General features: G+C 66.0%; 53 protein-coding genes and 2 tRNA genes (2 of these 55 running past the window's edge). 42 read left to right on the forward strand and 13 right to left on the reverse strand.

The features are described 5' to 3' along the window. The 5 genes from AC5JBD_RS11230 to AC5JBD_RS11250 all read left to right on the forward strand — a co-directional run. A protein-coding gene (locus AC5JBD_RS11230; RefSeq protein ID WP_495721881.1) for an efflux RND transporter permease subunit crosses the window boundary here: on the forward strand, positions 1-1,150 show its 3' portion. The gene continues 2,030 nt to the left of window position 1, outside the view; only the last 1,150 of its 3,180 coding nucleotides appear in the window; the start codon falls outside the window, past its left edge; the stop codon is at positions 1,148-1,150. An 11-nt stretch (positions 1,151-1,161) separates the two neighbouring features. Then, positions 1,162-2,601 carry an efflux transporter outer membrane subunit gene (locus tag AC5JBD_RS11235; RefSeq protein ID WP_495721882.1) on the forward strand — a complete coding sequence of 480 codons (1,440 nt, stop codon included), beginning with the start codon at positions 1,162-1,164 and terminating at the stop codon, positions 2,599-2,601. Further along, positions 2,561-3,070, forward strand: coding sequence for a DUF2924 domain-containing protein (locus AC5JBD_RS11240; protein ID WP_495721883.1), 510 nt, complete (start codon positions 2,561-2,563; stop codon positions 3,068-3,070). The genes AC5JBD_RS11235 and AC5JBD_RS11240 overlap by 41 nt, the downstream gene beginning before the upstream one ends. Positions 3,071-3,190: 120 nt before the next feature. Next, positions 3,191-3,610, forward strand: a complete 420-nt coding sequence (locus AC5JBD_RS11245; protein ID WP_495721884.1) for a recombinase family protein — start codon at positions 3,191-3,193, stop codon at positions 3,608-3,610. A gap of 26 nt (positions 3,611-3,636) precedes the next feature. After that, positions 3,637-4,203, forward strand: a complete 567-nt coding sequence (locus AC5JBD_RS11250; protein ID WP_495722004.1) for a recombinase family protein — start codon at positions 3,637-3,639, stop codon at positions 4,201-4,203. Between the two features lie 588 nt (positions 4,204-4,791). Here AC5JBD_RS11250 and AC5JBD_RS11255 read toward each other — a convergent pair. Continuing rightward, positions 4,792-5,460 (reverse strand): TetR/AcrR family transcriptional regulator, encoded by a 669-nt coding sequence (locus AC5JBD_RS11255; protein ID WP_495721885.1) that lies wholly within the window; start codon positions 5,458-5,460, stop codon positions 4,792-4,794. A 140-nt stretch (positions 5,461-5,600) separates the two neighbouring features. On the opposite strand from AC5JBD_RS11255, the gene AC5JBD_RS11260 reads away from it, so the two are divergent. Both AC5JBD_RS11260 and AC5JBD_RS11265 read left to right on the forward strand, forming a co-directional pair. Continuing rightward, positions 5,601-6,911, forward strand: coding sequence for a spinster family MFS transporter (locus tag AC5JBD_RS11260; RefSeq protein WP_495721886.1), 1,311 nt, complete (start codon positions 5,601-5,603; stop codon positions 6,909-6,911). Further along, positions 6,911-8,539, forward strand: a complete 1,629-nt coding sequence (locus AC5JBD_RS11265; protein WP_495721887.1) for a carboxylesterase/lipase family protein — start codon at positions 6,911-6,913, stop codon at positions 8,537-8,539. The genes AC5JBD_RS11260 and AC5JBD_RS11265 overlap by 1 nt, the downstream gene beginning before the upstream one ends. An 8-nt stretch (positions 8,540-8,547) precedes the next feature. Here AC5JBD_RS11265 and AC5JBD_RS11270 read toward each other — a convergent pair whose 3' ends face one another. Both AC5JBD_RS11270 and AC5JBD_RS11275 read right to left on the reverse strand, forming a co-directional pair. Continuing rightward, complete coding sequence (locus tag AC5JBD_RS11270; protein ID WP_495721888.1) at positions 8,548-10,140, reverse strand: AMP-binding protein; 1,593 nt, start codon at positions 10,138-10,140, stop codon at positions 8,548-8,550. 69 nt (positions 10,141-10,209) lie between these two features. Beyond that, positions 10,210-12,441, reverse strand: coding sequence for a TonB-dependent receptor (locus tag AC5JBD_RS11275; protein ID WP_495721889.1), 2,232 nt, complete (start codon positions 12,439-12,441; stop codon positions 10,210-10,212). A gap of 438 nt (positions 12,442-12,879) precedes the next feature. On the opposite strand from AC5JBD_RS11275, the gene AC5JBD_RS11280 reads away from it, so the two are divergent. From AC5JBD_RS11280 to AC5JBD_RS11330, 11 genes are all read left to right on the forward strand, one after another. Next, positions 12,880-13,929, forward strand: a complete 1,050-nt coding sequence (locus tag AC5JBD_RS11280; RefSeq protein ID WP_495721890.1) for a hypothetical protein — start codon at positions 12,880-12,882, stop codon at positions 13,927-13,929. Positions 13,930-13,957: 28 nt separating this feature from the next. Beyond that, positions 13,958-15,250 (forward strand): hypothetical protein, encoded by a 1,293-nt coding sequence (locus tag AC5JBD_RS11285; protein ID WP_495721891.1) that lies wholly within the window; start codon positions 13,958-13,960, stop codon positions 15,248-15,250. An 11-nt stretch (positions 15,251-15,261) separates the two neighbouring features. After that, complete coding sequence (locus AC5JBD_RS11290) at positions 15,262-17,019, forward strand: hypothetical protein (RefSeq protein WP_495721892.1); 1,758 nt, start codon at positions 15,262-15,264, stop codon at positions 17,017-17,019. 25 nt (positions 17,020-17,044) lie between these two features. Further along, positions 17,045-17,665: a hypothetical protein gene (locus AC5JBD_RS11295; protein WP_495721893.1), complete on the forward strand. Its 621-nt coding sequence runs from the start codon at positions 17,045-17,047 to the stop codon at positions 17,663-17,665. Between the two features lie 41 nt (positions 17,666-17,706). After that, a complete protein-coding gene (locus AC5JBD_RS11300) occupies positions 17,707-18,810 on the forward strand; it encodes a hypothetical protein (RefSeq protein ID WP_495721894.1) in 1,104 nt (367 codons plus the stop codon). A 27-nt stretch (positions 18,811-18,837) separates the two neighbouring features. Continuing rightward, the gene (locus AC5JBD_RS11305) at positions 18,838-19,674 is read left to right on the forward strand and encodes a hypothetical protein (RefSeq protein WP_495721895.1); all 837 of its coding nucleotides are present in this window, start codon (positions 18,838-18,840) and stop codon (positions 19,672-19,674) included. Then, entirely contained in the window at positions 19,671-20,702 is a 1,032-nt protein-coding gene (locus AC5JBD_RS11310; protein WP_495721896.1) for a DUF4438 domain-containing protein, read from the forward strand. The genes AC5JBD_RS11305 and AC5JBD_RS11310 overlap by 4 nt, the downstream gene beginning before the upstream one ends. 250 nt (positions 20,703-20,952) lie before the next feature. Then, the gene (locus AC5JBD_RS11315) at positions 20,953-21,309 is read left to right on the forward strand and encodes a hypothetical protein (RefSeq protein ID WP_495721897.1); all 357 of its coding nucleotides are present in this window, start codon (positions 20,953-20,955) and stop codon (positions 21,307-21,309) included. A gap of 13 nt (positions 21,310-21,322) precedes the next feature. Continuing rightward, positions 21,323-21,673 (forward strand): hypothetical protein, encoded by a 351-nt coding sequence (locus AC5JBD_RS11320; protein ID WP_495721898.1) that lies wholly within the window; start codon positions 21,323-21,325, stop codon positions 21,671-21,673. Continuing rightward, positions 21,670-22,488 carry a trypsin-like serine peptidase gene (locus AC5JBD_RS11325; RefSeq protein WP_495721899.1) on the forward strand — a complete coding sequence of 273 codons (819 nt, stop codon included), beginning with the start codon at positions 21,670-21,672 and terminating at the stop codon, positions 22,486-22,488. Before AC5JBD_RS11320 ends, AC5JBD_RS11325 begins: the two co-directional genes overlap by 4 nt. 196 nt (positions 22,489-22,684) lie before the next feature. Then, the gene (locus AC5JBD_RS11330) at positions 22,685-23,158 is read left to right on the forward strand and encodes a helix-turn-helix transcriptional regulator (RefSeq protein ID WP_495721900.1); all 474 of its coding nucleotides are present in this window, start codon (positions 22,685-22,687) and stop codon (positions 23,156-23,158) included. A gap of 321 nt (positions 23,159-23,479) precedes the next feature. Here AC5JBD_RS11330 and AC5JBD_RS11335 read toward each other — a convergent pair. After that, positions 23,480-23,553, reverse strand: a tRNA-Cys gene (locus AC5JBD_RS11335). Positions 23,554-23,825: 272 nt separating this feature from the next. On the opposite strand from AC5JBD_RS11335, the gene AC5JBD_RS11340 reads away from it, so the two are divergent. The 4 genes from AC5JBD_RS11340 to AC5JBD_RS11355 are packed head-to-tail and all read left to right on the forward strand — an operon-like array spanning position 23,826 to position 29,184. Continuing rightward, complete coding sequence (locus AC5JBD_RS11340; RefSeq protein WP_495721901.1) at positions 23,826-24,476, forward strand: protein-L-isoaspartate O-methyltransferase family protein; 651 nt, start codon at positions 23,826-23,828, stop codon at positions 24,474-24,476. Continuing rightward, the gene (locus AC5JBD_RS11345) at positions 24,476-25,942 is read left to right on the forward strand and encodes a TolC family outer membrane protein (protein ID WP_495721902.1); all 1,467 of its coding nucleotides are present in this window, start codon (positions 24,476-24,478) and stop codon (positions 25,940-25,942) included. Before AC5JBD_RS11340 ends, AC5JBD_RS11345 begins: the two co-directional genes overlap by 1 nt. Positions 25,943-25,986: 44 nt before the next feature. Beyond that, entirely contained in the window at positions 25,987-26,427 is a 441-nt protein-coding gene (locus AC5JBD_RS11350) for a DUF2497 domain-containing protein (protein WP_495721903.1), read from the forward strand. A 48-nt stretch (positions 26,428-26,475) separates the two neighbouring features. Then, positions 26,476-29,184 carry a valine--tRNA ligase gene (locus tag AC5JBD_RS11355; RefSeq protein ID WP_495721904.1) on the forward strand — a complete coding sequence of 903 codons (2,709 nt, stop codon included), beginning with the start codon at positions 26,476-26,478 and terminating at the stop codon, positions 29,182-29,184. Positions 29,185-29,282: 98 nt separating this feature from the next. On the opposite strand, the gene AC5JBD_RS11360 is transcribed toward AC5JBD_RS11355, so the two are convergent. Next, complete coding sequence (locus AC5JBD_RS11360) at positions 29,283-30,179, reverse strand: diacylglycerol/lipid kinase family protein (RefSeq protein WP_495721905.1); 897 nt, start codon at positions 30,177-30,179, stop codon at positions 29,283-29,285. 87 nt (positions 30,180-30,266) lie between these two features. Here AC5JBD_RS11360 and hemB point away from each other — a divergent pair, with 87 nt between their 5' ends. From hemB to AC5JBD_RS11385, 5 genes are read left to right on the forward strand one after another with little or no spacing between them, the layout of a single operon-like run. Further along, positions 30,267-31,262, forward strand: a complete 996-nt coding sequence (hemB, locus tag AC5JBD_RS11365) for a porphobilinogen synthase (RefSeq protein WP_495721906.1) — start codon at positions 30,267-30,269, stop codon at positions 31,260-31,262. Then, positions 31,262-32,704 carry a pyridoxal phosphate-dependent decarboxylase family protein gene (locus AC5JBD_RS11370; RefSeq protein WP_495721907.1) on the forward strand — a complete coding sequence of 481 codons (1,443 nt, stop codon included), beginning with the start codon at positions 31,262-31,264 and terminating at the stop codon, positions 32,702-32,704. Before hemB ends, AC5JBD_RS11370 begins: the two co-directional genes overlap by 1 nt. Positions 32,705-32,760: 56 nt before the next feature. Next, positions 32,761-34,956 (forward strand): fused MFS/spermidine synthase, encoded by a 2,196-nt coding sequence (locus tag AC5JBD_RS11375; RefSeq protein ID WP_495721908.1) that lies wholly within the window; start codon positions 32,761-32,763, stop codon positions 34,954-34,956. Continuing rightward, the gene (locus AC5JBD_RS11380; RefSeq protein ID WP_495721909.1) at positions 34,956-35,492 is read left to right on the forward strand and encodes a GNAT family N-acetyltransferase; all 537 of its coding nucleotides are present in this window, start codon (positions 34,956-34,958) and stop codon (positions 35,490-35,492) included. The genes AC5JBD_RS11375 and AC5JBD_RS11380 overlap by 1 nt, the downstream gene beginning before the upstream one ends. Then, on the forward strand, positions 35,480-36,025 hold the full coding sequence (locus tag AC5JBD_RS11385) for a gamma carbonic anhydrase family protein (protein ID WP_495721910.1): 546 nt from the start codon (positions 35,480-35,482) through the stop codon (positions 36,023-36,025). The genes AC5JBD_RS11380 and AC5JBD_RS11385 overlap by 13 nt, the downstream gene beginning before the upstream one ends. On the opposite strand, the gene AC5JBD_RS11390 is transcribed toward AC5JBD_RS11385, so the two are convergent. Continuing rightward, on the reverse strand, positions 36,012-36,569 hold the full coding sequence (locus AC5JBD_RS11390) for a hypothetical protein (protein WP_495721911.1): 558 nt from the start codon (positions 36,567-36,569) through the stop codon (positions 36,012-36,014). The genes AC5JBD_RS11385 and AC5JBD_RS11390 overlap by 14 nt on opposite strands. A 116-nt stretch (positions 36,570-36,685) precedes the next feature. Between AC5JBD_RS11390 and AC5JBD_RS11395 the strand changes: the two genes are divergently transcribed. The 4 genes from AC5JBD_RS11395 to pgl all read left to right on the forward strand — a co-directional run bounded on the left by AC5JBD_RS11395 (position 36,686) and on the right by pgl (position 38,488). Next, a tRNA-Arg gene (locus AC5JBD_RS11395) sits at positions 36,686-36,762 on the forward strand. 69 nt (positions 36,763-36,831) lie between these two features. Then, positions 36,832-37,017 (forward strand): hypothetical protein, encoded by a 186-nt coding sequence (locus AC5JBD_RS11400; protein WP_495721912.1) that lies wholly within the window; start codon positions 36,832-36,834, stop codon positions 37,015-37,017. Then, positions 37,017-37,721, forward strand: a complete 705-nt coding sequence (locus AC5JBD_RS11405; RefSeq protein WP_495721913.1) for a dienelactone hydrolase family protein — start codon at positions 37,017-37,019, stop codon at positions 37,719-37,721. The genes AC5JBD_RS11400 and AC5JBD_RS11405 overlap by 1 nt, the downstream gene beginning before the upstream one ends. Before the next feature lie 53 nt (positions 37,722-37,774). Further along, the gene (gene pgl / locus AC5JBD_RS11410) at positions 37,775-38,488 is read left to right on the forward strand and encodes a 6-phosphogluconolactonase (protein WP_495721914.1); all 714 of its coding nucleotides are present in this window, start codon (positions 37,775-37,777) and stop codon (positions 38,486-38,488) included. A 3-nt stretch (positions 38,489-38,491) separates the two neighbouring features. Here pgl and AC5JBD_RS11415 read toward each other — a convergent pair whose 3' ends face one another. From AC5JBD_RS11415 to AC5JBD_RS11425, 3 genes are read right to left on the reverse strand one after another with little or no spacing between them, the layout of a single operon-like run. Further along, the gene (locus tag AC5JBD_RS11415; RefSeq protein ID WP_495721915.1) at positions 38,492-39,745 is read right to left on the reverse strand and encodes an N-succinylarginine dihydrolase; all 1,254 of its coding nucleotides are present in this window, start codon (positions 39,743-39,745) and stop codon (positions 38,492-38,494) included. Continuing rightward, positions 39,745-40,767, reverse strand: a complete 1,023-nt coding sequence (locus AC5JBD_RS11420) for an arginine N-succinyltransferase (RefSeq protein WP_495721916.1) — start codon at positions 40,765-40,767, stop codon at positions 39,745-39,747. Before AC5JBD_RS11420 ends, AC5JBD_RS11415 begins: the two co-directional genes overlap by 1 nt. Then, positions 40,764-41,975, reverse strand: coding sequence for a hydrolase (locus AC5JBD_RS11425; protein WP_495721917.1), 1,212 nt, complete (start codon positions 41,973-41,975; stop codon positions 40,764-40,766). The genes AC5JBD_RS11420 and AC5JBD_RS11425 overlap by 4 nt, the downstream gene beginning before the upstream one ends. Positions 41,976-42,439: 464 nt before the next feature. Between AC5JBD_RS11425 and AC5JBD_RS11430 the strand changes: the two genes are divergently transcribed. Further along, positions 42,440-43,126 carry a metallophosphatase domain-containing protein gene (locus AC5JBD_RS11430; protein ID WP_495721918.1) on the forward strand — a complete coding sequence of 229 codons (687 nt, stop codon included), beginning with the start codon at positions 42,440-42,442 and terminating at the stop codon, positions 43,124-43,126. A 147-nt stretch (positions 43,127-43,273) separates the two neighbouring features. Here the strand turns inward: AC5JBD_RS11430 and AC5JBD_RS11435 are convergent, their stop codons facing one another. Continuing rightward, a complete protein-coding gene (locus AC5JBD_RS11435; protein ID WP_495721919.1) occupies positions 43,274-43,750 on the reverse strand; it encodes an RNA pyrophosphohydrolase in 477 nt (158 codons plus the stop codon). After that, positions 43,747-44,697 carry an alpha/beta hydrolase gene (locus tag AC5JBD_RS11440; RefSeq protein WP_495721920.1) on the reverse strand — a complete coding sequence of 317 codons (951 nt, stop codon included), beginning with the start codon at positions 44,695-44,697 and terminating at the stop codon, positions 43,747-43,749. Before AC5JBD_RS11440 ends, AC5JBD_RS11435 begins: the two co-directional genes overlap by 4 nt. Positions 44,698-44,752: 55 nt before the next feature. On the opposite strand from AC5JBD_RS11440, the gene AC5JBD_RS11445 reads away from it, so the two are divergent. From AC5JBD_RS11445 to AC5JBD_RS11465, 5 genes are all read left to right on the forward strand, one after another. Beyond that, the gene (locus AC5JBD_RS11445) at positions 44,753-45,739 is read left to right on the forward strand and encodes a histone deacetylase family protein (protein WP_495721921.1); all 987 of its coding nucleotides are present in this window, start codon (positions 44,753-44,755) and stop codon (positions 45,737-45,739) included. Then, positions 45,739-47,619: a 2-oxoacid:acceptor oxidoreductase subunit alpha gene (locus AC5JBD_RS11450; RefSeq protein ID WP_495721922.1), complete on the forward strand. Its 1,881-nt coding sequence runs from the start codon at positions 45,739-45,741 to the stop codon at positions 47,617-47,619. Before AC5JBD_RS11445 ends, AC5JBD_RS11450 begins: the two co-directional genes overlap by 1 nt. An 84-nt stretch (positions 47,620-47,703) precedes the next feature. After that, entirely contained in the window at positions 47,704-48,726 is a 1,023-nt protein-coding gene (locus AC5JBD_RS11455; protein WP_495721923.1) for a 2-oxoacid:ferredoxin oxidoreductase subunit beta, read from the forward strand. Then, entirely contained in the window at positions 48,723-49,187 is a 465-nt protein-coding gene (locus tag AC5JBD_RS11460) for a hypothetical protein (protein ID WP_495721924.1), read from the forward strand. The genes AC5JBD_RS11455 and AC5JBD_RS11460 overlap by 4 nt, the downstream gene beginning before the upstream one ends. A gap of 56 nt (positions 49,188-49,243) precedes the next feature. Further along, positions 49,244-50,503 (forward strand): class I SAM-dependent methyltransferase, encoded by a 1,260-nt coding sequence (locus AC5JBD_RS11465; RefSeq protein WP_495721925.1) that lies wholly within the window; start codon positions 49,244-49,246, stop codon positions 50,501-50,503. Here the strand turns inward: AC5JBD_RS11465 and AC5JBD_RS11470 are convergent. Together AC5JBD_RS11470 and purF are read right to left on the reverse strand one after the other, a co-directional pair. Continuing rightward, entirely contained in the window at positions 50,500-51,207 is a 708-nt protein-coding gene (locus tag AC5JBD_RS11470) for an SDR family NAD(P)-dependent oxidoreductase (protein WP_495721926.1), read from the reverse strand. The genes AC5JBD_RS11465 and AC5JBD_RS11470 overlap by 4 nt on opposite strands. Next, positions 51,207-52,664, reverse strand: a complete 1,458-nt coding sequence (gene purF, locus AC5JBD_RS11475) for an amidophosphoribosyltransferase (RefSeq protein WP_495721927.1) — start codon at positions 52,662-52,664, stop codon at positions 51,207-51,209. Before purF ends, AC5JBD_RS11470 begins: the two co-directional genes overlap by 1 nt. Before the next feature lie 152 nt (positions 52,665-52,816). On the opposite strand from purF, the gene AC5JBD_RS11480 reads away from it, so the two are divergent. The 5 genes in view from AC5JBD_RS11480 to AC5JBD_RS11500 are tightly spaced (at most 58 nt apart) and all read left to right on the forward strand, a layout consistent with a single transcriptional unit that may run on beyond the window. Beyond that, positions 52,817-53,317: a hypothetical protein gene (locus AC5JBD_RS11480; RefSeq protein ID WP_495721928.1), complete on the forward strand. Its 501-nt coding sequence runs from the start codon at positions 52,817-52,819 to the stop codon at positions 53,315-53,317. Between the two features lie 58 nt (positions 53,318-53,375). Further along, entirely contained in the window at positions 53,376-54,404 is a 1,029-nt protein-coding gene (locus tag AC5JBD_RS11485) for an aspartate-semialdehyde dehydrogenase (protein WP_495721929.1), read from the forward strand. Positions 54,405-54,415: 11 nt separating this feature from the next. After that, positions 54,416-54,856, forward strand: coding sequence for a GFA family protein (locus AC5JBD_RS11490; protein WP_495721930.1), 441 nt, complete (start codon positions 54,416-54,418; stop codon positions 54,854-54,856). Continuing rightward, a complete protein-coding gene (locus tag AC5JBD_RS11495; RefSeq protein WP_495721931.1) occupies positions 54,837-55,595 on the forward strand; it encodes an alpha/beta fold hydrolase in 759 nt (252 codons plus the stop codon). Before AC5JBD_RS11490 ends, AC5JBD_RS11495 begins: the two co-directional genes overlap by 20 nt. Before the next feature lie 57 nt (positions 55,596-55,652). Further along, a protein-coding gene (locus AC5JBD_RS11500; RefSeq protein WP_495721932.1) for a M2 family metallopeptidase crosses the window boundary here: on the forward strand, positions 55,653-55,981 show its start. The gene runs 1,537 nt beyond the window's last position; 329 of the gene's 1,866 nt are visible here — the first part of the coding sequence; its start codon is at positions 55,653-55,655; its stop codon lies beyond the right edge, outside the window.

Genomic DNA, 55,981 nt, shown 5'->3' on the forward strand with positions numbered 1-55,981 from the left:
CCAGGGCATCGGCTCGGCCGGCGGCTACCGGATGATGGTCCAGGACCGCGGCGGCAACGGCTATCAGGAGCTCGCCGCCAAATCGAACGAGCTGATCGGGAAGGCGAACCAGACGCCGGGCCTCGCGCAGATCTATACCTTCTTCGATACCTCGACGCCGCGCGTCTATGCCGACGTCGACCGGCGCAAGGCGGACATGCTCGGCGTGCCGCCGGAGCGGGTGTTCGAGGCCCTGCAGGTCTATCTCGGCTCGGCCTTCGTCAACGACTTCAACCTGCTCGGCCGCACCTACCGCGTGACGGCGCAGGCCGACGCCCCGTTCCGCGCCACGAAAGCCGACATCGCCAACCTCCGGACCCGCTCCAACTCCGGGGCGATGGTGCCGATCGGTTCCGTGTCGACGTTCGAGGACAAGACGGGGCCCTATCGCGTCGTTCGCTACAACCTCTTCCCCGCGGTCGAGGTCGATGGCGACACCGCGCCCGGCTACTCGTCCGGTGCGTCGCTTCTCACCATGGAGAAGCTCGCCGACGAGACGCTGCCGGACGGCTATGGCCACGAATGGACCGGCATCGCCTATCAGCAGAAGGCGGCGGGCAGCACGGCGGCCATCGTCTTCGGACTGGCGGTGTTGTTCGTCTTCCTGGTGCTCGCGGCGCAATATGAGAGCCTGACGCTCCCGCTCTCGATCATCCTGATCGTGCCGATGTGCCTCCTGGCGGCCATGGCCGGCGTGAACCTGCGCGGCATGGACAACAATGTTCTGACGCAGATTGGGCTCGTCGTGCTGATCGCACTCGCGGCGAAGAACGCGATCCTGGTGGTCGAGTTCGCCAAGCAGGCGGAGGAAGAGGACGGGCTCTCGCCGGTCGAGGCTGCCGTTCGCGCCGCGCAGACGCGCCTGAGGCCGATCCTGATGACGAGCTTCGCCTTCATCCTGGGCGTGGTGCCGCTGCTGATCGCGAGCGGCGCGGGCGCGGAGCTTCGCCAGGCGCTCGGCACGGCCGTCTTCTTTGGGATGATCGGCGTGACCGGCTTCGGCCTGCTCTTCACGCCGACCTTCTACGTCGTCTGCCGTGCTCTCGGGGACCGCTTCCGGCGCGCTAAGCCGGGTCGCTCGCCGGAGCCGGCGCTCGTCCCCGCCGAATAGGAAAGATCGTCATGAACGCCTTCCGCACGTTCCTCGCCACCGCTTCCGCGCTCGCGCTTGCCGCCTGCGCGGCGGGGCCGGACTATGTCGCTCCCTCCTCTCGGGTGGCACAGACCGGCCCCTTCCTCTCGACCAGTCCGGCGGTCAGCGCCACCGAGGCGGCGCACGACCGCTGGTGGCAGCTCTACCAGGATCCGGTGCTGGACAGCCTCGTCCTCGAGGCGCTGAATGCCAATACCGACATACGTGTCGCCGTGGCGCGGCTCGCCCGGGCCCGGGCTGTGCTGCGCGAGGTGCGCTCCGATCGATTGCCGAAGGGCGGCATCGGTGCCGGTGCCAGCTACGCCCGCCTACCGGAGGCCCAGCGTGTTGCCGGTACTGACAGCGAAAGCTGGAATTTGGACGCCGGGCTGGAAGTCTCATACGAGGTCGATCTGTTCGGAAGGGTCGGGCGCGGAGTTGAAGCGGCGCGCGGCGACGTTGCCGCCGCGGCCGCCGACGCGGACGCCGTCCGCGTCGCCGTCGCCGCCGCGACGACCCGTGCCTATGCCGACGCCGCCTCGGCCGCCGAGCGGCTCGACGTGGCCGAGCGGATCGTCGCTTTGCTCGACCGCTCGATACAGCTGACGGAGCGGCGCCGCGAGGTCGGCCTCGCCACGCGCCTCGACGTCGCCCGCATCGCCGCCTTGCGCAACCAGCGCCAGGCGGAAGTGCCGGCGATTGCGGCGGAGCGGCAATCGGCGCTCTTCAGGCTCGCTACCCTCACCGGTCGCGCCCCGGGCGAGTTGGCCAAGATCGCCGGTGCGCGGGAGACTGCGCCGCGTCTCGACCGACCGATTCCGGTCGGCGACGGCGCAGCCCTGCTCGCGCGTCGGCCCGACGTGCGTGCGGCCGAACGCCGACTCGCCGCGGCGACCGCGCGGATCGGTGTCGCGACTGCCGATCTCTACCCGCGCGTCACGCTCGGCGGTTCCCTGGGTTCGACCGCAACCAGCCTCGGCAATCTCTTTACCGGCGGCGCAGTGGGTTTCCTGCTCGGCCCGCTGATCAACTGGTCGTTCGATCGCGAAGGCATACGCGCCCGCATCGCCGGCTCCGAAGCGGACTCACAGGCGGCGCTGGCGGAGTTCGATGGGACGGTGCTCACCGCCCTGGAGGAGACGGAGACGGCGCTCTCGAACTATGCTCGTGAACTGGAGCGGCGCGCTGCTCTTGCCGCCGCACGGGCGGATGCCGACACGGCTGTTCGCATCACGCGCGCACGCCAGCGCGAGGGGGAAATCGCATCGCTCGAGCTGCTCGACACCGAACGGACCTTTGCCGAGGCCGAAGCCGATCTCGCGGCAGCCGATGCCCGCATCGTCCGCGCACAGGTCGATCTGTTCCGCGCGCTAGGGGGCGGATGGCAGGATGCGGCTTCACGACCTGCCGAACTTGCACTGGGCGAATGACCGAAGCCTTGCCCGGGCCGATCGTCGGGTCAGGCAGCGCCGAGCCCGCGGCGTGAAGTATGCGGCTAAAGTGAGGGAGGAGGTTCGAGCGCTTACGGCGCTCGACCTCACCGGTCTGAGGGAGGAATGGCGCCGTCGATACGGCGAGCCGCCGAAGATGCGCTCGACCGAACTGCTCTCGCGCCTCTTGGCATGGCGCATTCAGGCCGACGCCTTCGGCGGTCTCGATGCAGCGACGATCCGCCTTCTGAAGTCGGACCGGGCGACACCGTCATCTCCTGCCTTGATCCCGGAAACACGACGCGTCCGCGAGTGGCAGGGCCTGAGACACGACGTTGAGGTGCTGGAACACGGCTTTCTGCACCAGGGTACGACCTACCGAAGCCTCTCCGAAACGGCTCGCGCCATCACCGGCACGCGCTGGAACGGGCACCGCTTCTTTGGTCTTCGGCCGAAGTCCACGATATGATCGAGGCGGGGCAGAAAAGCATAAAGCGCTGCGCCATCTACACGCGGAAATCGACCGAGGAGGGACTGGATCAGGTCTTCAACACGCTCGATGCTCAGCGCGAGGCGTGCGAAGCCTATCGTGAAGTCGCAGACGGGGGAGGGGTGGCAGGTCCTTGCGCAGCACTATGATGACGGAGGGTTCTCCGGCGGGAACATGAACCGCCCCGCTATCCAGCAGCTTCTGGCGGACGTGGATGCTGGACGGGTCGACGTGATTGTCGTCTACAAGGTCGATCGCCTGACGCGCTCGCTCATGGACTTCTCCCACATCGTGCAGCGGCTGGATGTCCGCGGAGTATCGTTCGTCAGCGTCACCCAAGCCTTCAACACCACCACCAGCATGGGCCGGTTGACCCTCAACGTGCTTCTGTCGTTTGCGCAGTTCGAGCGGGAGGTCACAGGCGAGCGGATCCGCGACAAGGTCGCTGCGTCCAAGGCGAAGGGCATGTGGATGGCGGGAACCTGCCGCTGGGATATGGCCTTGGCGATCGGAGGCTAGTGCTCAATGAGGCTGACGCAGCCCAGGTGCGGCATATCTTCACCCGCTACCTGGAGCTCGGCTCCGGCGTTGAGCTGATGAAGGAGCTCCGTGCCGCCGGAGTTGTGTCGAAGCGATGGGTCGGACGTTCCGGGAGGGAGATTGGCGGTGTCCCGCTAGGCTGCGGAGCCCTCTACTACATACTTCAGAACCGCCTTTATCTGGGGGAGGTCGTGCATCGCGGCGTTCGGCACGAGGGCGAGCATGAGGCGATCATTAGCCGCGAGCTGTTCGAAAAGGTGGGGGAGGCGCTCGCCGCCAATCGGCGAGCGCGGCACAACAAGCCAAGGCGACAAACTCTATGCCCCTTAATCGGCCGTGTGGTCGATGCTGAGGGGGCGCCCATGCCAGCTGCTTCAGCTACGGCCGCGGCGGACGACTCTATCGATACTACGTCTCGGCTAATGCGCTGCCGACTGTTCAAACATCTCGCCGTGACGGCGCGGTCTTGCGTGTGGCAGCCGCCGGGCTTGAGGACCTCGTGCTACGCACTATTGGACGGGTGCTTGGCTCCAGCGAGCCGCTGCCCTGTAACGAGATCCTCTCGTTGGTGAGGGCAGTAGAGGTCCGCGAGAGAAGCCTCCACCAGATCATCGATCCAGCCGGAATTGCAGAACCTCACGAGCCGGCCGACTGGGTTATGCAGCGCCTTCAGGAGCGACTGCCGGGTGGACGAGTCGCAGCAGATCGCGATGGGGCAATCCGGTTCATCGTCGATCGTCCCCGAGGTTCCGCGGCGGCTCGGTAGGCCAGACGAAGCAGCTTGGCGGGCAGGGGGCTCTGCCGACGCTGTGGAGGTCGGCTCGCGATCTCCTTCAGCGCTACTCTACGTCACCGCTAGACAGGCGCATTCATCACAGGGCGGAAGCCCCGCGAGAGCGGCGTCACCGGCGCCTGATGATGCTGGGCCTCCTTGCCCCGTCGATACAGAAGCAGCTGGCAGCGGGCGCCATGCCGGTGGGTCTCGAGACGAAGTGGTTTCTTCAGCAAATGCCGCTGGCGTGGGAGGACCAAGCGACCTTCTTGGGCGCTTAGTGAGCAATCGGTCTAGGACTGCTATGCACCCAGACATTCATTCCCGTTCCAGCGTGCACCGAAAGCAGACGCTCAACGGGTCCACGAGCCTCTGTTGCGCCCATGCTCTACTTGCATATGGCCCGGAATCCGGCGGCCATGAAAGTGGCCATGCGCTGCTTCACCGCTGCGAAATCCTCTGATCGGCACAGACCGTGCGACAGTTTGTCGATGCGACCGGTGCGCGCGAGCGTCAGCATCAAGGCGCCTGTCACGAAGTGATAGCCCCAGAAGATGTCTTGCTCCGCGCAATCCGGGAGCGCTTTCTTGAGGATATCGATCAGCCGCAGGACAACGGGATCAAAATGCTGGTCCATCAGACTCGCGCCCCACTCGGGCGTGTTTGAGACCTGCGCGCCGAGCTTGGCGTAATTCCGCCAGCCCTCGCCACCCTCGATGTAGGTGTCGAGGTCGGTGTCGAGGAAGGCGTGGAGCGCGCCCTCGACGGTTGGCTTTCCTCCAGCCGAAGCTTCATATTCGTCCAGCGCTCGCATCCTGCGTTCGCTGGTGACCACTGCCCGGCGTGCGAAGACGGCGTCGAACAAGGCTTTTTTGTCGCTGAAATAATAATTGAGCAGCGTGTGGTGGACGCCGACGCGAACGGCCACGTCCTTCAGGGTGACGCCGTGCAGGCCGTGCTTGGAGAAAAGCTCCTCCGCCGCGTCGAATATCTGCTCCATCGTCTCGGCACGTTGTTCGGCCTTGCGGGAGCGGCGGATGGGCTTCTCGCTTGTCATCAGGTGATCGTCACTCCCGCCTAACGCGCTCACCGTCAAGCGCCGGCCGCAGTTTATTCACGCACGAGTGAGCGTGCGTTGACAGGAAGGTCGCTGTGCTGTCACTGTCGCAGAAAGAAGCGAGGCCTTGGGAGAGGTTGGTGGCGGTGAACAAAAGCGGGATTGCCGCACCATCTCCGGCCCACCCGGCAGAGGGTCGAGCCCGGCGCAGTCCTGGGGTTGTCCTCGCGATACTCACCTTCGTCTATGTCCTGAATTTCCTGGACCGTCAGCTGCTCGGCATCCTGGCCAAGCCGATCCAGGACACCTTGCATGTGACGGACGGGCAGCTCGGTCTCATCGGCGGTCTGTATTTCGCGATGTTCTACTGCTTCATCGCCATTCCGGTTGGCTGGTTCGCCGACCGGACCAACCGTGTGGCCGTGCTGACCGCCGCCTGCGGGATCTGGAGCGCCGCGACCGTGGCGTGCGGCTTGGCGCGGACCTATCCCGAGCTCGTGGTTGCGCGGATGGCCGTGGGTTTTGGAGAGGCGGGCGGCGTTCCGCCTTCCTACGCGCTCATCACCGACAGCTTTCCGCCCGGTCGGCGCGGCTTGGCATTCGGCATCTATAATCTCGGCCCGCCGATCGGGGCGGCGCTCGGGGTTGCGCTCGGCGCCTCGATTGCGGCCGCTTTCAACTGGCGTGACGCATTCGTCGCGATCGGCATAGTTGGAATCGCGGCGGCGATCGCGCTGCCATTCGTTGTGCCCGAGCCGGCACGGGGCGCCACCGATGCCGGCGCGCCGCGGGGGCCAGCGGCGCAGGCCCCGTTCTTCGGAACCATCCGGGCCTTCTTCGCCAATCCGGTGCTGACGCTCGCCGCCTTCGGCAGCGGCGCCACGCAGTTCGTGACGTACGGCCTCGGCAATTTTGCGGTGCTGTTCCTGATGCGCGAGAAGGGGATGACGCTTTCCGACGTAGCGGTGTGGTATGCGCTGGTGATCGTCATCGGAATGGGCGGCGGCATGGTGGTGTCGGGCAAGGTCATCGATCGCCTGACACGGGGATCGCGCCGCGCCTTTGCCACCGCGCCCGCTGCGTCTCTCGCGATCGCGGCGCCATTCTACTTGGCTTTCGTCTGGGCTCCGTCTTGGCCGCTGGCCTTGCTGCTGCTGACGGTCGTGATGTTCTTCAACTATTTCTACCTGTCCTGCTCGGTGACGCTGGTGCAGGAGGAGGTGCCGCCGAACCAACGCGTGCTCGCAGGCGCCCTGCTGCTGCTGGTCATGAACTTCATCGGACTTGGGCTCGGGCCGACCTGGGTCGGCGCGGCAAGCGACTGGTTCGCCGCAGGCGGCGCCGCCAATTCGCTGCAGCTCGCGCTCTACACGCTCACGCCATTCTATGCCGTCGCGATCGGCCTTTTTCTTTGGCTCGCGCGAACCCTCCGCAAGCAGGAAGCCGTTTGATGAAGATATTTGGGAGCTTGGTTGCGCTGACGCTTGGCAGCGCCGGGGTCGGCGCGGTTCCGGGGCCGGCGGTCAACGCTCCGGCGGGAAAGGTCCGCGGCACCTATGAGCAGGACGTAGGCGTCTATCGCGGCATCCCGTACGCCAAGCCGCCGGTCGGCGCGCTGCGCTGGCGGCCTCCGGCGCCGATGGCGCGATGGGCAGGGGAGCGGCGTGCCACCGATTTCGGGCCTGCTTGCGTGCAGCCGCAGGCCAAAACGGTCTCGATCTATTCAGGCGATCCGCTGCCGGTGAGCGAGGACTGCCTCACGCTCAATGTCTGGTCCCCGCGAGGCGCCAAGGCTGCGCCTGTGCTGGTGTGGATCCATGGCGGCGCTCTCACCACCGGGTCCAGCCGCGAGCCGCTCTATGACGGCCGCCGACTCGCCGAACGGGGTGTCGTGGTGGTGTCGATCAACTACCGGCTCGGCGTGCTTGGCTGGCTCGCTCATCCAGGACTGAGCGCGGAGACCCCGCAGCGCGTCTCAGGCAATTACGGACTGCTCGATCAGATCGCGGCGCTGAAGTGGATCCAGAAGAACATTGGGGCATTCGGCGGAAATCCCGGGAACGTCACGATCGCGGGTGAATCCGCCGGTGGGCTGAGTGTCATGTATCTGATGTCGTCGCCTGCGGCGCGCGGCCTCTTCAGCCGTGCCATCGCGCAGAGCGCCTACATGATCTCGATGCCGGAGCTGCGGAACGGCGTGCATGGCGCTCCGGCCGCGGAAGGCGCAGGGCAGTTCCTGGCGACGGCGCTGCAGGCGCCCGACCCCGCGAAGCTGCGTGCCGTGGATGCTCAGCAGCTGACCGACGCGGCAGCCAAGCTCGGCTTCTTCCCCTTCGGCAACGTCGACGGCCAGGTGCTCCCCAAGCAGATGGTCGAGACGTTCGATGCAGGTGAGCAGGCGCCCGTGCCGGTGCTGGCGGGCTTCAATGAGGGCGAGATCAGGTCACTCACCGTGCTTGCGCCCAAGGCGCCGCCAACGGTGGCCGACTATGAGCGCGAGATCAGGACCCGCTACGCTGATCTGGCGGACGCATTCCTGCGCATCTATCCTGCCGCGGATTACAAGGAGAGCATCCTCGCGACCACGCGCGACGCCCTCTATGGCTGGACGTCGGAACGGCTGGTGCGCAGCCAGACCGCGATCGCTCAGCCCTCCTACCTCTACCTCTTTGATCATGGTTATCCGGCCTCCGAGCAGGCCGGACTGCACGCCTTCCACGCGGCCGAGCTGCCCTACCTCTTCGGCACCTTCAACGGGACGCCGCCCCGCTGGCCCGCAGTTCCGGACACGCCTCGCGAGCGCACTTTGTCGGATGCGATGATCGACTATTGGACCAGCTTCGCGCGGAGCGGCCGTCCGAGCGCTCGGCGTGCTCCTGTCTGGCCGGCCTACGGCAAGACCGCGGCCTACATCCATTTCGGCGACACTCCGCAAGCACGTGAGGATCTAATGCCGGGCATGTTCGAGCTGAACGAGGCGGTGATGTGCCGCCGGCGCGCAGCGGGCGGCATCGGCTGGAACTGGAATGTCGGATTGGCAGCGCCGCCGCTGCCTCCGCCGGCTTCCAACTGCAAATAGGCGGCTGATCAGGCCTGCTGAGCGACAATCGCTCCGGTCTCATAATCTGCACGCAGCCGGTTCTTGTCGATCTTGCCCGTGGCGGCGAGCGGCATTGTCGGCACGTCCGCGATCATGTCCGGTATCCACCAGTCTGCGACCTTGCCGCGCAGGAGATCGAGCAGCGTGCATGGATCGCCGGCATTCTCCCGCTCCACGACCAGCACGGGGCGCTCTCCCCATTTCTCATCGGGCCGGGCGATCACAGCCACGTGGCGGACGCCGGGATGGGCGCCGACGATCGTCTCGATCTCAGCTGGATTGATCCACTCGCCGCCGGACTTGATGAGGTCCTTTGCGCGGCCGCAGATGGTGAGGTTGCCGAAATCGTCGATTGTCGCGAGGTCGCCCGTGTCGAAATAGCCCTCGTCGTCAAGCGCGTCCGCATCGGCCTGAAAATAGCGGTCGACGACACTTGCGCCCCTGACCTTCAAATGCCCCAGCACATTGCGTTGCTCGGGCAGCGTTCGCCCTTCGGCGTCGCTCAGTTTGAGGTCCAGGCCGATCGGCGGCTTGCCTGCCGTTCCGGCGGCGTCCGGCTCGCGGTCGGGAGGAGACATCGTTCCAATGGGCGAGAGCTCTGTCATCCCCCAGCTGGTCTGCACGCGCGCCCCAAGACCCTCCTCGAGGCGCCGAAGAAGCGCTTCCGGACAATTTGAGCCGCCGATCAGCACGCGCTCCAGAGTGGGCAGCCGCTCGCCTGTTCGCTCGAGATGATCGGCCAGCCCTAGCCATACGGTCTGCACGCCGACGGCGACGGTGACGCCTTCGTCGCGGATCAGTCGAGCCAGACATCCGCCATCCAGGGTTCGGCCGGGGAGGACGAGCTTGGCACCGGCGGCGGGCACTGCGAAAGGAAGTCCCCAGCCATTGGCGTGGAACATCGGCACCGCCAGCAGCACCACGTCCCGGGCGGTGACGGCGACGGCATCCGCCTGGAGCGCGCGCAGCGTATGAAGGTAGTTGGAGCGGTGGGTGTAAAGCACGCCCTTTGGACGCCCGGTCGTGCCCGACGTGTAGCAAAGCCCGGCCGGCGATTCCTCGTCGAAGTTCCCCCAGGGATGCCGTTTGCCGTGGCTGGACCTGAGCGTCTCAAGCTGCAGGAGCGGGGGGGATCCCCCGAGCCCCGCCTCGGCGGGATCAGCGTCATCGAGCAGGACGACATGTTCAACTCGCGGGCAGTCGGCGAGCATCTGGCGAAGCAGCGGGATCAGGCTTGCCGACACCGCGAGGATGCGATCGTCGGCCTCGTTGATCATGGCGGCGAGCTGCGCCGGGGTCAGGCGCGGGTTCAGCGTGTGGCAGACGCCGCCCATGCCCATCACGCCATAATAGACCTCGAGATGATGGAGCGTGTTCCAGGCAAGCGTGCCGACGCGGTCGCCGGCGCGGAGTCCCAGCGCGGCAAGGGCTCCCGAGAGGCAACTGGCTCGCTCCCTGAGCTCGGCATAGCCGACTCTCGCTCGTACGGATCCGTCTTCCGCCCACACCACCTGGCTCGCTCCGAACCATTTGGCAGCATGGTCCAGGAACTTGTCTACGGTCAGTCCAAATTTCTGCATCGCGGCTTTCGACAGCGGCAAGGCCTCGACGCCGCTCGCACAGAATCGCGCGAGCGGCGGCTCGATGCCTCAGAACGCCTTCAGGATCTTGAGGCCATATTGGCGCGGCGCCCCGGCGAAATAGAGGCCGCTATTGAGCGCCGCCGGATAATGCTGGTTGGTGAGATTGGTGGCGTAGGCGGTGACCGTCAGGCTCCCCCTGTTGTAGGCGAGCTGAGCGTTCAGGATGTTGCGCTCCTCGATCCGATCGCCGCGGGCGCGGTTCTGGAACAGGGTCGCCCACTGCGCTCCGATATGGCCGTAATTGAGCCGTGGGGTAAGTGTGCTGTCGCCGCCAAGGTCCAATCTATATTCGGCGCCGACGTTGAAGGTGAAATCAGGCGCATAGGTCTGGTCGCGGCCCTTGAGATTGAGGCACGTGGCGCTGGCCGGACCGGTATTGACGTTGCAGGGCGTCAGGGAAATGGCGCGCGGATCGGTGGCGAAGAACTGGCCAAGCTCGCTGCGGAGGACGTTGAAGCCGACATCGAAGCTGAACGCCCCGAAATTTGCTTCCGCCTCGGCCTCAAGACCGTAGATCTTGGTCGTGCCCGGCACGTTCACTTCGAGACCGAAAACCGGAATCGTGGGATTACCGATGATGACCTGGAAGTCCTGATATTCATTGTAGAAGGCGCTCACCGCGGTCCGGATGCGCCGGTCCGCGAAATTGGCTTTCCAGCCTGCTTCATATGAGGTGACGGTTTCCGGGCCGAAGGGCTCGGGCTGACCGAAGCCCACTGGCACGTTGAGGCCTCCTGGCTTGAAGCCGGTGGCGATGAATGCGTACAGATAATGGTCGCGGCTGGCCTCCCAGCCGAGCGAGACCTTGTAGGAGAAATCGTCCGATTGCGTCAGCTGCTCGGCAACGATCGGCACGCCGAATTGCAGCACGTCGACGTCGTTCCGGCTACGGCTGGCCGTGTAGCGCCCACCGAGCTCGAGCTTGAGTTCAGGAGTGATCGCGAAGCCGACCTGACCGAAGGCTGCGAGCGAGCGGTTCGGATTGATGCCTTCGAGGCGATATTCGGTGGCGGCGTTGCCGGCGGGCGTGCCGATCAGAAACTGGAAGGGCTCGCGAAAGGTATATTTGTTCCAGATGCCGAAGAGGCCGGCCAGATAGGTGAAGCGCGCCGTATCGGGCGAGATCAGCGTGAGCTCCTGCGAGAACTGCCGCTCATCGACGCTGTCGAAAAAGGTGGAGTTGATGGTCGCCGTTCCGTCGAGGTCGGCACGGTATTTGGTGTTGCCCTCGGAGAAGCCGCTGACCGAGCGGAGCTGGAGCCCGCTGTCGAACTCATAATTCACCCTGAGGATGGTGCGGTAGAATTTGTCCCGGGCTTCCTGCGGAGAGTTGAGACTGAGATCGAACAGATCGCTGAACGTGGGATTGGGCGTGGTGCTGCCGATCGGGAAAAAGCGATAATAGTCCCGGAACGGCGACGCCGGGTACGCTCCCATGTCGAGATAGACGAGGTCGGTCTTCGACAGGATCGACAGCTGGGGGGTAGGTTTCCAGAGCAGGCTCAGCCGCCCGGCGAGATGACGCTGGTCGCCGTTATTGCCGTTATAGTCGCTCCCGCCCGGGCCGGTGATGTCATAGAAGCCGTCGCGTCGCAGGCCGTAAACCGCGATGCGGGCTGCGAAGGTGTCGCTGACCGGAAGGTTGAGCGCGCCTTGCGTGCCGAACTCGGAGTGCTTGCCGACATTGGCGCTTATGTAGCCGCGCGATCCGCCGCCGATGATCGGGTCGTTGCTGTTGACGAACACTGCGCCGCCCGTCGCGTTCTGCCCCACGATCGTTCCCTGCGGGCCGCGCAGCACCTGGATGTTGGCGATGTCGTAATAGGGTTCCTGCTGGAAATAGCCCGGAAAGGTCGGCGCGCCGTCACGATAGGTAATGACGCCAGTCGCGGTCTGGGTGTTGTGCTCGCCCTTACCGATGCCGCGGACGTTGAAGTCGATGCCCTGGCCGAAATTGTTGACGACGATGCTGGGCGCCGCGAACTGCAGCGCGTCGACGTTGGCGACGCCCTTGTTCGCCAAATCGGTCCCCGTCAGCACCGAGCCCGAGAGTGGCGTCGTCTGCAAATTTTCGCTGCGGCGACGCGCGGTGACGATGATGTCGCCCTGGCGCGGCGTCGGATCTTCGGCCTGTTCCGTGGATGCGCCCGGATCAGCAGGCGGTGTCTGGGTAAAGCCCGTCCCGCTCCAAGCCAGAGCGAAAGCCGATGCACCAATGCAGCAAGCCCGAATCCGCATGTACCCCTCCATCGCAAAGCGCGCTCTGCGGCGCGTCTCAGATGAAGGTGCCGTAATCGGGACCAGGGCGCAATACTAATTATCTCATGAGTGAATATGTGTCGGTGCTCTGCAGCCTTGCAGAGTTGAAAGGCAGGAAAGCGCCCATCCCAGTCATCGAAAGCCGGCAGCGCAACGGCTGAAATTGGCCTGGAGCTGACGTCCTGAATTCAGGCGGCGTAGGGTGAATGCGGACCATGGGCACCCTTAGGTCAGGTAGGCTGCCCACGTGCGCGTCGATTACTGTCGGAGCGATTCATCGGCCCCTGTCAAGTCGTCGGAACCGACTACCAGAACCTGCCGACTTGAGACGGCTTCTCAGCAGGCGGACTATGGGGCGGGCGTTTACCGCTGGCTCCCGCCACTCAAGGGGCCAACCGCTCGCAAGGAGATCTCAACATGGACGGGTATGAGGAATCGATGTTCGACGACCTCGCCTTCGATGAGGCGGAGGGCTCAGCCGACAGTTACGACGAATTCGACGAAACGGACGAGGGCGACGGCTTCGACGAGGCAGACGAGGGCGACGAAGGCGACGAAGGCGACGAGTACGACGAAGGCGACGAATATGACGAGACGACGCCGTTCGACGAGATGAATGCCGGCGACGAGATGGACGAGGGCGACGAGTTCGACGGCTTCGACGAGTCGGACGAGGAGATGGACGAGGATGCCTGGGACGAGGCACTCGCCTTTGCCCTCGCCGCCGAGGACACAGACGAGTTCTTTCGGCGGATTGCCCGTGGTGTCCGCCGCGTCGCCCGCGGTGCGGCACGCGCTGCCCGTGGTGTCGCCGGCGCCGTTCGCAGAGCAGCGCCGGTCGTTGGGCAGATCGCCCGCGTCGTCGGACCCATCGCAAGTGCGATTCCGCTCCCGCAGGCGCAGGCGATCGGTCGGGTCGCAAATGTCGTTGGCCGCCTGATGGCTGACGAGGCCTCGGAGGAAGAGGCTCTCGACGCCTTCGCCGAGCTCGCGGTTAGGCAGCGCTCCGCAATCCCCGTCGCGGCTGCCGTGGCTGCCCGCCGCGTCCTCGGGCCGGCGGCGGCAAGAATGCCGGCCGCTCAGCGTGTCCAGGCGATCCGCACGGTCCGCCGCGCGGCGACGAACTTGGTCAACCGCGGCGGCCCGACCGCCATCCGGGCACTCCCGCGCATCGCGCGAAGCGTGCATCGCACAGGCGTCGCCCGGCGCACGCCGGCTGCAGTTCGGCCTCGCGTTCTGGCCCGCACTGCTCAGCGCGTCGCAAACCGGAATCCTCGGCTGCGCCGCCAGCTGGTGCGACCGTCGCCGCGCGGTCAGCGGATCGTGCGGCGCGCTGCTGCCGGCGTCGGCCGGAGAGCGGGCGGGCTAGGCGGCGGCCTGCGCGGGTATGGCGGCGGGCCAGGCGTCGGCCGGCGCCGGCGGATCGTCACGCGTGGTCCGTCGATCATCACGATCAGGCCCCGGTAAGAAGCGAGCGCGGGAAAGGATCGCAGCCATGCGTGCGGGCTCTTCCACCAGGCGGTTTCTAGACACGAAGCTCAAGGCCTTGAAGGCCCGGGCCCAGCGTCTGAACCGCCTGACGCCTCGCCGAGTAGGTCTGCGGCTCCAGGACCTGCCCTACGCTCCGTCCCGCGCCCACTTCCAGGCAGCCAATCGGCGTCTCGCCAAGATTAGCCGCGTCATCGCCCAGCAATTCGCCCAAGTTGAGCGGCAGTGGAATCCCGCCGATCCCCAAGCGGCGCTCACCCAGATGGCCATGCTCGATCGTCGGATCGACCGCCTTCGCCGCACCTTCGGCATGTTCTTCGAAGTGATGTCGCAGCGCGGCTCCGCCTTCGCGCCAGCTCTCGCAGCTCACGACGCGATCGCGCTGGACTGCTACAATGCAGTGCGCGCCGCCCTCCCCTCAGTGTTCGGCGGCCCGCTGCTCAAGCCCCTGACCTATATGGAACACGGCTATTCGCCGGCGACGCAGCGACGGGGCGTCGCCCTGGCGCGCCTGCTCGGCGACAGCAACCCGTTCCCCGTCATTCGCATTCCGTGGGATCGCGACAATCCCTGGCAACCGGTGTTCCTGCACGAAGTCGCTCACAATCTGCAGGCTGACATGGGCCTGTGGCATGAGAATGCAGGCGCAGTCAGCAATCGCCTGGCGCGGATGCGCTTCGATCCGCTGGTCGTCACCATCTTCCGCCGCTGGCACAAAGAGATTTTCGCGGACCTCGCGGCTTTGCTGCTCGGGGGCACCGCCTCGACTTGGGGAATGATGGAGTTTCTCGCCCATCCCGGGGCAAGAGCGCTCACCTATCGGCCGGGCGGCGCCCATCCGACGGGCTGGATCAGGGTGCTGATCCTGGCGGAGATGCTGCGGCGCATGGGGTTCCCGGAAGAGGCTGCGCGCGTCGAGAAGGTCTGGCGCACTCTTTATGACCCGCGCCGGGGCCACAGATTGCCTCCGGTCCTGCTGTCGGCGGTTCCCCGCATCGCGCCGGCGGTTGTGGACGAGATCGCCTATCAACCGCGCCGCGCTCTGGGCCAACATGCGCTCGCCGATGCGATCCCGTTCACCCGTGGGGACGAAGCGCGGATCCGCCGCGGCGGCGTAGAGCTTGCCGCCGGCCGGCTTCCAGATCTCCCGCCACGCTTTCTCCTCTCCGCAAGCCGCCTTGCACTCGAGGCGGGAGCGAAACCCGAGGCACTTTCCAAGCTGGTCATCGCTCACCTGGCGCGCCGTCAAAGCGAGCGCACCCGAGGCGACCAACCCACTCCACTCGCTCTCGTAGCATGAGGTGAAATGTCATGAACGACGCTTTCACGACCAACGGCACCCGCACTTCGAGCTCGCGGTCGACGCGAACGATCGCCGTCGACAATTTGCTGCGCAAGGCATTGCGGGTGAGCGACCCCAGGGATCCTTCGCAGATCGCGAGTGCGCTGCTGATGCGCTATCCGCAGGAGGCGGACCGGCAACGTCGGGAGCAGGCGGGCCTTCCCTACTCCTCGATACCTGAACAGGCTGTTGGCACCGCTATCAGCGGTGTGGCCTCTTCCGAACTCATTCAGGCGCGCGATGATTTGGAGCGCGATCTTCTGACGCTCACCACATCGTCGGAGCTCAAGGACCTGCGGGTGGAACTGGTGGGATGGGGACGTGCAGTGCGGCAGCTTGCCGCCGACGGTCTCGCCGCCGCCCGCCTCGCGCTCGATGCGAGCAATCATGACCGGGCAATGGCGGCCCGGCGCTCGCTCAGCGAATATGCCCGGCTGGCGCGCTACGTGGGCGCGCTCAGCGATGGCAGCAGCATCCCTTTCCGCCGCTTGGCGCAAAGCTGCGACGTGCTGGCCGGCCTGATCCTGGTCGCGATTGGCGATGGGCTAGCCGCGAACGGAGTGACCCGCAGCACCTCATTGACCCGCGTGGCCGCAGGCGAACTCCAGGCCCGCCGCAACGCGGTCATCACCGCCCTTCGGAGCCTCACCGGATCCGTCGAGGCATCGCTTGATCAGGAAGGGTGGCCTCGGGGGCTGGAAGCCTATCGTAACCTCATCCGCAAACTGGATGAAAGCGGCCAATCCGACCTTCGCGCCCTGCTCGAGGAAAATGCCCTCGGCGCCGCGATGGATGAGTTGGTCGACCTATCCACCGGCGCGAGTATCGAGGGACTGCGTGAACTTTCGACGGCCTCGTCAATGCTGATACACCGTTTCAAGCGGCTGATTCAGTACGGGCAGCCGACCAAGGTGCCGCTGGCGACGCCCATCTCGAACACTTCGCCGGAATCCCCGCCGCTCATTACCTTCATGTCAGCGCTGCAGCTGTTCGTGGACGCCTTCGAGATGTCCGGGAGCACGCGGCTGCTCTACGTCTCCCGCCCCCCGATCCTCGTCTATGGCCTCTATGGCGTCGGCGGACCTGACGAAGGGGCCAAGCGGCTGATCGAACTCACCCTCGTCCGGGGGTTCATGCTCGAGCAGATCGATTGCTTCAGCGGATGTGCGTGCGACGACAGTACGGTCGCGTGCCAGATCCTGCTTGATTTCCTCCTGTTCAAGCTCGACCGTGCGATCGACGCCTATGCGGTGGGCAGCGACCCTGGAGCCACCGGGGAGCCTGAGCGCAGATGCGCTGCCACCGGCAAGTTGATTCTCGATGCCCTCAGCATACCTGGCCCGGGAAGGATTGGTTCCCGACTATGCAATTTCGGCGACGGGCTCAAACAGAGCCTTACGGCCGTGGGCGACGCGCTGTGCGCCGCGACTGACGGCGATGTCCCTGCCGATGCGAGCCACCCCTTACTGATCCGTGAGCTCCAGACTGCCTATCAGGAAGAACTGCAGACGGAGCGCCTGGTGCGGTCCCTGTCCCCATCCTGCCACGTCGCCAACCTGTTTGGCCAAGGCGAAGGCAAATCGTTGATCTGCCGGCGGATCCGCGCGCTGCTGCAACAGCTTGGTGCCGATGTTGCCGCGGCATCGACCATTCCTATCCCCAATCCGATCGCCAGCATCCTGGCGAGCAGGTTCCAGGGTCGCGCCGACTACAGTTCGGACGTGTAGGACCCTTCGAGACAGGAGTAGAACCATGGCCGAGTTCGATATCCCCGTTGAAAGCAAGGCAGCCGCGATGGAGCTGCTGCACCTCAACGCCTCCCTGGCTGCTGCGCAGGCGATCGACAAACTCGCTGAAGCCACCGGCACGCGTGACGTGCAGGGCGCCGTTCGCGAGGTGGCTGAGGCGACGCTGCGAGTGGAGGATGCGATCCGTGAGCTGGGTCAGCGGCAACAGAATGCGTCCGAGCACCTCGAACGGATCGCCAAATCCGCTGACGGCATTGAAGTTGCGGCGCGTTCGGCCGGACGCACCGGCAGGGACAATATCACCGCATTGTTTGCGGCCGCTGTCGACGTCAGCGGCGACATCGTCGATCGAACCCTGCCGGGGATTTGGATCAACAGCGCCCGCTTCGGCTCTCTCGCGGCGATCGTGAAATTTGCCGAAAAGAAGTCGCCCGAAGACCAGCGCAACAAGTTCATAGATCGGATGCTGAAGGCAGCGGAGCAATTTGACCGCGGCCTTCCGACCCAGATGACGGCAGAAGAGATCGGCAGGTTTTACGACCTCGTCCCCTCGACCTGGGCGGCAATCCAGGCCGCAGCGGATCTGACCGCGACGAATACCCAAGGCAATCCCCCACCCGCTTGAGGAACGTGCCTCCCGCCAATCGAGCAGAATGAGGTCCTGAAATGGAAAACGCATCCAACGAGGTCATTCAGCGACTTTTCCAGCGCTTCTTTCGAGACGAGCTTCCGGGATTGTCGGCGGCGGATCGGGCGGCGTTCGAGAGCGAGTTCGAGGATCGTTACGGCGAGTTGCTGCAGCGCTCGTCGAGTGCGGCGCCGCCGAGCTTTTCCGATCTCGTCGGTTTGGGGGAAGGCCCGGTCAAGGCGTTCGACGCACTTCCCGTGCCGATGCTCCGCAACGACTTCGACGAGTCCATCATCCCGCCGCAGCTCCAGGCTTCAGCCGAACTCTACTACATCTACCAGATGGAGCGGATGAAGCTGTTTCAAGTCGTCGCGGTGCTGCGCCGCCTGTTCCAGAACGGCCAGATGAGGATCCAGCGCGGCCCCGGCGCGCGAGGCCTCTATATCCTCGAGAAGTGGCAGCCGCTGCGCTACAAGCGGCGGGACAGGTTGATCGCCTATCGCCGGGTCTTCAATTATGGCCGGGCACCGGTGCCCGGCGGGGCGATCGTCAACCGCAGCTTCCACTTCCAGCTCGTCGCCTTCATGAACGCGCTGTCGCAATACTTCCGGGATCTGACGATCGGCCAGGTCATTCGCGGCAGCAACCAGATCAACGATCGCCCGTTCGCGTCGGTCGCCACGATCCAGCGGGTCGGAACGGACCTGCGCTACCACCTCGATCGGTCGAGCTACGGCAACATCCTCGCGCTGACGCGGGAGGTCGGTCAGTATCTGCAGCAGATCTTCGAGCTGCTCGACGCCCCCGACATCAAGAAGTCGTTCGACGCCAATACAAAGTGGGACGTGATCGAGGCGGTCGCGAACCGCCACCTCGGCGGCGCCTCCGAAATGTCGCAGCGCGCGAAGATGGCAGATTCCGGACGGCGTGTGCTTCGGTACGTGGCCGAGAATGATTTCCGAACCTCGATTGATGCGGTGGCATTCGAATCCGATGCCAGGACCGTCGGGTCGCAGGCCGAGGCCTGGATCGCGGCCTATCGGCTCACCCGCGAGGGCCGCCGCTTTGCCGGAACCGACGCGGACCGGCTGCACTGGTCGGAGGGCCTCAGTGCCCGCACCGCCTCAAGGATCGCCGCCTAGGCGCGTGGGACGAGAAGGGACGCTAAGATGGGATCAGAGCTCCCACTGTCCGTGAGGCTCGGATGGCGCCCGCCCAGCATCGTCGTCGACGCCACCTTCGCGCTGTCCCCAATGGGATTGCTGGTCACGCTGGCCCTGTCGAGAACCGCCGAAGTCTGGCTGCCGCGCGGTTTCTATACGCTGCTGGACAACGACACATTCTACCGGAACCAACCGGAGCGGATGGGTGGCGGGTGGCTGGCCGACGGAGCCCGGGCTGGCCTGCTGAAGGAGATGGCCCAGGAGTTGGAGCCCTGGAGGCGAACCTGGCAAAACGGCCGGCTGTCCTCCCGCGTCCATTGGATAGGAGACGCGCAATATGAGAGCGCGCTTCCCGACCGGCTGGAGACCGGGTTGCTTCCCCGTTTCGAAAGCTGCTGCGCAACCCTGCAGCGGCGCCTTGAGGAAGCGGGCGCCATTGCGTCCGCACCACTCGATGACTGCGCCCGGGACGCGATCGCACTGGCAGCCGCGCTCCAGCCGGAGAGCAGCTTCATCCTCACCATGGCGACGTTCGACAGTAGCCCGCCGCCGCTGTGCGACTACTTGCAACTCCTTGACTTTCCATTCCGCCGATGGGCGCAGGTCCCTGGCGTTTCCGACAGCGCTCTTTCGCCGGCCGTCGTGCCGCTGGCTGCAAGTGGTCGTACGGCGGCGATCGTGCAGGTGGTCGCTCCGGTTATCCTCGCGCTCCCCGACGGTTGGCACGACAGCGACTGGGAAATCGACGAGCAATCTGGGAATGAAGACGAGCCGCCGGAAGACCTTTGGCGAAACGCTTGTGCTTTGTGGCGCCCCCTCGCGCAGGTGGAGGCGGCGGCGTGAAGCACGAGCGGATCGGCCCGGCCTCACTCGGTTTGCGCACGAATGCGAATGAGCTGGTGATGATCAGCGTCGCCGGCGCCGTCGCCGCTCCCACGGAGGGCGCCTCGCCGTATCGCATCGGCTATGACGGGAAGCCGCGCTCGCTGATCGGCACGGGCGGCATCGTCCTCAACCAACGAGTGGGTGATCCATGCGTGGGCATAGCGGGCGACCACGTCGAGCCGGCCGTCTCGATCCGCAGCGACCGACGAGGGAGCGGGACCGGCGCCGACGCGGCAAACCAGGCGCTGCAGAGCTACGCCTGCGTCGGCAACCACGCAGTTGTCACATCGGGGCCCGCCGTGGGTGCCCGCGGCGTCGTCACCGGCAAGCATGGCGGCGTCGACTATGTACTCGTCGACTTTCCCGTGACGACGATGCGCCGGATGCGAATCGGTGATCAGGTGCAGGTTTGGGCCTACGGGCTGGGGCTGCGACTGATCGACTTCCCGGAGGTCGCGCTCTGGAACATCTCGCCTCGCCTGTTGGCTCGCTGGCGACCGCAGGCCCGCAGCGGCAGGATTCATGCGCGCGTGACGCACCGAATTCCGGCCCGCGTGATGGGCTCCGGCCTTGGGCGGAACAACGTCCTTCGCGGCGATTACGACATTCAGCTTTCGGATCCGCAAATGGTGGCGAAATACCGCTTGGGCACGCTCCGTTTCGGCGACATCGTGGCGATCATGGACGCCGACAACCGGTTCGGCCGCTCCCGGCTTGAAGGTCATGTTTCAATCGGTGTCGTGGTGCACGGCGAGAGCACGGTCGCCGGCCACGGCCCGGGCGTCGTCTCGCTGATGTCAGCTCCCGCGGCACTGCTGCAGCCCGAGCTTTGCCCCCACGCCAACATCGCCGGCTATCTGGGAATTCGCACCCCAAGGCCTGCTCGGGCGGCGCTGCCGTTGCCCGCGCGCGAGCAGCGCGAGGCCCGTCAATCTCGGCGGGGAGGGCATTCGAGAAAGGGAGGAGAACATGTCCTACCTAGATGAGCAGCTCGATACTCTTGTCATGGAGGCTGCCGCCCTCACTAGCAGTGCACGCTCCCATTGCGGCTGCGGATGCACTCGCTGCGGGAGCTCGTTCGACGAAGCGGCCCGCAGGCGTCCTTCGCGCGCGGCACGCCGCCAGACCTCCGCGCGTGCAGTTGGTAGCCAGCTTCCGGGCTGGCGTGGATGGTCCCCGCCCGTCTCCCTGCGCGACATTGACGCGGCGCGGGCAGCAGCTCGGCAAGGGCGGCCGGTGCCAGCCCACATCCGCCCTTTCCTCGCCCAAGGGCCGCAGGTCTACCGTATCACCCGGGCCGGCATCGACCGGAACCGGCCACTCAGCATCGGCATGACCAAAGCCAACAAGTCGATCGGTCAACGCGTACGCGAGCATCACCGTCTGGCCGGCGGGGATCCACGCGTGAAGCAGGCGATCCGAAACCTCCCCGCCGGGCAGGTCCTTGTCCAGGCCGCCCGGCTGACGCGGCAGGGGCAGCATCCGCGCCGCGCCCGCAATTACGAGGGCTGGCTCCAGGATCGCGAGCGCCCGCTTCTGTACGACCCCAGCAGCACGACGTTCGAACATGCCGGGGCGATCCGCCGCGACTGAAAGGAGCCAAGACATGCGCGCGCAAACCGCCACCTCGCGCTATTCCGCCTGGGCCGACCTGGACGCCATAGTACTTCAGGAAGTCGACGCCCTGAGCGGCCGCTCGGCCCGCCCACCGATCGCAGACTTCGCATCGAACGACGATTTCGTTGCTCGGGTCAGCACCTACCTGCGCGGCCACGATGAAGCGGAGGCGCTGGTCAAACGGCTCTGCAAGCACCTGGGGCTGTTCCGTCGGCCGGAGGTCGAAGAGACGTCCGACGTCGAGCTCCAGCCTGAATCGACAGGTCAGGATCCAGACGCCGCGCCCGCACCGCCTCCTCCTCCTTCCGCAACCTCAGGAGAAGGGGGCGGAGAGACATGATCAATTTATTGGAAGAACGGGTGCCTTACGCACTCGATCGCCTCACCGACGATGCGGACTATGCGGTAATCGGCCCAACCGATGGCCGCACGCGCATTCTCCACACCAATCGCATTCCGTACAGCGCAGTTTGCCACATCGAGCGCGATTTCGGCGACGGTCGCCTGACTGGCTGCACTGCTTTTCTTATTAGCCCAACTCGCCTGCTCACGGCGGCCCATTGCATCATGAGCCCGATCCGTCGCCGGCTTGGCCTTCCCCACCAGGCGACTCGGATCCGCGTCACGCCGGGACGCTCTTCGGCGGACGCGCGGCCTTTCGGGTGGCAATGGGCGCGGTCTTGGCGCGCCAACCCGGCTTATGCGCGGCGTCCGACATCGGAAAACGATATTGGCATCATCGAACTGGCACGACCTTTCTCGCCCTCGCCTGGCTCCTTCAGCCTCTGGACGCCGTCGCGCCAGGATCTGGAGCGGCTCCGCGCCACCCGGCTGGTCCACATTTCCGGATATCCGGCCGACAAGCCTGTCGGGTCCCAGTGGGAACATGCCGAACGCCTCGACCGCGTGACCGCCCACCAACTCTTCTACAGCGTTGACACGTGCCCGGGGCATAGCGGGGCGCCGGTTTGGATCAACCGAACGCCGGGGCGCCCTGAGGTTGTCGCGGTGCATACCGCCGGTCCCAGGCCTCATTCCGGGGGAGCGTGGGGATGCCGCCCGGGCGTGCCGCTTGCCCCCGCTGGACTGTTCAATCGGGGGGTCCGGATCACGCGGGTGCTGGCCCGCGCCATTGCGGCCGGATTTGCCCCGTGATCGCCGCAAAACCTCCGCTGCCGCCGGCACCTGCGGTTCGTACCGGGGACACGACTTCCAATCTATGTTATCATCCCTCCCTATCGCGTAGCTGGCTACGGCGGAGGGGTGCCACTTCGGGGCGTGGTGCCTCCGCCCGGCTTTCACGGTGGGGGATTCGACCTGATTTCTGGCTTGTTGTGGGGCTTTTGCGTCCATGATGATGCACGTCCAGAATCGGTTTCGCCGAAGCGCCGGCTCCGAGGAGCCTGCCACGCTCGCCAATGGTCGCGCTGATCCAGTAGAGCTCCGGTTCATGGTCGCAGGCCATTCTCTGGTGGCAGTGGCCGGAAGCGGCACGCTGCTGGAGAGCGCCGACCGATCGGCAGCCGTAGGCCGCATCCGCTGCTCGGGGACATCTTACCTCATCTTCGAGATCAACGATTCCGCGTCCGCGGACCAGGTCAGGAGTTCCTCAACTGCTACGGACATTTTGACGAAGCGCGAACTGCAGATCGCTTTGCTGATCGCCGAGGGCAAGTGCGACAAAGAGATCGCCCGGAAGCTCGGCATCAGTTGCTACACGGTGCGCGAGCACGTCCGTCGTACGTTTGCAAAGCTCAATATCTCGCGACGCTCGGCGATCGGCTCGCATGTTTTGGCTGAAGCCAGCAACAGAACGTCTGGGTGACGCAGGAAGCGCAGTATCGCCTTCAATCTCGCGTCATTTTGTCGAATTTGCCGAGGACTGAATGTTTGCACACTCGAATGGCCGGCCGCGTCGGTAACGGGGACATTCGACGCTGAGCGGACGTTCAACCGTCCAGCTTCGAATGGCAGCTAGGGGCGCTTTCCGGACGTCCAACAACGATGCCGGAGACTGAAAGAGGGGGCAGCCGTTTTGGCTGAGCCTAGCACCGGTCTCTGTCTATGGTTCTTGTCGTGGGGAGCCGCACAACTCGGCCGTTTTCTGACCCGCCTCTCACTAGAGACTATGCGGAGAGAATGTGGGTGGAGGCCCGAGCCGGAATCGAACCGGCGTGCAAGGATTTGCAGTCCTCTGCGTAACCACTCCGCCATCGGGCCGAGGGCTGGCGATGTGTGCGGTAACGCCGTCCAAGTCAACCGCCTTGCCGCTGTCCGGAAACGGACGAATCCGTCCGGAAACGGACAGCCGTCGTTCAGCTCCCGGCGCTAATTCAGGCGATTGACGGTGGCATGGCTTTTGCTGCCACGCTGTTGCGCTCGGGCGGGCGTCCGCCGCATCTCCGCTTGGCGAGGTGGAATCCAGCCGATAGGAAGGCGAAGGCAGTTAGTGTATTGCATCAATAATACAGCCGTGCGATGAAGGCGGAGCGATGACCGAGCAGAATTACGAGCATATGCGCCGTGCGATGGTCGCGAGCAGTCTCCGGACGACGGGGGTCAGCGATCCGCGCGTGCTCGCCGCGATCGGCGCCGTGCCGCGCGAGCGCTTCGTGCCGGACGCGTGTCTCGCCATCGCCTATGCCGACACGATGGTGCCGCTGGGCAAGGGGCGCGAACTCAATTCTCCGCTCGCGCTCGGGCGCATGCTCACCGAGGCGCGTCCGCAGCCTTCGGAAAAGGCGCTCGTGATCGGTGCCGCCACCGGCTACGCCGCTGCCGTGGTGGAGCGGCTTGCGGGATCGGTCGTGGCGGTCGAGGAAGATGCCGAGCTTGCCGCCCTCGCACGGACGAATCTTGCCGGCACCTCGGTCGAGCTGGTTGAAGGACCACTGGGCCAAGGACACGCTGACGGCGCGCCCTATGATTTCATCCTGATCGACGGCGCGGTCGAGTTCGTGCCGGACGCCATCGTCTCGCAGCTTGTCGACGGCGGCAGGCTGGCGACCGCGATCCTGGATAATGGCGTCACCCGGATTGCGGTGGGAAGGCGGGCGGGCGAGGGGTTCGGCGTCGCGCCGATCACCGATTCGGCCTCCACCATCCTGCCGGGCTTCAATCGGCCGCGGGCCTTCACATTCTAATGAGCGGAGTAAGCGTGATGCGGGGTGGGTTAATGGCTGCGGCGGCGCTCGGCGCGCTCCTCGTCGCGAGCGGAGCAAGTGCGGATACGCTGCAGGAATCGCTGATCCAAACCTATAACAGCAACCCGACTATCACGGGTCAGCGCGCGCAGCTCCGCACCCTCGACGAGGGCGTCGCGGTCGCTCGGGCGCTGGGACGACCGCAAGTGTCGGGAACGGCGGGCTTCAACCAGGATCTCACTCGCACCGGCGGCGGCAACGGCCGCAACATCAATGCCGGCGTTGACGTCTCCTATCCACTCTTCAACGGCGGCCGCGTTCGCAACTCGATCCGGGCCGCCGACGAGCGGGTGCTGGCCGGCCGCGCCAACCTGCGCGCGACCGAGGGGGACATCTTCACCGAGGCGGTCGGTGCCTACATGGACGTGATCCGCGATAGCTCGATCGTCGCGCTCAACCGGAACCAGGTGCGCGTGCTGGAAACAAATCTCCAGGCGAGCCGGGACCGCTTCGAGGTCGGCGACCTCACCCGCACCGATGTCGCGCAATCGGAGGCGCGGCTCGCATTGGCCCAGAGCAATCTGGAGCTTGCCGAGGGCCGGCTCACCTCAAGCGAGGAGAATTACCGGCGGGTGATCGGCGATCTGCCCGACAACCTCCAGCCGCCGCCGCCGCTGCCCACCCTGCCCGGCACGCCCGAGCAGGCGGTCGAGATCGCGCTTGCGAACAATGCCGATCTGGTCGCGATCGCGGCCCAGATCCGCGCCGCAGGGCTCGACGTCTCGATTGCGCGCGCTGATCGGCTGCCGAGCGTGGACGCGATCGGGTCCGGGCGTGCAACCAACTTCCTCGGCACCGCCGACGAGCAGTTCGCGGAAGGGGCCTCGAACACCCAGACCAATACCGGCATCGGGGTGCAGGCGCGGATTCCGATCTATCAGGGCGGTCTCATCGGCGCTCGGGTTCGCCAGGCGCAGGCGTTCCAAGGCCAGTTGCTGGAGCAGGGCGTGGCGCTGGAGCGCTCGATCGTCGCCCAGACGCGCGCCGCCTTTGCGACCTATCAGGCTGCGGAGGAGGCGATCGAATCGAACCAGACCGCCGTCGCCGCCAATACGCTGGCGCTGGAGGGCGTGCGCGCCGAGCAGACGGTCGGCACCCGTAACGTGCTCGACGTCCTCAATGCCGAGCAGGAGCTGCTGAACAGCCAGGTCCAGCTCGTGACAGCACGGCGCGATGCCTATGTGGCCGGCTTCGCCCTGCTGAACGCCATGGGCATGGCCGAGGTCGAGGATCTGAACCTCGATGGGCCGGTGCTCTACGATCCAGTCGTGAACTACAACCGCGTCTCCAGGCGCGCCTCCGACTGGGCTGATGATCCCGCGCCGCAGCCTGTGGCGACCCGCACGGTGGTGGTCGGGCCGCCCGACGAACCGCAAATCACCCCCGTGACACAGCCGGACCAATAGGCAATAACCATAATCCTATGGGGGACATGAACCAGGATCCGTCGATGGAAGAGATTCTCGCTTCCATCAAGCGCGTCATCTCCGACGACAGCCGCCCGAGCCCCGGCCCGCGCTCGCGCGGCGGTGCGGGCAAGGCACCGGCGGAGCCCGAATCGGCATCGCCCGCCGGGCTGCAGCCGTTGTCGCCTCCACCCGATCCGGAAGAGGATGTGCTGGAGCTCAGCAATCCGCTGCCGGCGGAGGACGGCCTGATTTCGCAGAACGTCACCGCCGCCACTCGCAGCTCGCTGGCGACCCTGGCGGCGATGCGGCAGCAGAACCCGAAGCATTTCGAGCCGCAGATGGTTGGCGACGGCCCCCTCGAAGCAGTGGTGCGCGAGATGCTGCGGCCGATGCTGAAGGACTGGCTCGACACGCGCCTCCCCGAGATGGTCGAGGACATGGTCGCCCGCGAGATCGCACGGATCACTGGCAAGAGCCTCTGATTCGAAACGGCTTGGCCGCTGCGGAGCGCTTCGTCTAAGCGCCCGCTCATGACCGAATTGCCGAAGACGTTCGACCCCGCCGCGATCGAGGCGCGCTGGTACCAGCATTGGGAAGAGAAAGGGCTGTTCCGCCCCGACCGGCCCGACGCCGAGCCCTGGACGATCGTCAACCCGCCGCCCAACGTCACGGGCTCGCTCCATATCGGCCACGCCCTCGACAATACGCTGCAGGACATCCTTACGCGGCACGCGCGGCTGCAGGGCAAGGATGCCTTGTGGGTGGTCGGCATGGACCATGCCGGCATCGCCACCCAGATGGTGGTCGAACGCAACCTCGAGAAGGAGGGAGTGAAGCGCGCCGATCTCGGCCGAGAGGAGTTCGTGCGCCGTGTGTGGCAGTGGAAGGAGGAGAGCGGCGGCCAGATCACCGGCCAGCTCCGCCGCCTCGGCTGCTCGATGGACTGGGCGAACGAGCGCTTCACGATGGACGAGGGCTTCACTCGCGCCGTCCTCAAGGTGTTCGTGCAGCTATATCGCGACGGACTGCTCTATCGCGACAAGCGCTTGGTCAACTGGGACCCGAAATTCGGCACTGCCATCTCCGACCTCGAGGTCGAGACCCGCGAGGTGCAGGGCAAGTTCTGGCACCTGCGCTACCCGCTGGAGGACGGTTCCGGCTTCATCCAGGTGGCGACCACACGGCCCGAGACGATGCTGGCAGACATGGCCGTCGCCGTTCATCCGGAGGATGAGCGCTATCGTGCTTTGGTTGGCAAGAAGTTCCGCCTGCCGATCACCGGGCGGCTGATCCCGATCATCACCGACGAGCATGCCGATCCGGAGCTCGGCTCCGGCGCGGTCAAGATCACGCCGGGTCACGACTTCAATGACTTCGAGGTGGGCCGCCGCGCCGGCATGAAGGCGGGCGAGATGCTCAACATGTTCGATGCACAGGCGCGTGTGATCCAGTGCGGCGGCATTCCGGATGAGCTGATCGGCCTCGACCGCTTCGACGCACGCAAGCATGTGGTCGAGCTGCTGGAGGAGGGGGGCTTCCTCGAACGTGTCGAGGACCGTGTCATCCAGCTCCCTTATGGCGACCGCTCCGGTGTGGTGATCGAGCCGTGGCTCACCGATCAATGGTATGTGGACGCGGCGACGCTGGCGAAGCCTGCGATCGAGGCGGTGCGCTCCGGCAAGATCAAGGTCGTGCCCAAGACCTGGGAGAAGACCTGGTTCAACTGGCTTGAGAACATCCAGCCCTGGTGCGTCTCGCGCCAGCTCTGGTGGGGCCACCAGATCCCGGCCTGGTATGACGAGTCCGGCAATGTCTTCGTCGCCGAGAACGAGGAGCAGGCGCAGCGCGAGGCCGGCAATCGCCCGCTGCGCCGCGATTCCGACGTGCTCGATACCTGGTTCTCCTCAGCTCTCTGGCCATTCGCCACGCTCGGCTGGCCCGAGGAGACGCCGAAGCTCGCGCGCCATTATCCCAACGATGTCCTCATCTCCGGCTTCGACATCATCTTCTTCTGGGATGCGCGCATGGCGATGCAGGGCATCCACTTCATGGGCGAGGTGCCCTGGAAGACGCTCTACCTCCACGGCCTCGTCCGCGACGCCAAGGGGCAGAAGATGTCCAAGTCCAAGGGAAACACGGTCGATCCCCTCGGCCTCGTCGATCGCTACGGCGCCGACGCGCTGCGCTTCACGCTCGCCGCAATGGAGAGCCAGGGCCGCGACATCAAACTGGATGAGAAGCGCGTCGAGGGCTACCGCAACTTTGCGACTAAGCTGTGGAACGCCGCCCGCTTCTGCCAGGCGAACGGCATCGGCGCCTCAGCGGCGATCGAGCCGCCCAGGGCCGAACTCCCCGTCAACCGCTGGATCATCGGCGAGACGGTGAAGACGGTGCAGGCGCTCGATCTCGCCATGGCGGAGCTGCGCTTCGACGAGAGTGCCAACACCATCTACCATTTCGTCTGGGCCACCTTCTGCGACTGGTATCTGGAGCTGATCAAGCCGGTGCTTCAGGCGGAGGAAAGCGCCGTCGAAACGCGGGAGGTCGCCGCCTGGGTGCTCGACCAGATCCTGGTCATGCTCCACCCGTTCATGCCCTTCATCACCGAAGAGCTCTGGAACGCGATGGGCGAGCGGCCCTACGAGCTGATCCTCGCCAAATGGCCGATGCCCGACGCGCGAGCGCTGGACCCTGGGGCAATGGCGGAGATCAATTGGGTAATCGATCTAGTGAGTCAAATAAGGGCGGGCAGGGTGGAATTGTCCATCCCTCCGGGCCGTATTCTCCCAACAGTGATAAACGTGGAGACCATTTCCCATACGGCTAGGGATTACGGCCGCAGAAATCAGAGCGCGATTGAGAGACTGGCTCGAGTGAAATTCACTTCCGCAAAGTCATTCCCGGATCAAGGGCCCGTCAACATCTTCGACTTTCCGCTCGTTGATCATCAGCAGGCCGTAAGTGCGGAAATCCGAGCCGGGTCTATGGCGATATCCGTGACTGGGCTCGAGGCTTACGCACCGCTCGAAGGGGTGATTGACATCGCCGCCGAGAAGGCGCGGCTCGAAAAGGCCATGCAGGCAGCGGAGAAGGAGCGGGGCTCGTTGGCGCAACGCCTCGGCAACCCGAGCTTCGTCGAGCGTGCCAAGCCGGAGGCAGTTGAGAAGGCTCGGTCCGATCACGCGGAAAAGGCGGCGGAGGCTGAGCGGCTGAAAGCGGCGCTGGCGCGGCTCGGCTAAACATTTCGTTCGTCCGAGCGAAGTCGAGGGGGATGGCACGCACTCCTCGCGGAAGCCCCTCGACTACGCTCGGGACGAGCGGCGTGTGAGAGCGACACTCACCACTCAGCATCCTTCGGAACGACCACCTCGATCGCCTTGTGGGCGACCTCGACGATCGCGGGCGTGCTCGCCAGCACTTCGCCGTCGATAGAGATCTTCTGGCGGGGTTTGGTGTCGATGCGCAGGCGCTCGCCGTGAAACTCCTCGACCGCGGCGTCGCGGGCGGGGAGCTTCCAATATTTGGCGAACCAGTCCCACATCAAACGAGCTTTGCTGCGGCCGGTGACCGCCTGGATGATGATCTCGCCGTTGTCGACTTCAGCATGCTCGGCAAGCTCGACGCCGCCATGATAGCGGCCGTTGAAGATGCGCACCTCCGTCGCCCAGATCGTCTTCTTTTCATTGCTGTCGTCCACTGACAGCTTGAACGGGCGGAAGCGGATCAGGCACCAGATCGCCCAGATTAGGTAGCCGAACACGCCCATGTAGCGCTTGAGGTTATGCGGCACCGTCTCGCCGATCATTGGCGACAGCCCCATCGCGGCCGCATTGGCGAAATAGTCGCCGTCGATCATGCCCAGGTCGATCCGCCGCCTCTTGCCGGTTGCGATCGTCCGGATCGCGCCGTCGAGGTCGAGCGGGATGCCGAGCGTCCGCGCGAAGCTGTTGGCGGTGCCGAGCGGGAGTAAGGCGAATACGCAGTCACGGTCCACGACGTCGTCCACGGTGCAGGAGAGCGAGCCGTCGCCGCCGCCGACAATCACCATCGGCGCGCCGCTGGCGACCGCCTTTCGCATCGTGTCGATCAGGTTGCGGGGGTCCTTCACCGGATGCGTCTCGAGCAGCCGCACGCCGGCAGCTTCCAGCTTCTCCTTGGCTTGCTGGAACAGGTCCCGGCCTCTGCGGGAATGCGCGTTGACCACAAGGATGGCTTCGCGCGGAACGGGTCGCATGGCGTGCACGTGGGGGAGAACACGCGCCGCCGCAAGAATGTCCATCCGCCTTGTGCGCCGGCTCCGCGCCCGGCTACAGCCCTTGCGATGACGGACTGTTCCTTTCCCGCCGCGCGGTTGCGCCGCACCCGCGCCGGCAGCTGGTGTCGAGAGCTGGTGGCCGAGACGAGCTTGGCGCCGAGCGACCTCATCTGGCCTTTGTTCATTACCGAGGGGCAGGATGTCGAGGAGCCGATCGCGACGCTCCCGGGCGTCTCGCGCTGGTCGGTCGACCGACTGGTCGATCAGGCGCGGGAGGCGCGCGCACTCGGCATCCCGTGCATCGCCTTGTTCCCGAACACGCCGCCCGAGCTTCGCAGCGAGGATGCCTCGGAGGCGCTCAACCCGGACAATCTCATCTGCCGCGCCATCCGCGCGATCAAGGATGCAGTGCCGGAGGTCGGCATCCTGACCGACGTCGCGCTCGATCCCTACACGGCCGACGGCCATGACGGCATCACCGACGAGGCGGGCTACGTCCTCAACGACGAGACCAGCAAGATCCTGGTCGAGCAGGCGCTCGTCCAGGCGAGCGCCGGTGCTGACATCGTCGCGCCTTCCGACATGATGGACGGCCGCGTCGGCGCGATCCGCGAGGCGCTGGAGGGGGAGGGCCACTGCAACGTGCAGATCATGGCCTATGCCGCCAAATATGCGAGCGCCTTCTACGGGCCCTTCCGCGACGCCGTCGGCTCGCGGGGCCTGCTGAAGGGCGACAAGAAGAGCTACCAGATGGACCCGCGCAACAGCACCGAAGCGCTGCGCGAAGTGGCGCTCGATATCGCCGAGGGCGCCGATCATGTGATGGTGAAGCCGGGCCTACCCTATCTCGACATTGTTCGCCGGGTGAAGGAGCGGTTCGAGGTGCCGGTCTTCGCCTATCAGGTGAGCGGCGAATATGCGATGATAGAGGCTGCGGCCGCGGCGGGGGCAGGGGACCGCGACGCGCTCGTGCTGGAGACCTTGACCGCCTTCAAGCGCGCCGGCTGCTCGGGCGTCCTCACCTATCATGCGCCGCTTGCCGCAAGGCTGCTCGCGCGCTGATGCTCGACACGCTCCGATCGGAGATAAGGGCGCTCGAACAGGCGATGCGGCCGCTGGAGCCCGACGCGGAGGAGCGGGCGCGGCTGGGCACGATGGCGCTGCATCATGCCCTGGCCTATCTAGACGCCGTTCCCGAGGCGCCGGCGAACAATCCCTGGTCGGACGTCTTCGCCCGCCGCCTGGAGCCTGAGTTCGCAGAGGCTGGGCGCGACCCTGCCGACATCCTTAACTATCTTGGCCTCTGCATCGAGCGGCCGGGTTTCGCCACCACCTCCGGGCGCTTCATGGCCTACATACCGGGGGGAGGGCTGTTCCACTCCGCGCTCGGTGATCTGCTCGCGGCGACCTCGAACAAATATGCCGGCTTCGCTTCAGCGAGCCCCGGTGCCGTGCGGCTGGAGAATGCGACCACCGCCTGGCTCGCCCAAGCGATCGGCTATCCGGAGGGCGCCGCCGGCACGCTCACCTCAGGCGGCAGCCTCGCCACCCTCGCCGCAGTCGTGGCCGCCCGCGAGGCTCGCGATGCGGACGGAGGCGGCGCCGTCTATCTGAGCCGCTTCGCACATCATTGCGTCGACAAGGCGCTGCACATCGCCGGCCGCCGCAACGCGCCGCGCAGGCTGATCGGGACCGATGATCGTCATCGTATGCGCATCGACGCACTCGCAGAGGCGCTGGAGCGGGATCTCGCCGCCGGCATAAGGCCGTGGCTGGTCGTCGCCTCGGCAGGAACTGTGGACACGGGTGCGGTCGATCCGCTGGCCGACATCGCCGAACTCTGCGCCCGCCACGGCGTCTGGTTTCATGTCGACGGCGCCTATGGCGGCCTCTTCGCTCTCTGCGACGAGGGATGGGCCATCCTCACCGGCATCGATCGCGCCGACAGCGTCGTCCTCGACCCGCACAAGACCTTGTTCCTGCCCTACGGCACCGGCGCCGTGCTGGTGCGCGAGGGTCGCCACCTGCTCGACGCGTTCAGCGCCAGCGCCGACTATATCCGCCCCCTCGGCGAAGCGGAGGTTGGGCCTTCCCCCGCTGACCTTTCCCCTGAGCTCACGCGCCATTTCCGGGCGCTCCGCCTGTGGCTGCCGCTGCAGATCGCCGGCGTCGCCGCCTTTCGCGCGGCCCAGTCCGAGAAGCTCCGCCTCGCCCGCTATTTTCACGCCCGGCTCGCCGAGCTGCCGGGCTTCGAGGTCGGCCACCCGCCGGACCTGTCGGTGGTCGCCTTCCGCTATCGGCCGGCGGCGGGAGACATTGACGATTATAACGAGCGGCTGATCCGCCACATTCAGCAGGAGGGCCGGGTGATGCTGAGCGGCACCCGGATCGATGGGCGCTTCCATCTGCGCTGCGCGATCCTCTCGTTCCGCACTCACCTCGACGATGTCGACGAATGCGTCGACGCCTTGGCCCGCGCCGTCGCCGCGCTGGAGACGGTATGAGCGAGGAGGCAGGTTCGGCCGGGAGCCCAGCTCTTGCCGCGGCTCCCCCGCGTTACGTGAAGCCGCTCTTTCTCGCGACCATCGTCACGGGATCGTTCTTGCTTTTCCTGACCCAGCCGCTCGTCGCGCGCATGGCGCTGCCCCGCGTCGGCGGCGCGCCTGCGGTCTGGAACAGCGCCATGCTGGTCTACCAGGCGCTGCTCCTTGGCGGCTACGCCTACGCCCATTTTCTCGGCCAGCTGCGGCCGCGGCTGCAGGCGGGGCTCCATCTCGGCCTGTTCGCCCTTGCTGCCCTCTGGCTACCCATCGACCTGATCGACGCGGTTCCGCCCGGCGACCGCAGCACCGCCTTCTGGGTGCCTTGGTTCCTCGTCGCCTCGATCGGCCCACTCTTCTTCATCATCTCAGCCCAGGCGCCCTTGATGCAGCGCTGGTACGCGCTCGAGACCAGCCGCGGCGATCCCTATCCCCTCTATGCGGCGTCCAACCTCGGCAGCTTCGCGGGCCTCATCTCCTACCCGCTGATCGTCGAGCCGCTGCTGACGCTCGACCAGCAGAGCGGGCTCTGGACGGGCGGCTACGCCTTGCTCGTCGCTCTGGTGGTCGCCTGCGCTCTCACCATTCCGGCGCATGTGGTGGAGGAGAAGCCGCAGCGTCTGTCTCCCGCGCCGGGTGCGAAGCGCGTCCTGCACTGGATCGTCCTTGCCGCCGTGCCGTCGGGGCTGATGCTGTCGACGACGACGCATCTCACCACCGATATCGTCGCGATTCCTTTGCTCTGGGTGGTGCCGCTCGGCCTCTATCTGCTGAGCTTCGTCGTCGCCTTCGCCAGCCGCCGCGGCCCGACCGAGTTCATCACCCAATTGTCGCCGCTGATCATCCTGATTGCGGGCGGCCTTGCCTTCGCCGATGGCTCCACGCGCCCGATCTTCTCGGCCACGCTGGGACTCAGCCTGCTGTTCGTGATCGCCGTCACCCTGCACGGCGAGATGTATCGCCTCCGCCCCGAACCCGACCGGCTGACCGGCTTCTATCTCAGCATGTCGCTGGGCGGGGTGATCGGCGGCGCGCTCGTCGCGATTGCCGCGCCGCTCGTCTTCGACTGGGCCTATGAGCATCCGCTGCTGATCGTCGCCGCCGCCTTCCTGCTCCCGCTCGGCAACTATTTCGCCTTCGTCGAACGGATCTGGGAGCAGCGGAAGCTCCGCCATATCCTCACACTCGCCATCCCGACGATCGTCTTCCTCCTCTCTCTGGCCGGCGACCGGAAGTTCTGGCCGGACGTGCCGGGCTGGGCGAACGTCGCCGCGCCCGCTTTGATCGGCCTCATTGCGGTCTTCAGCATCGGCCGCCGAGGCGTCTATGCCGCCTGCCTGATCGCCTTGATGATGAGCTATGGCGGCTGGTCGACGCTGAAGCTCTCGTTGGAGGACGTCCGCACCCGCAGCTATTTCGGCATTTACACTGTCTCCACCCGCCCTGGCGGTTCGGCGCGCGTGCTCACCCACGGCACCACCGTGCACGGCGTCCAGAGCCTCAGGCCCGGCATGGAGACCCAGCCGACCAGCTATTATACGAGCATGTCCGGTGTCGGCTTAGCACTGGCCCACGCCCGGCCGCTCTATGGCCCCGCCGCGCGGATCGGCGTCATCGGCCTCGGCACCGGGACGCTCGCTTGCTATCGGCTGCCGGGCCAGAGCTGGACCTTTTTCGAGATCGATCCGGCGATCGTCCGCATCGCTCGCGATCCGACCCGTTTCACCTTCCTCTCCAAATGCGCCCCCGACGCCCGCATCCTCCTCGGCGACGCGAGGCTCACCATGGCCAAGCAGCCGCCGGCGAGCTTCGACATGGTCGCCGTCGACGCCTTCTCCTCGGACGCGGTGCCGATGCACCTGCTGACCCGGGAGGCGCTGGAGGTCTACGGGCGCGCGCTCCAGCCCAAGGGCGTGCTGCTGATGCACATCTCGAACCGCTATCTCGACCTGGAGCCGGTGCTCGCCGCCGGCGCACGCGCAGGAGGCTGGCATGCGCGTATCCTGCGCTACAGCCCTGAGCTGACCGAGCGCCTGGTCGAGGAATCGCACCCCTCCGTCTGGATCGCGATGTCGCGCGATCCGGCGACCCTCGGCCGCCTCGTCTCGCTTACCCACCCGGAGGGTTGGCAGCCGCTCGAGCATCGGCCCGGCTTCGCCGGGTGGAGCGACGACTATGCGAGTATCCTGCCGCTCCTGAAGAAGCTGACGAATTGATGCAGATCGAAACCGAGCGCCTCGTCCTGCGCGACTGGACCCCGGCCGACGTGGAGCCGTTCCTGCGCCTCAACACACCTGCGGTGATGCGCTGGCTGGGGGGCGTGAAGACCCCGGAGGCGATGGAGAAGGTGGTGACGGACCGCTTCATCGCCTGGCAGGAGAGCCGCGGCTTCACCTTCTGGGGGGTCGAGCGGAAGCAGGATCGCGACTTGCTCGGCTTTTGCGGCATCAAAATCGCCGACGACGCGGGTAGCCCGGTTCAGGGCGAATATGAGATCGGCTGGCGCCTCCGCGAGGACGTTTGGGGGCAGGGCTATGCCAGGGAAGCGGCTGCGGCCTCGCTCGACCATGCGTTCAACCGGCTCGGGGCGGAACGGGTCGTGGCGCTCACCGTCGAGGGCAACAGCCCAAGCTGGGGCCTGATGAAGCGGCTCGGCATGACCCGCCGCTCGGAACTGGATTATGAGGGGCCGGAATGGGCTGAGGGCCGGGTGATCGTCTACACGATCGGGAGAGACGAATGGCGCACCTGATAGAGTTCGGCGGCAGGTCCCCTCGAATCGATCCGGCCGCCTTCGTCGCGCCCGGCGCCCAGCTGATCGGCGACGTCGAGATCGGGCCCGAGGCGAGCATCTGGTACAACTGCGTCCTCCGCGGCGATGTGAACCGCATCCGGATCGGCGCGCGCACCAACATTCAGGACGGCAGCGTTCTACATGTCGATTCGCCGAAGCTCGGCTATCCCGCGGGACACCCGACGATTATCGGTGAGGAGGTGCTGATCGGTCATCTCGCGATGGTCCATGGCTGCATTCTCCACGACCGCGCCTTCGTCGGCTTGGGTTCGATCGTGATGGACGGCTGCGAGATCGAGAGCGATGCGATGCTTGCCGCCGGCGCGATGCTCACTCCGGGTAGGCGGATCCCGTCAGGTCAGCTCTGGGCGGGCCGGCCGGCCAAATATGTGCGGGACCTGAGCGAGAGCGACCTTCAGGGGATGCGCATGGGCGTGGCCAATTATGTCGAGCTTGCCCGGGCCCATGCCGCTGCGCTCAGGGGTTGCTGATCAGCCCCGTAATCCTGTCGAGCTCAGCCTGCTGCGTCTCGGCGAGGGCCCGGGCCTCCTCGACCGCCGCGAGCACTGCCTGATAATCCGCCTCGCTCACCGGCGCATCGCTCCGGCGGATGGCGAGCGCATCCAGTTCGGCGAGCGCATCGACGGTCCGCGCCCGCGCCGCCTCCAGGCGGGAGATTTCCTGCTGGGCGGCGACCCAGCTGTCGGTGCCGGCAGCGCCCGCCCCTTCGGCGGCGGCGCGCGCTGCAGGCAGCGAAGCGGCGAAATCGGCTTGCCCCGCCTGGGCCGCCGCCAGCAGCTCCGCCACGCGGGCGCCGAGCTGGGGATCGGCATTGATCGGTGGCGAGGCGGCAGGAGCGGCTTGCGGAGCGCCTGCATCGACGTCAGGGCAGCCGGCGGCGCCCGATCGGCAGGTCAGATTGCCTTCGACCGCCCGCGGCGCCAGCGAAGGGAATGGGCCCTGCGCCGCACATCCGCCGAGCAGCGGCAGGGCTACGAACGCAGCAGGAAAGGCGCGGAACCGGCGGGTTGGCATGGCCGATCCCTATGACGCCGCAGGAAGGGCGGCAACCGCGGATTTTTCCGGCTTCGGGCGCTGCGCTGCGGGGTTGCGCTCCCCTGACCTTACCCCTATGTGGCGCTCTCTTCCGCGCGCCCGTAGCTCAGCTGGATAGAGCACCAGACTACGAATCTGGGGGCCGGAGGTTCGAATCCTTCCGGGCGCGCCATTCTTCTCAACACTTGGAACACGCCTTCACCTGCGCTCGTTCGCCACGGCGATCGATGGGAGCAGATGCATGGCTGACGATGAAGAGCCGCTGAAGGCGGAAGCGCTTGCGCGCGGCAAATGGCGTTCTGACGGGGCAACGCTGAAGGAAGCCGATGCGCCCGGCCACACCCTGCCGGAAAGCGAAAGCGATGAGGCGGGAGGACAAGAGACAGGCTCCCGCTCCCCGCTCGACACCATCCGCCCGCCCGATTGATGGGTGATTCCCTTTTTTACAGCGATGGTGATCTCAGGCTTCACGGCATTCTTGAGCGGCCGCGGGAGGCGAACGGCCGGGCGATACTGGTCGTCCACGAGGCGCCCGGCCTCGGCGACAATGCGCGGCGCCGGACACGGATGCTGGCCGACGTCGGCTATGTCGCACTGGCGGCTGATCTCTATGGCGGCGGTCATACGTTCGAAGGCGAGGAGGCGGTGCGCCAGATGGATCGGCTGCGCGGTGAGCCCCCGGTCTTCCGAGAACGCGTGGCGGCCGGGGTCGCGGCGCTCGCCGGCATCGAGGGAGTGGATGCCCGAAGCATTGCCGCAATTGGCTACTGCTTCGGCGGCATGGCCGTGCTGGAACTCGCCCGCAGCGGAGCGGATCTGCGGGCGGTCGTGAGTTTTCACGGATTGCTCCGCACCCCTCTTCCCGCCCGAAAGAACGAGGTCAGGGCCAAGGTCCTCGCGTGCACCGGCGCGTTGGATCCGCTCGTGCCGCTGCAGGACGTCGCTGTCTTCCAGGAGGAGATGGATGCAGCCCAGGCGGACTGGCAGTTGATCGTCTATGGCCGGGCACTGCACAGCTTCACCAATCCCAACGTCGCCGGCGGCGCCGATCCGCGAATGGACTATGATCCGTCGGCGGACCGGCAGAGCTGGGCGGCGGCGCTCCGCTTCCTCGACGAGGCCTTCGCCTGACGGTTTGACCAAGCAGTCCGAGCGGCTATGGCGCTGCCGATAGGGAGAGCCTCATGGACGAAGTGGAATGGTGGGAGTTCGATACCCCCGCCGAAATGGCCGAGCAGGTGGCGGGCGATATCGCTTTCGTCATCGAGAGCGCCATCGAGGCCCATGGCTCGGCGCGGGTGGCGCTGCCCGGGGGCAACACGCCTGATCCGATCTACAAGGCTTTGCTGAAGGAGAAGGGGATCGCCTGGCCGAAGGTGACGATTGTCCCGAGCGACGACCGGCTGGTGCCGCCGACCGATCCGCTCAGCAACCAGGGCAAGCTCGCCGGCTTTTTCGCCGCCAAGGGTGCGACGATCGTGCCGCTGGCCGAGAACGGGAGCGCCGGTGATTATCGCGAGGCGGGGCGGGCCGCCGATGCGCGGCTCGCGGAGCTGCAATGGCCGCTGGACCTGATTTGCCTGGGCATGGCCGAGGACGGGCACACTGCCTCGATTTTCCCCGGACCCGATTTCGAAGCGGCCGTGGCTGGGCCCAAGAGCCGCCGCGCGATCGGCGTGCGGCCGGATCCGATGCCGGCCAATGCACCGGTCGAGCGGGTGACGCTGACTGCCGCCGCCATCGCCTCGGCGCGCACGGTGATGATCGTGATCAGCGGCGCGGAGAAACGGCGCGTGCTGGAGCAGGCGCTGAAGGAAGGGCCGCTTTCGAAGCTCCCGATCGGCCGCGTGATCGCCGATCTCGACGCCTCGATCGATATCTTCTGGAGCGCCGAATAGGGCCTAGACCAGCTCGCCGAGGTCGAGCCTGTCGAGCAGCAGCTCGCGCGCTTCCTCGACCTGCTCGCAGAGCTGCGAATCGAGGAGATCCTCCGGCGCGATCCGCTCCGGCCACTGCTCCGCGATAACCTCGGAGATGAGGTCGAGCTTTTCCTCGTCGGCGAGGAAGCGCGGATCGACCGCCGCGGGATCGGCGACGACGCGAAGCCGGAGGCAGGCGGGTCCGCCGCCATTGGCCATGGACTGGCGAACGTCGACCACGAACAGCTCCCGGATCGGGCCGTTGCCGGCGACCAGCGCTTCGAGATAGCGCCAGACGGAGGGCGTCTCGCGCGCCTCCTCGGGCAGGATCAGGCCCATGCCCCCTTCCGGCAGCGTGACGAGCTGCGCGTTGAAGAGGTAGCTCCTGACCGCATCCTCCAGGCTGACCGCGCTCGCCGGCACCTCGACGATCTCGACCTCCGGCACGAGCCGCCGCAGGGCCGTGTAGAGCTCGGCGCGGTCCGCGAACGCCTTCTCATGGGCGAAGAGCACATTCTCGTTAGCGACAGCTACCACGTCGTTGTGGAAGGCGCCGGCGGCGATCGCTTCCTCAGCCTGGGCGGCGAAGAGGATGCGGTCGGGATCGAGCTGATGGAAGCGGGCGACGGCGCGGCTGGCCTCGACATGCTGGCGGGCGGGGAAGGGGCCGCCACTCTTGCCGTAGACGAAGACCTCCACGCCCCGCGCGCCGTGCGAGGGCGCGATGCGCATGTGGTTGGCCGCGCCCTCGTCGCCGAAAGCCGGAGGCACGGGGCGATGGACGCGGAAATGATCGGCATTGCCGAAGGCGAGGCGAAGCTGGGTATGCGTGTCCGGCCATTCATGGCTGCGGTGCGGCATGGTGCGCAGGTTCGCCACAGTCAGGTGACAGCGGCCGTCGGCGCAGTCCGGCGCCGGCGAGACGGTGGCCGCGTTGGCCGCCCACATTGCCGAGGCCGAGAAAGCGGCAGGCCTCAACGTGTCCGGGACGTCGCTGACGGTGGTGCCGAGATCGCCCAGCCATTCGTGGTTCGGACGGGGAAGGGGGAGGAAGAAACCCTGCTGAAGTCCGAGAGCGATGTTGTGCCGCATCTTCTCGATGCCCTGCAGCGCCGCGTCGCGCGGATGCGAGATGTTGAGGGCGTTGGTGGCGGACGCGAGGTTGCCGAGGCTCAGCCCTGCATAATTATGCGTCGGACCAATGATTCCGTCGAAGTTGATTTCCTCGAGCTCCATTATCGGCCCATCGCCAGGAAGCGGTCGCCGGGGTTCAGTGCCATCGCCGCCGCGCTCTGCCGGTCCAGCGAGGCGGTGCCGTCGGGGTCGACCTGCAGATAGCCATAGGTCGCCGCGAAGCTTTTCAGCGTTCCTGCGGCGAGCATCGCATGCTGGCCCGAGTCCGTCTCGTCAGTCACCTCCGCCAGCACATATTCCCGCGCCTCCCTGATAGTCCGGATCTGGTCCGTGGCGGCGATCATGGTCGGCCCGCCGTCGAAGATGTCGACATAGCAATCGTAGTGGAAGCCTTCGCGCTCCAGCATCTTCATCGCGGCGCGGCCGGACGGGTGGGGCGAGCCCATCACATGGCGGGCGCTCTCCGGCAGCATCGCGGTGTAGATCGGGGTCTTGGGCATCAGGTCGGCGATGAACTGGGTGCCGTGCATGGCGTTGAATTCGTCGGCCTTCTGGAAGTCCATGCCGAAGAAGCGCCCGGCGATCGAGTCCCAGAAAGGCGAGCCGCCGGATTCGTCGATGACGCCGCGAAGCTCCGCCAGCACGCGCCGGCCGAAGCGCTGGCGGTGCTGCTTGATGAAGAGATAGCGGCTGCGGGCGAGCAGCAGGCCCAGACCGCCCGCGCGCTCGCCGGGGTGCAGGAACAGACCTCCCACTTCCGACGAACCCTCTAGGTCGGTCGTCAAAGTCAGCATTTCATTGCGGAACGTCTTGCCGAGCGCCTTCGACGTCTGGGTAAGCGTGCTGATCCGGTAGCTGTAGAAGGGGGCGTTGACGCCGACCATCCCGAAGATCTGGCAGGTGCCGCGGATCTGCCCGGTGTCGACATTCTCCAGCACCATCAGGAACAGTTCGTCGCTCGGCTCGCCGGCTTCGGCCTCGAACGCCTTTTCCGAGCGGATCAGCTTTTCGACCAGCGCGCCGCGATCGGGCGGCAGGTTGGTGAAGCCGCCGCCGGTCAGCTTGGCCATCTCGTAGACTGCCTCGAAGTCTTCGTTGCGGGCCGGGCGGACGCGGAAGTTCACAACGAGGTTCCCGAAGCAAGACGGAGGATGGTGAGGGCGGAGAGCTGGGCGCGTTCGGCGAGACTGTCGACGATCAGATATTCGTCGCTCGAATGGATGGCGCCGCCGCGGACGCCCATCGTGTCGACCACGGGCACGCCGCAGGCCGCGATGTTGTTGCCGTCGCAGACGCCGCCGCTTGGGCGCCACTCGATCGACTGTCCGAGGACGGCGCCGCAGCGCCGCACCAGTTCGAACAATTTCTGAGCTTCCGCATCGATCGGCTTGGGCGGGCGGGCGAAGCCGCCATGGACATGGATCCGCACGTCATGCTCCGCCGCGACCATGGCGACGGCGGCGTCGAGCTGTGCCTGGCCGCGCTGCTGGTCTTCCAGCGTCGCCGGCCGCATGTTGACGCGCAGCACGGCGCCGTCGGGCACAACATTGTTGGGGCTGCCGCCTTCGATCCGGGCAGGGTTGACCGAAAGCCGCGGGCCCTTGGCCTTGGCGAGCCTCAGCGTCAGGTCTGCCGCGGCGACGATCGCGTTGCGGCCGTCTTCAGGGTTCCGGCCGGCATGGGCGCTGCGCCCTTCGATGAATATCGAGAAATTACCGCTGCCGGGCCGTCCGCCTGCCAGCGTGCCGTCGGGCAGTGCGGCGGGTTCGTAAGTGAGGGCGGCGCGCTTGCCCCGCGCCGCTTCGGCGATCAGCGCGGCCGAGCCGGGCGAGCCGACCTCCTCGTCGCTGTTGATGACCACTTCGTAGCCGATCCGCGCCGCCGCCGGTGACGTTTCCACCGCCTTCAGCGCGGCGAGCATGACTGCGATGCCGCCCTTCATGTCTGCGACGCCGGGGCCGCCGAGGATGCCATCCTCTCGCCAGGCAAGCGTCTGAAACGGGTGGTCGGCGCCGTAGACCGTGTCCATGTGGCCGGTGAAAAGCATCTGCACCGGCGCTTCTGGACGGGCGCGCAGGTGCAGGTTCTGCCCGTGCCCGAGCGGCGTCAGCGACCCGTTCGCCTCCATCGCCTCGACCCCCGCCGGGTCGAGCAGCCTGAGATCCCCCGGCAGGGCGGCGAACGCGTCCGCATAGATGCGCGCCATCTCGGCAAGGCCGGAAAGGTTGCGCGAGCCGCTGTTGATGGCGGCCCAGGCCTGCACCTGATCCAGCATCGGCTCGTCCGCCGCGCGTTCCAGTACGGCCCGTTCCTCGGCAGTTACCCCCTGCATGAGAGGCGCCTTAGCCGACGATTCGCCCGAGCGCCACACGGGGTTCCGGAGCGTAAGTTGATGGCTAAACCTGACACACCTGACACATGCCAGGGCTTGCTGTCAGGACCTGTCCGGTTGGCACCAACTAGCCTGTGGAGATGCGGCGATCGAGGTTGGGCCGGAGTCATCCGGTGCACAGCAGCACAGGTCGCCTCCTGTAGGAAAGCCGCTCGGGGGTCGATGACCGCAATGGATTGAAGCGGATGTTCACCGTTTGATGAACAGGCTTTCGTGGCTAGGTTTTGCGGTGACCGTTTGCCAACAGTCTGTTCTCGCCCGATCGAGCCGGGTAGCGGACGTTCGGAGGTGGCTCACTACGATGTCCCGCTCGTCGGCGAGGTATCGTTGTCAACAAGGGTTTAGCTGCAGTCGGACGGGCTGGCGCTTACGGGACATACAAGATGCGATTTTTCGGTTGGAGTATGAGGTTCGCAGCAGCCCGACCGGAGCAGCATCTTCCGCATGCAAAAGAAACCCATGTAACGGTGATTAGCGACACTCACCTGATGCATGAAAGCCTCCGCCTTTCAGGAGGAGACCTGCTGATACATTGCGGAGATATGTTCGACCTATCTCGGCGAAAGCCATCCGAGCTCAGGAAGTTGGATAGCTGGTTCGGTAAACAACCCTTCGACAAGATTGTCTGCACAGGCGGAAACCACGATCACATATTGGAGCAGGCAAGAGCCAGAAATTCGCAGCCGTTTCGGAACGCTTGCTACCTCGAAGATGAAGCGCTGCAATATCGAGGGCTGACAATCTATGGAGCTCCCTGGCTGCCCGGCTTGCCCACTCACGCGTTCCACAAGGATCGAGTGGGGTTGGCGAATGCCTGGTCGCGCGTACCGGCGGGCATTGATATTCTGGTCACTCACTCACCGCCGAAGGGCATTCTCGATAAGTCGAGCCGAGGAGTTTCTTTTGGCTGCCCGGATTTGGCCAGGGAGTTGGAACGTATCTCGCCGAGGGTTCACTGCTTCGGCCACGTCCATGCGAGTGCCGGCCAGACCAAGCTTGGCGAGACGCTCTTCATCAATGCTTCGTCGGTCCAGAGCGGGGGCACCAGCATGCAGCGGCCAATCAGCTTTACCCTTTCTCCTCGATCATAGTGGACTAAGCAGTAGCTCGCTGTCGTGATCCCCTTTCGTCGGTGTCGACTTTCGGCCGGGATCCCCATTAGCCTCAACGTCTAGTATTGGCCCTTAGCGGCCCTCAGGCGAATGTCTGCAAGGGTCGAAAGCGGAGGTCCGGGTCAGCTAAAGCCAGTCCGAGAACGCCTCCAGCACGTCCTCGTAGAGCTTCTTCTTGAACGGCACGATCATCGCCGGGAGCTCCCGAGGGTCCGCCCATTTCCAGGCGCGGAACTCGGGATGCTCGGTCTCGATGTCGATGTCGGCGTCGGTGCCGGTGAAGCGGCAGAGGAACCAGCTCTGGCGCTGGCCCCGCCATTTGCCTTTCCAGAGCTTGCCGACGAGATCGTCGGGCAGATCGTAACGGAGCTCGACCGGGCAGCGGGCGATCACCTCGACATGCTGCTCGCGGATGCCGGTCTCCTCTTCCAGCTCGCGAAGGGCGCCCCTCAGGGGCTCTTCGCCTTCATCGAGGCCGCCCTGCGGCATCTGCCAGGCCTCAAGCGTGCTATCCAGGCGCTGGGCGACGAACACCTTGCCCTCGCGGTTGAGGAGCATCACGCCGGCGGCGGGGCGATAGGGGAGGGCGTCCTTTTCCGTCATGACGTCGGCTGATCCTCCAGCAGCAGCTTCAGCGCCTCTACGCAGCGGGCGATGTCCTGGTTGGAGGAGGGGATCGCCTTTCGCAGGTTGATGAAGCCGTGGATGTTGCCGCGCGCCTCGATGAAGATGGTGGGGACGCCGGCCTGGGTCGTGGCGGCGGCATAAGCGCGGCCCTGGTCGCGGATCGGATCGAGGCTGGCGGTGAGGACGAGGGTGGGGGGCAGGCCTTCCTGGCTCTTCAGCAGTGGCGAGTAGCGCCAGTCGTTGCGGTCCGGGCGGTAGCAATCGTCGAACCAGCGCATGCCTTCGTGGGTCAGCAGATAGCCTTCGCCGAAATCCTCGTAGGAGGGATAGCCTTTCGCCGGATCCGCCGCGGGGTAGATCGGCCATTGCGCGAGCACCGGAACAGCCGCCGGCTCGTCCCGCAGCGACAGGGATGCAACGATCGCGAAATTCCCGCCGGCGCTGTCGCCGGCGAGGACGAGCCCCGTCACCTGGCGGCCGAGCGCCTCCGGGCTGGAGGCCACCCAGCGCGCGGCGACGATCGCATCCTCGACGCCGGCGGGCCAGGGATGCTCCGGCGCGAGCCGGTAGTCAACCGCCACCACCGGCATGTCGAGCTGCCTCGCAATCTCGGCGCAGAAGGGCTCGTGGGTCTCGAGGTCACCGAGCACGAACCCGCCGCCGTGGAAAAAGACGAGCGCCGGGCCCGGCTCCCGGCTCGCCCGCGCATCGTAGAGGCGGAGGGGGATCGCGCCCCCCGGCCCATCGCAAACGAGGTCGCGGATCACTGCCAGCTCGCCCACCGGCGCGTCCGCCACGTGGCGCGACTTCTGCATCATGATCCGCGCCTCGGCGGGACCGACTTCATGGCTTTTCGGACCCGGGAGCTTGTTCAGATAATCGAGGAAGATACGGACGTCCGGTCGGACGAAGACTGAACTCACCTGGCTCTCCCGTGGCGCCATGGCGTCGGCCGCGGCGGCGCTCTAATTAGGGGCGGTGATCCCGGTCGTCCATCATTCCGACTATGTCGCGCCCGCCCGCGTCGGCAGCCGCTATCAGTGGAATAAGAACGGCCTCATCCGCGACGTTCTGCTGGCGAGCGGGCAGGCGATCGACTGGATCGAGCCGGAAGAGATGCCGCGCGCCTGGCTCGAGGCAGTGCACGATCCCGCCTATGTCACGGAGGTGGTCGAGGCGCGGGTGCCGCCGGCCAAGGAGCGGCGGATCGGCTTCGCGGTCGACGACTTCGTCGCGCGTCGCGCGGTGCGGGTGCCGGGCGGGACATATCGGGCCGCCTTGCTGGCGATGGAGCGGGGCTTCGCGGCGAACAGCGCGGGCGGCAGCCATCACGCGCTAGCCGATACCGGCGCCGGTTACTGCGTGTTCAACGATCTCGCCGTGGCCGCGGTCCGGCTGGTTGAGGAGGGGCGGGTCGAGCGGCTGCTCATCGTCGATTGCGACGTTCACCAGGGCGATGGCACCGCCGCCCTCACCGCCGGACGACCCGGTATCGCGACCTATTCCATCCATGCCGAGAAGAACTTCCCCGCCCGCAAGGCGCGCTCCACCCTGGATGTGCCGCTCGCCGACGGAACCGGCGACGAGGCCTATCTGGAGAGGCTGCAGGACACGCTCGTGCCGCTGGTCGACAGCTTCGGTCCCGAACTCATCCTCCTTCAGGCCGGCGTCGACCCCTATGCGGGCGACCGTCTGGGCCGGCTCGCCCTCACCCAGCAGGGGCTGGATGCGCGCGACCGCTTCGTCGCGGGGCTGGCGCGCGAGCGCGGCATTGGCCTCGCCAGCACGCCGGGCGGCGGCTATGGCTCCGACGGCATGGAGATCGCCCTCCGGCACGTGCGTTCCATCCTCACTTTGGCATCGGTGTCGGCCTCTGCCGGATTGCCCCGGAGGCCAGCAATTCCTACCTTGGGGAAGCCGGCTCCAGCGCCTAGAAGGGGCGCGAAACAGCAGGATAGTCATTAATGGCGACCGCCACACATCTGGTTACACCCGAAGAATCGGCCTCGCGCGCGCCGCTCGAGGCGGTCGTCGTCCGCTTCGCCGGCGATAGCGGCGACGGCATGCAGCTGACCGGCGGCCAGTTCACGCTTTCAACTGCGCTGGCCGGCAACGATCTCGCTACCTTCCCTGATTTCCCAGCGGAGATCCGGGCGCCGCAGGGCACGACCTTCGGCGTCTCCGCCTTCCAGATCAACTTCGGCTCCTCGGCGATCGAAACGGCGGGCGACGCGCCGGACGTGCTGATCGCGATGAACCCGGCGGCGCTCAGGACCAATGTCGAGGCGCTGAAGCCCGGCGGCCTGATCATCGCCGACACCGGCGAGTTCGGGGCCCGCAATCTCGCCAAGGCCGGCTATGAAGCCAATCCCCTGGAGAACGAGTCTCTCAGCCGCTGGCAGGTGATGCCGCTCAACATCAGCCAGCTGACGCTGGAATCGGTGAAGCCGTTCGGGCTCGGCAACAAGGAAGCTTTGCGCTGCAAGAATATGTGGACGCTGGGGCTGGCGCTCTGGATGTTCGACCGCGACCGCGCACCCATCGAGGACTGGCTCAAGACCAAGTTCGCCAAGGCGCCGGAGCTGGCCGAAGCCAATATCGCGGCGCTGAACGCCGGCCATGCCTATGGCGAAACGGCGGAGATCGGCGGGCAGATCCATCAGCATCATATCGAGCCGGCGCCGGCCGCGCCCGGCCTCTACCGCACCGTGACCGGCGCCGAGGCGATCTCGCTCGGCCTCGTCGCGGGAGCGCAACTGGCCGGCCTCAAGATGTTCTTCGGCGGCTATCCGATCACGCCGGCCTCCGCGATCCTCCACCATCTGTCGCGGCTCAAGGAATATGACGTCACCACCTTCCAGGCGGAGGACGAGATCGCCGCGATCGGCTCGGCGATCGGCGCGAGCTTCGCCGGGTCACTCGGCGTCACTTCCTCGTCCGGCCCGGGCATTGCGCTCAAGGCGGAGGCGATGGGGCTGGCGATTATGACCGAGCTGCCGCTCGTCATCGTCAACTCGCAGCGCGGCGGCCCGTCCACCGGCCTGCCGACCAAGACTGAGCAGTCGGACCTCTACCAGGCGGTCTACGGCCGCAACGGCGACGCGCCGATGCCGGTCATTGCTGCGCGGTCGCCTGCCGACGCCTTCGACTGCGCGATCGAGGCCTGCCGCATCGCCACCCAATATATGACGCCGGTCATGCTGCTGACCGACGGCTATATCGCCAATGCGGCGGAGCCGTGGAAGGTGCCCGACATGTCGGGCTATGCGCCGTTCCCGGTCCGCTTCCACGATCAGGCGCCGGCTGAAGGCGAGGCTGTAAACCCTTATGCGAGGGACGAAAAGCTCGCCCGCGTCTGGATCAAGCCGGGGACGCCGGGCCTCACGCACCGGATCGGCGGCATCGAGAAGAATGTCGGCACCGGCCATATCGACTATGCGCCTGCCAACCACCAGGCGATGACCGATATCCGCGCCGAGAAGGTGCGCGGCGTTCAGGACAGCATCCCGGAGCAGGAAGTGACGCTCGGCACCCACGGAGGCAGACTGGCCGTCGTCGGCTGGGGCTCGACCTTCGGCCCGATCCACCAGGCAGTCCGCCGCGCCCGCAACCGCGGCCTGGATGTCAGCCACATCCACCTCCGCCACATCTGGCCGATGCCCAGCAATCTGGGTGAGTTGCTGAGGGGTTACGAGCGCGTGATCGTGCCCGAGATGAACAACGGGCAGCTCAAGACCGTGCTGCGCGACCAGTATCTCGTCGACGCGCGGCCGGTGCTCAAAGTGTCCGGCCAGCCGTTCAAGATCGCGGAGATCGAGGCGGCGATTGAGGAGGCGCTGGGATGAACGCGCCTCGCATATTGCCGATGCTACTTCTCCTGATCGCCGTGCTGGCGGCCATCTTCTACCTCTGGGGCTGGATCTGAGCCGATGAATGAAATGACCAAGCTCACCGCGAAGGATTTCGCGACCGACCAGGAGGTGCGCTGGTGCCCCGGCTGCGGCGACTATGCCGTGCTGAAGGCCGTGCAGCGCACGATGCCCGAACTGGGGGTCCGCCCCGAGGACACGGTGTTCGTCTCCGGCATCGGCTGCTCGAGCCGCTTCCCCTACTACATGGAGACCTACGGCTTTCACACGATCCACGGCCGCGCACCGACCTTCGCGACCGGGATCAAGCTCGCCAATCCCGAGCTCAGCGTCTGGATCATCACCGGCGACGGAGACGCGCTGTCAATCGGCGGAAATCATACGATGCACGTGCTGCGCCGCAATCTCGACTGCCAGATCCTGCTTTTCAACAACGAGATCTATGGCCTTACGAAGGGCCAATATTCTCCCACCTCGCGGGTCGGCACGCGCTCGCCTTCGACACCGTTCGGGTCGGTCGACCGCCCGGCCAGCCCGTCGGCTTTCGCATTGGGCTCCGGCGCCCGCTTCGTCGCCCGCGGTATCGACGTGAACAAATATCTGCCGGACGTCCTCAAGGCCGCGCACCGTCACAAGGGCGCCGCGTTCATCGAGATCTTCCAGAATTGCATCGTCTATAATGACGATGTCTTCGCCCCCTTCACTGCAAAGGAGAATGCCGACAAGCAGCTCTGGCTGAAGGAAGGCGAGCCGATGCTGTTCGCGAACGGCACCAAGGGCCTGACGCTCGACCGGGAGTCGCTGAGCGTGAAGGTGGTGGACGTGATCGACGGCGACTGGCGCGCGGCCGACGTGATCGTCCACCACCCGGCCAACAAGATGATCGCCCACATGCTGATCGACATGCCGTTCGGCGCCTTCCCGATGGCGCTCGGCGTCATCTACGAGGACCCGGCGCCGACCTTTGAGAGCGCGGTCGTCGAGCAGAATGCGCAGGCCAGCGCCGGCAAGGTTCCGGACCTCCAGAAGCTGGTCGGCAAGGGCCAGAGCTGGCTGGTCGAGAAGGAACCGCACGCGATATGATGATCCTGATGGTGCTCGCTCCCACCGCCCAGACAGTGGGAGCTCCGGCACCTCAAAGCTGCTCGGCACTGTCTCTCAAGGCGATAGAGGTAGCGAGGAATCTCTATCGCGGGATCGGCGAAATGGCCGGTCTTTCCGAGGCGGGAAAGGAAGCGCTCGCCCGCATGGTAGAACAAGAGCGCTTGGACCTGTTCTGTGGGTCGACTCCCGTCGAGAGCGACCTTGCTCGGCAAAGGCTCCTCTCCGTGCTCGCTCAAAGCACGATCGATCAAGCCGCGCTCGCGGCAGCGCGAGGCGCGGAGCTGGATGCCCTTGCTCGTCGCGAAGAAGATGAGATCGACGGACTCATTGCGACTTTCAAGGATTTGTCCGCGGCAGATCGTGGCAAGCTGGCCGCGTGGTTCATTAACGATCTGAAGCGAAGCTGGGCCAAGGAAGAGCAAGCGCGTGCGGGCAAGTGAGCGCGGACCATCGTTCGGAGCTTGCCTCCGGCTTCATGCCCCATATCTAGCATCGCGTGAACCAGCAGAGCCGAGGCCGTCATCTCGTTTCCGCCGATCGCGCCTTTGCGACCGGAGGCGGCCTCGCCGCGCGCCTGTTCGGCGGCGGCTTCCACCGCATTCTCGACCGGATCGACGCGGGGCTGCTGGAGGGCGGGATCGATGCGACCCTGCCGGATGGCTCGCACCGCATTCTCGGCGGCCGTGCGCCGGGGCCTATGCCGATCGTCGCCTTGCACAGCTGGCGCGCGCTTGTGCGCCTGATCACTTCCGGATCGGTCGGCTGGTACAAGTCCTGGGCGCTCGGCGAATGGTCGAGCCCGGATCCGGTGCCGTTGTTCGATCTCTTCATGCGCAATGGTGAAAGCCTGGGCGAAGTAGCTCGGGCGAAAGGCATCTGGCGCAGCGTCAACCGCGCTGCGCACCTCTTCCGCCGCAACAGCAAGGCCCGCGCGCGGGCGAACATCGCCTTCCATTATGACCTGGGAAACGACTTCTACCGCGCCTGGCTCGATCCCGGCATGACCTATTCGAGCGCCATGTTCGCAAGCGGCGACGAGCCGCTGCAGGCCGCGCAGGAGCGCAAGCTCCGGGCCTTGCTCGACCGGCTCGACCTGAAACCGGGACAGCGCCTCCTCGAGATCGGCTGCGGCTGGGGCTCGCTCGCCGAGATGGCGGCGCGGGATTACGGCGTGCACGTCACCGGTCTCACGCTGTCGGCCGAGCAGAAGGCATATGCCGAGGAGCGAGTGCGGGCATCGGGTCTCTCGGACCGGGTCAGCATCGAGCTCACCGACTATCGCGACGTCGAGGGTCTGTTCGATGCGGTTGCCAGCATCGAGATGGTCGAGGCGGTCGGGCAGGATTACTGGCCGTCCTACCTCCAAACGATAGCGCGGGTCCTGAAGCCCGGCGGCCGCGCCGCGCTTCAGCTCATCTCGATCCGGGAAGAGCTGTTCGACGCCTATGCAGCCAGCGCCGATTTCATCCAGACCTATGTCTTTCCGGGCGGCATGCTGATCAGCGAGCCTCGCTTCCAGGCGGCGGCTGAGCTTGCCGGGCTGAGCTGGCGCGACCGCAGGGGCTTCGGTCTCGATTACGCGGAGACGTTGAAGCGCTGGCGCGAGCGCTACGACACGGCGGTGGAGGAAGGAAGGCTGCCTCCCGGTTTCGACCCGCGCTTCCACGCCCTCTGGCGTTACTATCTCATGTATTGCGAAGGCGGCTTCCGCGGGCGCGGCATCGACGTGGCGCAGGTGACTCTGGTGAGGACCTAACGCACCTCGATCCGGCGCCCGGTCTCAAAGTCGTTTTGCAGCAGCTTCGTGATTGCCTCCGCTACGGCGGCAGGCGACTTCAGCGTCGAAGGGTCCTCGCCGGGGTAGGCGCGGGCGCGCATCTGGGTGGCGGTCGCGCCAGGATCGACGATCGCAACCTTGGGCCCGCCGAGGTTCTTCACTTCCTCGCCATAGCTCAGCACCAGAGTCTCCAGCGCGGCCTTGGAGGCGCCGTACGCGCCCCAGAAGGCGCGGGGCTGGCGGCCGACGCTGGAGGTGACCGCCAGCAATCGTGCGGCTTCGCTCTTGCGGAGCAGCGGGTCGAAGGCGGCGATCAGCGCCTGTTGCGCCACCAGGTTCAGGGTGAGGACCTTGCCCAATTCCTTGCCGTCGATCGCGGGCACAGGCGTCAGCGAGCCGAGCATGGCCGCGTTCAGCACCAGGATGTCGAGCTTCTGCCAGCGTTCGGAAACGGCGGCGGCGAGGCGAGCGATGCTATCGCCATCGATGAGGTCGAGCGGCGCGATGGTGGCGTTGCCGCCGGCCCGGTGAATGCGTTCCTCCACCTCCTCGAGCCCGGCTGCCGTGCGTGCGGTGATCACCACATGCGCGCCCTCGCGCCCCAGCGCCTCGGCCGTCGCCGCGCCGATCCCCCGGCTGGCGCCGGTCACCAGCGCCAGCTGCCCCTCAAACGCTCCGGCCATCAGGCGTAGCGTTCGGCGAGGAGGGCGAGCTGGTCGACCGACTCATGCTCTTCATGATCGGTGAGGCGGGTCGGATACTGGCCGGTAAAGCAGGCATCGCAATGCTGCGGCGCCGTCTCGTCGCGCAGCTCCTCGCCGAGCGCGCGATAGAGGCCGTCGATCGACAGGAAGGCGAGGCTGTCCGCCTTGATGTAGTCGTTCATCTCGGCGACGTTCATCTGCGCGGCGAGCAGCTTCGCGCGCTCGGGCGTGTCGACGCCGTAGAAGCAGCTGTGCCGCGTCGGCGGGCTAGCGATCCGCATATGGACCTCGCGGGCGCCGGCATCGCGCAGCATCTGCACGATCTTCAGGGACGTGGTGCCGCGGACGATCGAATCGTCGATCAGCACCAGCCGCTTGCCCGAGATGAGGGCGCTGTTGGCATTGTGCTTCAGCTTGACGCCGAGATGGCGGACTTGGTCGCTCGGCTGAATGAAGGTGCGGCCGACATAATGCGACCGGATGATGCCAAGCTCGAACGGAATGCCCGATTGCTGGGCATAGCCGATCGCGGACGGCACGCCGGAATCCGGCACCGGCACCACATAATCGGCATCGACCGGATTCTCGATCGCCAGCTCCGCGCCGATCCGCTTGCGCACCGTGTAGACCGAGGAGCCGTCGACGATGCTGTCCGGACGCGCGAAATAGACGTGCTCGAAAATGCAGGGGCGCGGCTGCACCGGCGCGAACGGCCGATGAGACGTCACTCCGCGGGTCGAGACGATGATCAACTCGCCAGGCTCGACGGAGCGAATGTAGGTTGCTCCGACCACGTCCAGCGCAACGGTCTCGGACGCGAAGATATAGGCGTCGCCGAGCCGGCCCATGACCAGCGGGCGGATGCCGAGCGGGTCGCGACACGCGATCATGCCTTCGCTGGTCAGGCAGATCAGGGAATAGGCGCCCTCGACCTGCTTCAGCGCGTCGATAAAGCGGTCGAGGAGAGTGCGATAGGTGGACGTCGCGACAAGGTGGATGATGACTTCGGTGTCGGAGGTCGACTGGAAGATCGACCCGCGGCGGTTGAGGTCGCGCCGCAGCTTCATCGCGTTGGAGATGTTGCCGTTATGAGCGACTGCGAAGCCGCCGGACGACAGTTCCGCGAAGAGCGGCTGCACGTTCCGCAGCGCCGTCTCCCCAGTCGTCGAATAGCGGACATGGCCGATCGCGCTGCGGCCGGCGAGCTGTCGGATGATGTCGTCGCGGTCGAAATTGCCGGCGACATGACCCATTGCGCGGTGGCTGTGGAAGGCGCGGCCGTCCCAGCTCGTGATGCCCGCGGCCTCCTGGCCCCTGTGCTGGAGGGCGTGGAGCCCGAGCGCTGCGATGGCGGAGGCAGTGTCTGCGCCCCAGATGCCGAACACGCCGCACTCCTCGCGCAGCTTGTCGTCATCGAAAGGATTGGTGGTCAGCATGTTGTGCTTGATTCCTCGCCCCCGAATGCGCGGCATATAGGAAGGCCCCGCGGGCTTGTCTTCCCACCGTCACAAATTGATGTGGTTTAACGGAATGAGCCGTGCCTTAGCGGCGCTTGTCTGAATGGCGGCTGGCTGGCAAAGCCCCTGAAATGAAGAAGCTCCTGATCGCGCTCCTGGTTCTCGGCGGCTGCTCCGGCGGAGACGAGCAGTCGGACGGGAACGCCCTGGCTCCCGCCGGCGGCAAGTCGGCAAGCGCCCCGGTCCGCCCGGGCGAGATCGGCAGCCTGACCGGGCTCTACGAAGGCGGCGACGTCTCTCGCAAGAACCAGCTCTGCATGGTTGAGAATGAGGGCGAGCAGCCACGCTTCGGCCTCGTCCTCTGGGGTGCGAACCAGCATAGCTGCTCGGGCAGCGGCACCGCGTTGCGCGAGGGCGACACATTGCGGCTGCAAATGACTGGTGACGAATCCTGCACGATCGAGGCGCGGCTCAGCGGTGCGAGCATTCTTCTGCCGGACAGCGTGCCTGACGGTTGCGCTTATTATTGCGGTGCCCAGGCGCGGCTCACCGCGGCCCGGTTCGACAAGGTGGGCAATGCCCGCGAGGATGCCGCCAAGGCGAAGGACCTGGTCGGCGACCCGCTCTGCTAGGTTGCAAAGCGGCCCTCCGCGCCTAAGTGGAGGCCGGTCTCCAGCGGAGTTTTTCAAGATGGCGTATCGGGTGGTCGTGGTCGGCGCGACCGGCAATGTCGGGCGCGAAATGCTGAACATCCTCGGCGAGCGCCAATTCCCGCTTGCGGAGGTGGCCGCGGTCGCCAGCCCCCGCTCGACCGGCGACATCATCGACTTCGGCGACAGCGGCGAGGAGCTGAAGGTCCGCAACATCGAACATTTCGATTTCGCCGGCTGGGACATGGCGCTGTTCGCGGCCGGATCGGACGTGTCGAAAGCCTATGCGCCGAAGGCGGCCGCTTCGGGCTGCACGGTGATCGACAATAGCTCGCTCTACCGCATGGACCCGGACGTGCCGCTGATCGTGCCGGAGGTGAACCCGGAGGCGATCGCCGGCTATCGCAAGCGCAACATCATTGCCAACCCGAACTGCTCGACCGCGCAGATGGTGGTGGCGCTCAAGCCGCTGCACGATTTCGCGAAGATCAAGCGGGTGGTGGTTGCGACCTACCAGTCGGTTTCCGGCGCGGGGAAGGCCGGGATGGACGAGCTGTTCGAGCAGAGCCGCAACATTTTCGTCGGCGACCAGTCCGAGCCGGTCAAGTTCACGAAGCAGATCGCCTTTAACGTCATTCCCCATATTGACGCCTTCCTCGACGACGGATCGACCAAGGAGGAATGGAAGATGGTGGTCGAGACCAAGAAGATCCTCGACCCCAAGATCAAGGTGACTGCCACCTGCGTTCGCGTCCCCGTCTTCGTCGGCCATAGCGAGGCGATCAACATCGAGTTCGAGAACGAGATCTCGGCCAAGGACGCCCGCAGGATCCTGCGCGAGGCGCCGGGCGTGATGCTCGTCGATAAGCAGGAAGATGGCGGCTACGTGACCCCGGTCGAAGCCGTCGGTGAATATGCGACCTATGTCAGCCGCGTCCGGGAGGATCCGACCGTCGACAACGGCCTGTCGCTCTGGTGCGTCTCCGACAACCTGCGTAAGGGTGCCGCCCTCAACGCGGTGCAGATCGCCGAACTGCTCGGCCGGAAGCACCTCCAGAAGGCGGCTTAGGAGCAGGCGCAATGGCCGACGTCACTGGCGGATGCATGTGCGGGAAGATCCGCTACAGCGTCGCGATCGAGAATGACGAGGCCTATCTCTGCCATTGCCGGATGTGCCAGCGGGCGAGCGGCAATGTCAGCCTGGCGATGAAGAACGTGAAGAAGGCGAAGGTTCGCTGGGAGCGTGAGCCCGATTATTATACATCCTCGCCGATCGCGCGTCGGGGCTTCTGCTCCACATGCGGGACCTCGCTCACCTTCGAATTTCCGGACAGCGAGAATATGGACCTGATCGTCGGCTCGTTCGACGATCCGTCGCCTTTCCAGCCCAAGCACCATTTCGGCGCCGAGAGCCTGCACCGCGCCTGGCTCAACACCGAGGGGCTGCCGGAATATAAGACGGCCGACTACCAGCCGCTCGCCGACAGATGGATCAAGGCCGTTGGCAAAGTCCCCGACTGAGCATCGCTTCACCGCCTCCGATGGCGAGGAGCTCGTCTGGTACGAGCTGGGGCAGGGAAGACCGGTCGTGCTCCTCCACGGCCTCTTCTCCAATGCCGAGACGAACTGGATCCGCTTCGGCCATGCTGACGAGATTGCCGGAGGTGGCTTTCGCGTCATCATGCCGGACCTGCGGGGTCACGGGGCCAGCGCAACACCGCACGACCCGGCCGCTTATCCGCCGGACGTGCTCGCCCGGGACGGGCTCGAGCTGATCGCGCATCTCGGCCTCACCGAATATGATCTCGGAGGCTACTCGCTCGGCGGGCGCACCTCGGCGCGAATGGCGATCCTTGGCGCCAGGCCGCGGCGGCTGATCGTCAGCGGCATGGGCTTGCGCGGCATGCTCGACACCGGCCGCAGATCCTCTCATTTTCGCAAGATCCTGACCGGGATGGGCACTCACGAGCGCGGGTCGCCCGAATGGTTGGCTGAGGCCTTCCTCAAGACCACGGGCGGGGATGCCAAGGCAATGCTGCCGCTGCTCGGCAGCTTCGTCGATTCGACCGAGGAGGAGTTGCGCTCGATTGCGATGCCGACCCTAATCCTCTCGGGCGCGGAGGATCAGGATAACGGCCCAGCCGAGGCGCTCGCCGAGCTGCTCCCGGAGGGAAGCTACGTCGAAGTGCCGGGAAATCATATGAGCGCCGTCACGAAGCCGGAACTTGGCAAGGCCATCGCGGATTTCCTAAGCGCCTGACCAGCTTCGATTCAGCTGCCGCCTTATGGCCAACCAGACCGACCGAGGATGCCGATAATGAAAGCCACCGTGTCCCTGCTTGCCCTCGCCACCCTACTCGCCGGCTGCGCGACCGCCGCCGCGGAGCCGCAAATGGCGTCTGCCTCCGACGCTGCGATGACGACGTCGACGGCAACGAGCGCCGCTCCGACCGCGGCCGAGGCAGACGCCTTCGTCGCCCGCGCCGAGAAGGAGCTTGCGGACTTCTCCGTCCTCCAGTCGCGCGCCGACTGGGTGAACGCCACCTACATCACCGAGGATACGGATGCGCTCGCCGCCCATTTCGGCGCGATCGGCACCGAGATGCGCGTCCGTTTCGCCAGCAAGGCGGCCCGGTTCGCAGAGGT

Source organism: Allosphingosinicella sp., assembly GCF_059502505.1.

What these genes read in the sequence shown, in the direction of transcription:
- AC5JBD_RS11460 (WP_495721924.1), top strand. Translation starts at nt 48,723, where the DNA reads ATGATGATCCTGATGGTGCTCGCTCCCACCGCCCAGACAGTGGGAGCT.
- AC5JBD_RS11405 (WP_495721913.1), top strand. Translation starts at nt 37,017, where the DNA reads ATGGGTGATTCCCTTTTTTACAGCGATGGTGATCTCAGGCTTCACGGC.
- AC5JBD_RS11470 (WP_495721926.1), bottom strand. Translation starts at nt 51,207, where the DNA reads ATGGCCGGAGCGTTTGAGGGGCAGCTGGCGCTGGTGACCGGCGCCAGC.
- AC5JBD_RS11340 (WP_495721901.1), top strand. Translation starts at nt 23,826, where the DNA reads ATGACCGAGCAGAATTACGAGCATATGCGCCGTGCGATGGTCGCGAGC.
- AC5JBD_RS11270 (WP_495721888.1), bottom strand. Translation starts at nt 10,140, where the DNA reads ATGCAGAAATTTGGACTGACCGTAGACAAGTTCCTGGACCATGCTGCC.
- AC5JBD_RS11330 (WP_495721900.1), top strand. Translation starts at nt 22,685, where the DNA reads ATGATGATGCACGTCCAGAATCGGTTTCGCCGAAGCGCCGGCTCCGAG.
- AC5JBD_RS11390 (WP_495721911.1), bottom strand. Translation starts at nt 36,569, where the DNA reads ATGCCAACCCGCCGGTTCCGCGCCTTTCCTGCTGCGTTCGTAGCCCTG.
- AC5JBD_RS11350 (WP_495721903.1), top strand. Translation starts at nt 25,987, where the DNA reads ATGGAAGAGATTCTCGCTTCCATCAAGCGCGTCATCTCCGACGACAGC.
- AC5JBD_RS11275 (WP_495721889.1), bottom strand. Translation starts at nt 12,441, where the DNA reads ATGCGGATTCGGGCTTGCTGCATTGGTGCATCGGCTTTCGCTCTGGCT.
- AC5JBD_RS11380 (WP_495721909.1), top strand. Translation starts at nt 34,956, where the DNA reads ATGCAGATCGAAACCGAGCGCCTCGTCCTGCGCGACTGGACCCCGGCC.
- AC5JBD_RS11425 (WP_495721917.1), bottom strand. Translation starts at nt 41,975, where the DNA reads ATGCAGGGGGTAACTGCCGAGGAACGGGCCGTACTGGAACGCGCGGCG.
- purF (WP_495721927.1), bottom strand. Translation starts at nt 52,664, where the DNA reads ATGCTGACCACCAATCCTTTCGATGACGACAAGCTGCGCGAGGAGTGC.
- AC5JBD_RS11280 (WP_495721890.1), top strand. Translation starts at nt 12,880, where the DNA reads ATGGACGGGTATGAGGAATCGATGTTCGACGACCTCGCCTTCGATGAG.
- pgl (WP_495721914.1), top strand. Translation starts at nt 37,775, where the DNA reads ATGGACGAAGTGGAATGGTGGGAGTTCGATACCCCCGCCGAAATGGCC.
- AC5JBD_RS11265 (WP_495721887.1), top strand. Translation starts at nt 6,911, where the DNA reads ATGAAGATATTTGGGAGCTTGGTTGCGCTGACGCTTGGCAGCGCCGGG.
- AC5JBD_RS11235 (WP_495721882.1), top strand. Translation starts at nt 1,162, where the DNA reads ATGAACGCCTTCCGCACGTTCCTCGCCACCGCTTCCGCGCTCGCGCTT.
- AC5JBD_RS11320 (WP_495721898.1), top strand. Translation starts at nt 21,323, where the DNA reads ATGCGCGCGCAAACCGCCACCTCGCGCTATTCCGCCTGGGCCGACCTG.
- AC5JBD_RS11300 (WP_495721894.1), top strand. Translation starts at nt 17,707, where the DNA reads ATGGAAAACGCATCCAACGAGGTCATTCAGCGACTTTTCCAGCGCTTC.
- AC5JBD_RS11385 (WP_495721910.1), top strand. Translation starts at nt 35,480, where the DNA reads ATGGCGCACCTGATAGAGTTCGGCGGCAGGTCCCCTCGAATCGATCCG.
- AC5JBD_RS11450 (WP_495721922.1), top strand. Translation starts at nt 45,739, where the DNA reads ATGGCGACCGCCACACATCTGGTTACACCCGAAGAATCGGCCTCGCGC.
- AC5JBD_RS11430 (WP_495721918.1), top strand. Translation starts at nt 42,440, where the DNA reads ATGAGGTTCGCAGCAGCCCGACCGGAGCAGCATCTTCCGCATGCAAAA.
- AC5JBD_RS11295 (WP_495721893.1), top strand. Translation starts at nt 17,045, where the DNA reads ATGGCCGAGTTCGATATCCCCGTTGAAAGCAAGGCAGCCGCGATGGAG.
- AC5JBD_RS11415 (WP_495721915.1), bottom strand. Translation starts at nt 39,745, where the DNA reads ATGGAGCTCGAGGAAATCAACTTCGACGGAATCATTGGTCCGACGCAT.
- AC5JBD_RS11255 (WP_495721885.1), bottom strand. Translation starts at nt 5,460, where the DNA reads ATGACAAGCGAGAAGCCCATCCGCCGCTCCCGCAAGGCCGAACAACGT.
- AC5JBD_RS11325 (WP_495721899.1), top strand. Translation starts at nt 21,670, where the DNA reads ATGATCAATTTATTGGAAGAACGGGTGCCTTACGCACTCGATCGCCTC.
- AC5JBD_RS11485 (WP_495721929.1), top strand. Translation starts at nt 53,376, where the DNA reads ATGGCGTATCGGGTGGTCGTGGTCGGCGCGACCGGCAATGTCGGGCGC.
- AC5JBD_RS11435 (WP_495721919.1), bottom strand. Translation starts at nt 43,750, where the DNA reads ATGACGGAAAAGGACGCCCTCCCCTATCGCCCCGCCGCCGGCGTGATG.
- AC5JBD_RS11355 (WP_495721904.1), top strand. Translation starts at nt 26,476, where the DNA reads ATGACCGAATTGCCGAAGACGTTCGACCCCGCCGCGATCGAGGCGCGC.
- AC5JBD_RS11240 (WP_495721883.1), top strand. Translation starts at nt 2,561, where the DNA reads ATGCGGCTTCACGACCTGCCGAACTTGCACTGGGCGAATGACCGAAGC.
- AC5JBD_RS11305 (WP_495721895.1), top strand. Translation starts at nt 18,838, where the DNA reads ATGGGATCAGAGCTCCCACTGTCCGTGAGGCTCGGATGGCGCCCGCCC.
- AC5JBD_RS11490 (WP_495721930.1), top strand. Translation starts at nt 54,416, where the DNA reads ATGGCCGACGTCACTGGCGGATGCATGTGCGGGAAGATCCGCTACAGC.
- AC5JBD_RS11345 (WP_495721902.1), top strand. Translation starts at nt 24,476, where the DNA reads ATGAGCGGAGTAAGCGTGATGCGGGGTGGGTTAATGGCTGCGGCGGCG.
- AC5JBD_RS11480 (WP_495721928.1), top strand. Translation starts at nt 52,817, where the DNA reads ATGAAGAAGCTCCTGATCGCGCTCCTGGTTCTCGGCGGCTGCTCCGGC.
- AC5JBD_RS11285 (WP_495721891.1), top strand. Translation starts at nt 13,958, where the DNA reads ATGCGTGCGGGCTCTTCCACCAGGCGGTTTCTAGACACGAAGCTCAAG.
- AC5JBD_RS11400 (WP_495721912.1), top strand. Translation starts at nt 36,832, where the DNA reads ATGGCTGACGATGAAGAGCCGCTGAAGGCGGAAGCGCTTGCGCGCGGC.
- AC5JBD_RS11455 (WP_495721923.1), top strand. Translation starts at nt 47,704, where the DNA reads ATGAATGAAATGACCAAGCTCACCGCGAAGGATTTCGCGACCGACCAG.
- AC5JBD_RS11290 (WP_495721892.1), top strand. Translation starts at nt 15,262, where the DNA reads ATGAACGACGCTTTCACGACCAACGGCACCCGCACTTCGAGCTCGCGG.
- AC5JBD_RS11360 (WP_495721905.1), bottom strand. Translation starts at nt 30,179, where the DNA reads ATGCGACCCGTTCCGCGCGAAGCCATCCTTGTGGTCAACGCGCATTCC.
- hemB (WP_495721906.1), top strand. Translation starts at nt 30,267, where the DNA reads ATGACGGACTGTTCCTTTCCCGCCGCGCGGTTGCGCCGCACCCGCGCC.
- AC5JBD_RS11370 (WP_495721907.1), top strand. Translation starts at nt 31,262, where the DNA reads ATGCTCGACACGCTCCGATCGGAGATAAGGGCGCTCGAACAGGCGATG.